This is a genomic window from Frankia sp. Allo2 (genome assembly GCF_000733325.1).
GTDB lineage: Bacteria > Actinomycetota > Actinomycetes > Frankiales > Frankiaceae > Frankia > Frankia casuarinae.
In genome coordinates, this window is sequence record NZ_JPHT01000008.1 from 115,343 (window position 1) to 173,013 (window position 57,671).

The window sequence follows — 57,671 nt, forward strand, 5'->3', positions numbered from 1 at the left end:
ATCCGCCTTGACCATCCGCATCCGTGCCGTCCTCCCGCTCGCGGCCCTCGAGCGCGGCCCGGACCGGCGGGCCGGCGTTCTCGACTTCGACGACAGCGCCTACCGGGCCGGGGCCTACCGGGCGGGTAGGGACATCGAGCGGTTCGCCTGCCCCCACGGCGTCACCGACCCTGTCCTCGCCTCCGGGCACTGACATCGACGGGCCACCCGGCAAGATCGGGGGGTGACCAGGTCCACGTCGGACGGGCGGCGAGGCATCTCATAGGTTCGCCGTATGCACAGCCTCACCCGGGACGAAGCCCTCGCCCGCGCCGGCCTGGTCCGCGTCGATGGCTACGAGATCGAGCTCGACCTGACCGCGGCTCGCACGTCGACGGAGTTCGGCTCGACGACCAGGGTGCGCTTCAGCCTCCGTCCCCCCACGGACGGCTCCCTCGCCACGGACGGCTCCCTCGCCACGGACGGCTCCCTCGCCACGGCCGGCTCGTCGGCGGACGGCGAACCGGCACCGGCGACGTTCGTCGAGCTCAAACCGGTATCCATCCAGCAACTGTGGCTCAACGGCCAGCCGCTGGACCCCTCCGCCGTCGACGGCAACCGGCTCCCCCTCGCGACGCTGCACGCGACGAACGAGCTCGTGGTGACGGCCACGATGAGGTACTCGAACACCGGCGAGGGGCTGCACCGGTTCACCGACCCGGAGGACGGCGAGGTCTACCTGTATGCGCAGACCTTCCTCGACGACGCCCAGCGGATGTTCGCCTGCTTCGACCAGCCCGATCTCAAGGCGCCGGTGCGCCTGAGCGTGGCCGCACCCCCCGACTGGACGGTGCGGGCGAACGGTGCCGGGAAGCAGGCCTCGCCGGGGCGGTGGGAGTTCACCGAGACGGCACCCCTGGCGACCTACTTCGTGACGGTGGTCGCGGGGCCGTACCACCTCGTCGAGGACTTCCACGACGGCATCCCGCTCGGGCTGCTCTGCCGCCGCTCACTCGCGCCGTACCTCGACGCCGACGCGGCGGAGATCTTCGGCGTCNCCCGGGCCTGCCTGGACCGCTACCACGAGCTGTTCGCGAGCCGGTACCCGTTCGGGACCTACGATCAGGCGTTCGTGCCCGAGTTCAATGCCGGCGCGATGGAAAACCCGGGGTGCGTGACCTTCCGGGACGAGTTCGTGTTCCGCTCGGCGGTGACCGAGGCCGAACGGGAGCTGCGTGCCGTCGTCATCGCCCACGAGATGGCCCACATGTGGTTCGGTGATCTGGTCACCATGCGCTGGTGGGACGACCTGTGGCTGAACGAGTCGTTCGCCGAGTACATGGGCTATCGGGTGACCGCCGAGGCGACGCGGTTCACCGGGGCGTGGACCAGCTTCGCCGTCGGTCGCAAGAGCTGGGGCTACGCCGCCGACCAGCGGCCGTCGACGCACCCGGTGGCCCCGGCCGACGTCCCCGACACCGCACTCGCCCTGCTGAACTTTGACGGCATCTCCTACGCCAAGGGAGCGTCGGCCCTGCGGCAGCTGGTCGCCTGGGTGGGCGACGGCGCCTTCCTGACCGGGCTGCGGACGTACTTCGCCCAGCACGCCTTCGCCAACGCGTCCCTGGCCGACCTGCTCGCCGCGCTGACCACGGCGAGCGGCCGGGACCTCGCCGGCTGGGCCGAGGTGTGGCTGCGCCACGCACAGGTCAACACGCTGCGCCCCGAGATCACGATCGGCTCCGACGGCCGCCTCGCCCAGGTCGCAGTGGTCCAGACGGCACCGCCGACGCACCCGACGCTGCGTCCGCACCGCATCGGCATCGGCGTCTACGGCCCGGCGGAGCAGACCGAGCCGATGGAGCCGACCAATCCGACGGAGCCGACCAATCCGACGGAGCCGACCGGGCCGATCGTGCTGCTCCGCCGGGTGGAGGTGGACATCGATCCGGCGGCGCCGGGCGGGCGCACCGGGATCGCGTCACTGGTCGGGAGCGAGGCGGGACGCCTGCTGCTGGTCAACGACGGCGACCTGACCTACGCCAAGATCCGTTTCGTCCCGGCCGACCTCGCCGCTTTGCCCACTGTCCTGCCGCGGACGGCCGATCCGCTTGCCAGGGCGATCATCTGGGCGGCCGCGGCCGACGCGACCCGGGACGCCGAATGGCCCGCCGCCGACTATCTGACGCTCGCCGCGGGTGCGCTGCCCCGGGAGACCGAGATCGCCGTCTTCGAGGACGCCCTGCGTTTCGCCCGGGCCACCGTGCTGAACCGCTATCTCGCGCCGTCGGCGCGACCGGCGGCGGCGCAGGCGCTCCACGCCGCCTGCGCGCGGGCCTTCGCGGCCGCAGCACCGGGAGGCGGTCATCAGCTCTCCGCCGCCCGCGGGGTCATCGGGTGTAGCGGACCGGCGCAGGCGGGAACGCTGGCGGCGTGGCTCGCCGGGACGGACGTGCCGGCCGGACTGGTCATCGACCCGGAACTACGCTGGACTCTGCTGCACCGGCTGGTCGTACTCGGGCGGGCCGGGGAGGGGGAGATCGCGGCCGAGAGCCGGCGTGATCGCAGCGCCCGGGCCGCCGAGCATGCGGCGCGGGCCCGCGCCGCCGTTGCCGATCCCGAGGCGAAAGCCCGGGCCTGGCGGATGATCGTGGACGACGACACGATGTCCGCCCGGCTGGTCGCCGCGACGGCCGAGGGTTTCTGGCAGCCCGAGCAGGCGGATCTCACCGACGGGTACGTCTCCCGCTACTTCGAGCAGATGCCGGCGATGGCGGCCCGGCGATCCCCGCACGCCGCCCGGCAGATCGCCACCCACGCCTATCCGCAGTTCGCCGTGTCCGTGGGGACGGTGCGGGAGGCGGACGCCCTGCTGGCCCGCGACCGTCTCGACCCGCTCCTGCGCCGCGTCGTCGTCGACGCGACCGACGAACTCCGCCGAGCGGTGCGGGCCCGTCTCCGCCCCTGACGCCGGGCCCGTCTCCGGCCCTGACGCCGGCCCTGCTCCAACCCACCCGTTATCCGGCCGGCGGCATCGTCATTCCACTGACGATGTCATCTCGCCGACGGCTCTGGACGCGCCCGCGCTCTTTCCGGCATAGTTCGCGCAGCAAGGGTGTCTCAGGGGACGGGGGGCGGTATGGCAGCCGGCACGGACCGGGCCGAACGGCAGACGAGTGCGGGTGCGGCATTAGGCGTTACTTTGTTGGTCGGTGCCGCCGTCGCGGTGTCGACCGGTGTGTACGCGAGGGTTCACGAACCGGCCGGGCGGCCGCTGTTCACCCTCGGTTTCTCTGGCATGCTGCCGATGAAGGCGTGGCTGACGACGGCCGCCGCCGTTCTGCTATTCGTTCAGCTGGCCACGGCACTGTGGATGTGGGGACGGCTGCCCGGCGCGGGCCCGGCGCCGAGCTGGGCCGGTCCGCTGCACCGATGGAGCGGGACGACCGCGTTCGTCCTCACCCTGCCGGTGGCCTTCCACTGCATCTGGGCGCTGGGCTTTGCCAGCGATGGCACCCGGGTGCTTCTCCACAGCCTCCTGGGTTGCGCCTTTTACGGGGCCTACGCGGCAAAGATGATCAGCCTACGGACTAGCGGGTTACCGGGGTGGGTACTGCCCGTCCTCGGCTCGACGGTTCTCGTTTCCCTGGTCGCAATCTGGTTGACGGCTTCACTGTGGTTTTTCACCCGGTCCGGTATTCCGCACGTCTGAACAGGATCCCGAGGAAAAAGTCATGACGCAGGAAGCACCGACGCGGCGCCTCGTGGTCCCCGGCATCGCGGTCACCGTCGCCGCGGGTGCCGTCGGGTATGTCGTCGCCAGCAGCAGCGACGCGGCCGATCCGAAACCACGGCAGGCAACCGCGGGCGGGACCCGCGCGGGTGGCGACGGTTCGGGCGCGGGTAACGGCGGTGGCCAGGCCGGCGGCGCGGCGCCCCTCGCCCGGGTCGACGAGGTGCCTGCCGACGGCGGTCTCATCCTCGGCGACGCCGGCCTGGTGCTCACGAGGAATGCCGCCGGCACGATCCAGGGTTTCTCCACCGTCTGCACCCATCAGGGCTGCTCGGTGAACGCGATCGCGAAGGGCCGCATCCTCTGCCCGTGCCACGGCAGCGCCTTCGACACCCGTACCGGGGAACCCGTCGCGGGGCCGGCGAAACAGCCGCTGCCGCCGGTCGCCGTCACCGTCCGCGACAACGCGATCTTCCCCGCCTGACCCCCGCGCCCCGATCGCCCGGATCTCGGCAGGAGCCGGATCCTCCCAGGAGGAGAAACAGTGGACCCGACAGGGCTGCGGATCACCGTCCCGTCCGGCCAGAGCGTGCTGTCCGCCGACCGCAGTCACGTCGTCGGCCGGGGCCGTGACTGCGATGTCGTNATCGCGGACGGCCGGGTGTCTCGGCGTCACGTCCTGCTGGAGCCCCGCGGCGATGCCGGGTGGCTCGCCCGGGACGTCAGTTCCAACGGCATCTGGGTGGACGGCGCCCGGACCGGCAGCATCGCCCTGAACGACGGCGAGGTGCAGGTGCACCTCGGCGCGGCGAACGGGCCGACGGTCGTCCTGGCCCCGGTCAGTCCCNCGCCGCGGCGCCCGCCCGCCGCGCCCGACGACCCGGACGTCGGGAATCTGGCGACCATGCTGGCCGGCCAGGGCGGCCAGGGCCGCATCGATCCCAGCCCCGTCCCGGCGGGGGCGGACTCCGCCCAGGTTCCGGCCCAGCGTCACGCCGGCCACTCGCCCGTGGCGAGCTGGCTGCGCGCTCTGCCCACCCTCGTGTGGCTCGCCGCGGTCGGCTTCACCCTCGGCGCGTTGCTCGCGCTGTCCTGAGCTCCGGCCGGCCCTCCGGCCGGCCAGGCACTCACCCATCGCGGCCAGGCACTCACCCATCGGTCGTGGACCCGGACGGCAAGCCCGTCCAGACCGGTAGGGGTGGCGTGGGGTAGCGGGGACGGCTGGGGTAGCGGGGACGGCTGGGGTAGCGGGGACGGCTGGGGTAGCGGGGACGGCTGGGGTAGCGGGGACGGCAGCGGGGACAGCAGGATGTGGCCACGAGCCGGAGCCGGGCCGCGGGCGGCTGTGGGCCGGATCCGGGCGGGTGGGCCTTGAGCACGACGTCACCGTGGCGCACGATCAGCCGTTCACCGTGGTGCGACAGCACGACGGGAGTCTCCCGGCCGCCCGGTCGGAGCCGGCGGGCGAGATCCGCCATGCCCGTCAGCAGAGCGGCGTGCGGGGCGGCGTCGCCAGTCAGCGTGGTCGTCACGAGGCCGATGCCTTCACCGCGTCGGCTTGCGTAGCCGCCAGATGCATTCGGAGGGCCAGCGGCGCGCCCATGCCTTGTCGCCGCGTTCGGGCTGGGCGGGTGCCGGTTCCTCGCTGTGACTGTCGGATGCCGGCGGTGCCGGGCGGGGNTCCAGAAGATCTTCGATGACGAGGTCGTTGTCCCGGAAGAGCCTGATCCAGGTGCCGTAGGGAAGGTTGGCGCTGACCAGGCCGTCGGCCTCGGCCAGCAAACGCAGCCCGAAGTAGTCGCGGGTCAGGCGACTGCCAGGGGCGTCCCGGCCCGGCGCCACGGTGATCTCGTAGATCGGGCTGACGTGGCTGAAGGCGAGCAGGCCGCCGGGGCGCAGCACGCGTGCGGCTTCCGGCACGGCCCGGAAGGGGTCCGCGAAGGAGAAGGCGCCGTGGTCGGCGAAGACGATGTCGAACGAGTCGTCGGCGAAGGGCACCGCCTCAGCACTCGCCTGGATCAGGGGGAAGGACAGCCCGGTCTCCGCGGCGAGCTGTCTGCTGTGGTGCAGCTGCCGTTCGGAGAGGTCCAAGCCGATCGGTCGGCCCCCCCGCCGGACCAGCGCGCTCGACCACTGGCCGCCCCCGCAGCCCATCTCCAGGATGTCCCGTCCGGTGACCTCACCGAGCACGCCGAGCCGTGATTCCGGAACGGCCCATAGCCCCCAGGAGATGTCGCCGGTGAACACCTGCCGGCGGATCTGCGGGGCGTTCAGTCGCTGGTAGTCGTCAGAGATCTCGTTCCAGCGGGCACGGTTGGTCCGTACGTGGGCAGCATTATTGATCATCCATCCCTCGTCCTTCTCCGGGTGGCCACGGACTGCGCGCCGATCGCGGTGCCGGGACAGGCCACCGCGGCACGACGGCCTGCCTGCCTCGACGAATCAGTCGGTCATCGTATGAGACCAGCAGGAGCGCTCCTGCGCTCGCCGTTGGCGAGGCACACGGCCGCTTCGACGAGGTCGCGGTCGTCCAGTCGCTCCCGCCGCTCACCATGGCGCCGGCCCGGGGGTCAAAATGTAGGCAAAGTAGCCGGACGAGTGATGGATGGGATGAGTACGGTGCGCCTGTCTCCCGGATGACGCCCTGGTGGTGGATGCGTCTGGACAGGCTGTGATGGAGCGTGCACCCTTGATCGCGTGGCGAGACAACGAAAAAGATCCAGTCGGTATTTTCGGCCGCCCGACGAGCGGCTCAGCCTAGGCCTGATGACCTGCTCGTCCTGCAACGGCACGCAGTATCAGACGCGCCCGCAGGCGGAATCGGACGAGGACGGTCTTTTCGACGGTGACGCCAACATCAAGTGTCGGGAATGCGGTGGAACCGGAAAGGTTCCCCTGCCATGAAGAAATCGATGCCCGTTCAGGCCGACTTCTTGTACCTGCGGTGTCCGGAACATCGGGGACGGCGTCCCCGCCAGGGGCTGAAGACGATGGCGCGGCCGGGGACACCGTGCCCGCGGTGTCGCATGGTCCGCGCCGCGGACCTCGAACGCGAGGGCTGTCCGGAGCTTCCTGCGGACGAGCCGGATGGCGGAGGGGGGACGCCGCCGTCACGCTGACAGGCGTCCCCCAGGTGATCTTCGATGCCGGGATAGGCCCTCGGCGGTAGGTCAGTCCTGGGGCTGGGCGACGACCACCGCCGTGCGGGTGCCGTCCTTGACCGTCGCGCCCACCCGGACCGTCGCCCCCGGGTGGAGGTCGGAGACCTTCGCGGCGTCCCCGTCGATCCGCAACCGGGTATCGGCGTTGATCACATAGGTGCCGACGTAGCCGNNNTCNCTNGTGNCCGTCNGGGNGGNGGGGCNCNCCGCGGNCNCCTNCCCGCGTTNCCCCGCCACTACCTGGAAGCCCTTGCCGGTTTTGACCGTTGCCTCACCGTGTACGCCGCCGCCGGCCCAGATGCCGCCATGGGGACGCAGCCCGTCGTGGGAACGCAGCCGGGCCTCGGCGAGTCGCGGATGGTCGCCCAGGAACGTGTGGTCGGCTGGGGTGGCTGCTGCGCTGGCAGTCCGGTCCGAGGCAGCGGATGCGGCTGTCCCGCCGAACCCGAGCCCGACCCCCAACCCGAGCCCAAGCAGACCCGCTGCGGCGACCCCAGCACCCCATCGTCCGGTCAGGAAGCTGCGCATCTGTGTCGTCCTTCCGCGTCGCGTCACTACGCCGCGAACCGGTCGTCGGCCCTGAGCGGCGGCGATCGGCCGGGCGCCGCGCGCCACGGCGGCACGCGGTCGGAGCCCACGATGCGACAGCGAGATGTGAGCAACATGCGAGCGTGGTGCGAACCACGTGGAAGGCCGGATCCGCGCTACGCGCTAGACCCGGGACGGTTGCCGGCTGTCCTCGCCCTTGCCCTCGCCCTTGGCCTGCGGCTGCATCGGCACGATCGTCCGGGCCCCCGTCCAGGACGGCGCCTCCTGACTCGCGTGCGGGGGCAGGGAGGGCGCGAAGTCCGTTCCGAGGCGTTGGACCGCGACCCGGGCGAAGATCTGCTGCTCGGTGACGGTACGTTCCGACCGGCCCCGGCCGATGAAGCTCACCGTCCAGTGAAGCAGGGTGGTCAGCCGGTGCTTGAACCCGATGATGTAGACGAGGTGCACGGCCAGCCAGACGAGCCAGGCGAAGAAGCCGCTGAACTGCACCTTGCCAATGCTCGCCACCGCGCTGAACCGCGAGATGGTGGCCATGCTGCCCTTGTCATGGTATTCGAACGGCCGGCCCGTCTGCTTNCCGGCGACCCAGGCCTGGATCTCCTTGGCGGCGTGCCGGCCGCCCTGGATCGCGACCTGCGCCACGCCGGGCAGCCGGTTGAGGCTCGCCATGTCCCCGATGACGAACACCTCCGGATGACCCGGCAGGGTCAGGTCGGGCAGCACCTCGATGCGGCCGGCGCGGTCGAGCCCCGCACCGGTCTGCTCGGCGAGCTGTCGGCCCAGCGGGCTCGCGGCAACGCCGGCGGCCCAGACCTTGCAGACCGAGTCGATGCGCCGGCGGGTGCCGTCGCTGTCCTCGACGTCGATGCCGGTCGCGTCGACATTGACGACCTTGGCGCCCAGCTGCACATCGACGCCGATCTTGGTCAGCTTGTCGGCCGCCTTCGCGCCGAGCCGCTCGCCGAACGGCGGCAGGACGGCGGGTGCGGCGTCCAGCAGGATGACTCGGGCCTTGGCGGGGTCGATGCTGCGGAAGTCCCGCCGCAGGGTCCGGCGCGAGAGTTCCGCGATCTGCCCGGCCATCTCCACGCCGGTGGGGCCCGCCCCGACGACGACAAAGGTCAGCAACCGCTCCACGTCCGCGGGATCGGTGGACGCCTCGGCGAGCTCGAACATCCCGAAGATCCGGCCGCGCAGCTCGAGCGCGTCGTCGATGCTCTTCATGCCCGGGGCGTGCGTGGCGAAATGGTCGTTGCCAAAGTACGACTGGCCCGCGCCCGCGGCGACGACGAGGCTGTCGTAGTGGTGCACGGTCGTGCGACCCAGCAACTGGGACGTGACCGTTCTTGCGTTCACGTCGATGGTGGTCACCTCGCCGAGGACGACCTGCGCGTTGTCCTGCCGGCTCAGTACCTCACGGGTGGTCGGGGCGATCTCGCCCTCGGACAGGATACCCGTCGCCACCTGGTAGAGCAGCGGCTGGAACAGATGGTGCGTCGTCTTCGCGACGAGAGTGACCTCGACCGGTGCTTTGCGGAGGGCCTGCGCGGTGAACAGACCTCCGAAGCCAGACCCGATGATCACTACTCGGTGCGGGGAGGTGCTTCGCTCCTCGAGCCGTTCCGGTTCGCCGGCCTGCCCTGTCTGGGCGCTGTCCGTGGTCACGATCCTTCTCCGCTCAGCCTCTTGACTCCGGCGGTGCCCCTTGGCGCCGCGAAGACCATATACCTGATGGTGCCGGCCCCCGGCTACTATTTTCCGCCGTATATCCGAGATGGGATCGTGTTTATCGTCACCTCCTGTCGCCGGATAGCATCGACGGGACATGTGGCATGCAACACAATTCGTGGGCGATTGATGCCTCGTCGAGTGATACGCCCAGTTCGGAGTGCGACCATGGGTGGGCACTGAAGATCGTGTCTGACCGGAAGGCGGCGGCGCAGGGCCGAACGGAAATACGGCGAACCGGCCCCGCGGACGCGGACGACCACCCGGTCCCTGGGCCCCGACGGCGGGGATCGGTCTGGCCAGAGCTATGATCATGTTTTCTTCGTGCGGTGGATTTGACCGAGTGCACTTTCCGGGGGTCCGGTTTAGCGCATCAGTCTATTCGGACACTGCTTTCACCACCTGCACCTTCATTCGGTGCTCGTTCTTTGACGTGACGTTCGCGTCCTGCACGTTCACGGGCAGCGTTCACGGGCAGCGTGTTCGGCGGATGCATCTTCGATCTCATGAAGATGGTCGGCGGGGATTAGTCCTTCGTGGGTCTGCCCCGAGCGGGCCCGGGGAGGATTGCGGACCCGGGGAGAATCTCAGTCCCGCAGCGGATCATGGGCAAAGGCCCGCATCCCCTCGGCGAAGTCGACCCGCGGCCGGTAGCCGAGAAGATCGCCTGCTCGGGCCGAGGAGGCTGCGATATGGCGGACGTCGCCGACCCGGGAGGTGCCGGTCACGACGGGCCTCGGACCGCCGAAGGCACGAGCCAGCGCGTCCGCCATGTCCCCGACGGTGTGGGGATCACCGGAGCCGATGTTGAGGGGAACCAGCCGGCCAGGTGCCTGCGGCTGGCCGGACGCCAGCAGGTTAGCCCGCGCGACGTCGTGGACGTGCACGAAATCCCTCAGCTGCCGGCCGTCCTCGAAGACCCGCGGGGCCCGCCCGTGTTCCAGCGCACTGCGGAAGATCGACGCGACGCCGGCGTAGGGGGTGTCCCGGGGCATCCGCGGACCGTAGACGTTGTGGTAGCGCAGTGCCACGGCGGTTCCGCCGGTTTCCGCCGCCCACGCCGCCGCGAGATGCTCCTGGGCGACCTTGGTCGCCGCGTACGCGTTGCGGGGATCCAGGGGGGCGTCCTCGTGGACCACGATGGGCGCGAGCGGCCGGTGGCACCGTGGGCACGGCGGCTCGAAACGGCCCGCGTCCAGCTCGGCGGCCTGCCGTGGTCCGGGGCGCACTGGTCCGTCCGTCGGGCAGCGGTAACCACCCTCGCCGTAGACCACCATGGAGCTCGCCAGGACCAGTCGCCCCACCCCGGCGCGGGCCATCGCCGCGAGCAGGACCGCGGTGCCGAGATCGTTGTTCGTGGCATACGCCGGAAGGTCGTCCAGATCAACCCCCAGACCCACCATGGCGGCCTGGTGGCATACGACATCGATCCCGCTCAGTGCCTCGGCGACCTGGTCCCGATCGGTCACGTCCCCAACGATCATCTCGGCGGCGTTGTTGACCTGGGGCTTCGTCCGGTGCACCGCCGGAAGCAGGGCGTCGAGGATCCTGACCTCGTCGCCCGCCGCGACCAGCGCGTCAACAACGTGAGAACCGATGAAGCCGGCGCCACCGGTGACGAGAACCCGCATGACGCTGACGCTAACGGTGCCGGGACGCGCCGGATCTTACGAACCACGGAACGTCTCCAGCCCGGCCCGGCCCGTGCCGTCGCAACCCCGGGCGGCGTCCGGACGTCAGGACGTGGGGAGCGCGACGACGAAGCGGCAGCCCTCCCGATGGTTGTGCACGGTGACGTCGCCCCCGTGCGCCTCGACGATGCCACGGACGATCGCGAGGCCGATCCCCGACCGCATCCGTGGCTGGTGCGGATGGTCGTCACCACCGGGGGTCCGGGCCGACTCGCCCCGGAATCCGAGGTCGAACACGCGGGGCAGCTCCTCCTGCGGGATGCCGCCGCACCGGTCCGCCACGGCGAAGACCGCCCGGTCGGCGTCCGCGGTAGCGGTGATCTCCACCGTTCCGTCGTCGGGGGTGTGCCTGATGGCGTTGACGAGGAGATTGGTCAGCACGCGCCCCACCTCGGCCGCGTCGGCGTCAACGTACCCGGCGTGGTCGGCCCNCCCGTTGACGACGACTCCCTTGGCCCGCGCGATCGGGTCCACCGCGGCGATCGCGTCCGAGACGACGTCGGCGACGCGCACCTTCTCCAGGCTCAGCCGCAGCGCACCGGCCTGCAGCCGGGCCAGTTCGAACAGGTCGTCGACCATGCCGGTCAGCCGCTCGGCGTCGGCGAGCATCAGCCGGTGGTAGCGGGCCGTCGTCTCGGCGTCCGTGACCAGGCCGTCCTGCAGGGCCTCGGCCGTCGCCCGGATTCCCGCGAGCGGGGTTCTCAGGTCATGACTGATCCAGGCCACCAGCTCGCGGCGACTTGCCTCCAGTGCCCGTTCCCGTTCCCGCGCCTCGACGAGGCGGACATGGGTCGCGTCCAGGGTCGTCGCCAGCGCGCCGAGCTCGGCGGTCGGAACACGGTCGGCGCCGTGATAGCCCGGCTCGCCCAGGGCCGCCGTCGCCCGGGTCAGCGTCCCGATCGCCGCCACGACCGGGCCACCCAGGCGCACCGCGGATGCCGACGCCACCACCGCCGACACGACCACCACGATGAGCACGACCCGCAAGTCATGATCGGAGAGGAACATTGCCTGTGCCGTGCCGGCGACCCCCACCGTCACCGCGACGACCGGTATCACGCTCAATGACGCTGCTGTCGCCCACAATGGCCGCCTCCGGAGCGCCCGCAGCAACGGCAGGCCGGTGAGCGCGGCCGCCGTCGAACAGCCGAGCGCGATCCCCATGACCTCCAGGTCGGCGTTCATCGGGGCCTCGCTCTCGCTCGCAGCCCGCCCGTGGGGTCGTCGTCCCGCCGCACCGCCTCGGGTCTCATCCTCGGTGTCGTCCCTCGTCCGGTGCCGCCACCTGTCCGGTGGGGGTGCTGTCGGGGCGCGGGGTGCTGTCGGGGCGCGGGGTGCTGTCGGGGCGCGGGGTGCCGGGATCGTAGCGGTACCCGACCCCCCACACCGTGACAAGCATCCGGGGCGCGGTCGGATCATCCTCGATCTTCTCCCGCAGTCGACGGATGTGCACGGTGACCGTCGAGGGGTCGCCATAGCTCCATCCCCACACGTGTTCGAGCAGCTCGCCCCGGGTGAAGGCCCGGCCGGGCCGGCGCAGCAGGAAGGCCAGCAGATCGAACTCGCGCACCGTCAGCCCGAGCGGAACCCCGTGCCGGGTGGCGGTCCGCGCGGCCGCGTCGACGACGAGGGTGCCGGCCCGCAGGACGCCGGCTTCCGCGCCCGGCACCGTCTCGTTCGCCCGCCGCAGCACCGACTGCACGCGCAGGGTCAGCTCCCGCGGCGAGAACGGCTTGGTCACGTAGTCGTCGGCGCCGATCTCCAGACCGGTGATGCGATCCGACTCGTCGGCACGTGCGGTCAGCATGATCACTGGTACCGGTCGGTGCGCCCGGAGCCGGCGGAACACCTCGATGCCATCGAGACCGGGCAGCATCAGGTCGAGGACGACGAGGTCCGGTGGGGTTGTCTCGGCCACCCGCAGGGCCGTGGGTCCGTCCGCGGCGCGGTCGACGTCGAAGCCGGCGTTGCGCAGGTAGCGGTCAACCACCTCGGAGACGAGGGCGTCGTCGTCAACGACGAGCACACGGGCCACCCAGCCACGATAGGTAAGGCGACGGCCGTCCCGGCCATGATCGGTTCGGATGTCTCCGCTTCGTAATGCTCCGCTTCGTCGTGCTCGTCGTGCTCGTCGTCGTGTCCGTGCCGAGCCGCCGGACGGGACCCGGGCATTCCTTGTTTCGTAAGGGTTGATCACGCGCGGACGGCACTACAGTCCCGATCATGTTCACGCAACGTAGTGGGATCGGGGCCTCCGTCGACGTCGTCCTGCCCTGCCTGGACGAGGCCGGGGCGTTACCTTGGGTGTTGGACCGGATGCCCGTCGACTATCGGCCGATCGTCGCGGACAACGGATCGCGCGACGGCTCCCGCCAGGTGGCGCTGGAACGCGGGGCGGTCGTCGTTGACGTGCCCGAGCGCGGCTACGGCGCCGCCGTGCACGCCGGGCTGCTCGCTGCGGACGCCGACGTGGTCGGCGTGTGCGACGCGGACGCATCCCTCGACCCCGCCGAGCTTCCCGGTCTCGTCACGCAGTTGCTGGCCGGCCGGGCCGATCTGGTTCTCGGTCGCCGTCGCCCGACCTCGATGCGGGCCTGGCCGCCGCACGCCCGACTCGGGAACGCGGTGGTCGCCGGGCGGCTGCGCCGGCACGGCGTTCCCGTCCATGATCTGGGCCCGATGCGGGTGGCCCGCCGGGAGGACCTGCTCCGACTGCCCGTCGCCGACCGCCGGTTCGGCTATCCGCTGGAACTGCTGCTGCGGGCGGCCCAGGCCGGTTGGCGGATAGTCGAGACCGACGTGGCCTACACCCCTCGGGTCGGGCGCTCCAAGGTGACCGGGACACCGCTCGGCGCCGCCCGGACGGCCCGGGACATGTCCGCCCTGTTGGCGAGCCTCCGGTGAGGCTGCTCGTGATGGCGAAGGAGCCGGTACCTGGGCGGGTCAAGACCCGCCTCACGCCGCCCCTGCGCCCGGACCAGGCGGCGGCCGTCGCGGCGGCCGCGCTCGCGGACACGCTGGCCGCGGTTGAGGAGCTGACTCGCCTGCCCGGGTTCGACGCACTGCGCCCGGTCCTCGTCCTCGACGGCGCGGTCGGCCCATGGCTGGAGACCTCGTTCGCACGAATCCCGGCCGGACGAACCCCGGGCGGACGAACCCCGGGCGGACGAATCGCGATCGAAGTGATGCCGCAGGTGTCGGGGCCGTTCGACGTCCGGCTCGCCGCCGCCTTCGACGCCGGCACCGAGCCGACCCTGCTCATCGGGATGGACACTCCCCAGGTGACCGCAGCCCTGCTCGCCNCCGCCTGCCACGCGCTGCACGCGACCGACGCGGTGTTCGGTCCCGCCGCGGACGGGGGATGGTGGGCACTCGGCCTGACCNCCCCCGACGGCGATCTTCTCCGTGGCGTGCCGACCTCGCGCCCGGACACCGGCGCACGGCAGCGGGCCCGCCTGTCCGAAGCCGGCCTGACGGTCACAACCCTGCCGACGGTGCGTGACGTCGACACCATGGCCGACGCCGACGCGGTCGCCCGGCTCGCGCCCGGTGGACGCTTCGCCGCGGCGCTGCGCGCCACGCACGGGGATCGCATCGCCGCCGGCCGGGCCACCGCGTGTTGACCGGCGTCCCCGACGGCCGGTGGGGACCGACGACCGTCTACGAGGCGGGACTGCGCTCCGCCGGTGGACAGCTGTGGATGCGCCGTCCCGACGGGCGACGCGACCCGCTGCCGGTGAACCGCTGGCGTGGCACCCTGTCCCCGGCGGCGTCGACCCCGCCCACCTGGTCCACCTGGTCCACCGGGGCGCTGTCCCCCGGGGATCTGTCGTTGTTGCGTCACTGCGGCGGCCCGACCCTCGACGTCGGCTGCGGGCCCGGCCGGCTCGCGGCCGCGCTCGCGGCCCGCGGGGTGCCGGCCCTCGGCATCGACGTCGCGCCGTTCGCGGTGCACCTTACCCGGCGGGCCGGTGTGCCGGCACTACGGCGGGACGTGTTCGGCCGGGTGCCTGCCGAGGGACGATGGGTCGCGCTGCTGCTTGCCGACGGAAACATCGGCATCGGCGGCGACCCGACCCGGTTGTTGCGCCGGGCCGGGGAACTCCTCGCCCCCTCCGGCCGGGTGCTCGTCGAACTCGAACCGCCGGGCACCCAGACCGGTCCGATGCGGGTCCGGCTGGAGGACGCGACCGGCCGGGTGTCGCGGCCCTTCTCCTGGTGCCTGGTGGACGGGGACGATCTGACCGGCATCGCGCCGGACGCCGGACNGCTGATCACCCGGACCTGGTGCGACGCCGGTCGGCACTTCGCCGCGCTGCGCCGGCGTCTCCCGACTGGATGATTCCCCGCCGGGCGCGGACCGCCCGACTCACCATGAGGGCCGCCGCGCCGGCCCAGACCACTGCGAGAACGAGCGCGAGGTTGCGTCCGTACGGCAGCGGGTTCACCGTCGGGTTCCCAGGGTCCCCGCCGTAGCCACGCCACAGCGGTAGCGACGACAGGGCGACCGCCGCACTCACCAGCAGTGCGCCCTGTGCGACGGACCGGTAGGGCGGTGGGACCAACCGGGTGAGCAGGAAGCCGACGAGCATCGTCGCGGGCACGAGCAACGCGTCATGGACCAGGACCCCGCCGATCAGCCAGACCACGGTGTTCGGCGGCCGGGTGGCCTGCTGGTGGGTGAGCACGCCGTCGACCCCGTAACCGATCGCGGCCAGCCCGGCCGCCACCGCGACACCGCGCAGCACGACGGCGTTCATACCATCACCACCCGATGTACCCATTTCGTCTGGAGGACCCCGGGCCGGTTCGGCGCGATGAGCCGGGCCGGATAACCGTGATCGAGGTCGAGGTCGGCGCCGTTCACTCCGGTCGCGAGCAGGGTCAACGAGTCCCGGGCGTGCGAGGGGTTGACGTCGCTTGCCCGGTAGCCCCCGCGGGCCTCGAGGGACTCGACCCGGACCGTCGCGTCGGCGGGGATCATGGCGGCGTCCAGTAGATCCCGCAGCCGCGGCCCGTGCCAGGTGGCGTCCGCGGCCCATCCCTCGACGCAGGTGATCGGCAGCTTCGAGCTGTACCGACGCAGCGCGTGCAGCTCCTCGATGGTGTACACCACCCGGCGCGGACCGACCACCTCCAGCCGGTACCCGGGGTCACGGGCGAGGGAGGTGACCCGCGCGGCTCGCGCCGTGCGGTTCACCGGGAGCCCCTGCGGGCCGATGTCGGGCCGCCGCGGCGCGAGCAGGTCCAGCCGGGCCAGGCCCGGAACCGACTGACCGGCGGTCGTCGCCACGATCACCCCNGCGGCGGTCCCCGTCGCGAGGCCGAGGCCGCGCCGCGTCAGACCGCCCGTCCCCGGGGCGGCGCCGGCCATGGTGGTGGTGGCCATGGTGGTGGTGGCCATGGTGGTGGTGGCCATGGTGGCGGCGGCCAGGTGCGCGCGCTCATGGCGGCGACGGCCCACATTCGCCCGGATGACGGTGAGCTTCGCGACGATGTGGAGGACCAGCGCGCCGATCGTGATCCAGGCGACCCAGTAATGGGTCACGGTGAAGAAGAAGTGGAACCGGTACCACTGCGCGATGTTCGCGATGCCCGTGCTGAGCTGGAAGATCGCCCCTGCGATCAACGGCACGATCGTCATCCGCTCCACCGCATGGGCGACGGAACGGATCGGGGGCCATTCCCACAACAGCGGATACACCGTCCACAGCTTCGCCAGCAGCAGTGGGACGCTCGCGAGTCCGGTGGTCACGTGCAGGCCCTGGGTCACCCGGTACAGCCAGGCGGGTCGGGAAGGCCATTCCAGCCAGGACGGCGGATGCTGCATGAAATGCGATACCAGCCCGGTCAGAAAGCATGTTCCGAAGGCGATCCCGAGCCAGACTCCGAGGAGAGCCGCCATCCGTGGATCGTGCAGCCGACTGGGGAATGCGTTTTCGCGCAGGGGGCCGCGCCGCAGGACCGGGGGTGGTTCCGGCAGCTTTTCGGTCAGCAGACGAGGTAACCGGCGGGGCAACCAGCGGGGCAACTGTCGCACGAATGCACGGTAGGTCGCCGGGACCACTCGCGACCGAGGACCGGCATTACGGAACGAGGAAGGCCCGGCGCGGTGTTCCCGCGCCGGCGCTGCGCCTGCCAGTCTCGGGACCATGCCCAGAACCCGCGCCGCGCCACGCCTCAGGCCCGCCCTGGCCCTGGTCGGGGCGGGTGTCGGGCTCGCGGGTCTGCTCGCGACGCAGTGCGCCGTCCTTGCGGCGCCGGGATACCTGCCTGGCCGGGCAGGGGTGCTCTACCCCGTCATGCTCTGGTGGGCGCTCGGTGTCGCCACGGCCGCGCTGCTGGTACACGCGGCCCCGCGCCGGTTGGCCGTCGCCATGCTGCTCGGCGGAATCGTCGCCATCCACGCCGTAGCGGCCACCACCGGCCCGCAGCTCTCCGACGACCTGTACCGCTACGCCTGGGACGGTCGGGTCCAGGCCGCCGGGATCGACCCCTACCGGTACGGCCCGCTCGCTCCGGAACTGGCCCGGCTGCGCGATCGCTGGCTGTTCCCGGATCCGGCCGGATGCGCGGCGATCGGGCGCGGCCCGCACTGCATCCGGCTGAACTACCCGCGCGCCCACACCATCTACCCGCCGGTGGCGCAGGCGTACTTCACCGCCGTTCATGTCCTGCCGGGGCCGCCACGCGAACACAAACTCCAGCTCTACGCCTCGCTGATGTCCCTGGCGCTGGTCGGGCTGATGATGCGGATGCTGGTGGCGCGAGGCCGCGATCCGCGCCACGCGGCCTTCTATGCGTTCTCGCCGCTCGCCGGCCTGGAGATCGGTTCCGATGCGCACGTCGACGTCCTCGGGGCCGTGCTGGCGCTCAGCGCTCTGGCGGTCCTCACCGCCCGGTCCCGCCCGCTGCGGACGGGGGTTGCCGGGGCGCTGCTCGGCGGCGCGGTAGCGGTGAAGCTGTACCCGGCGTTGCTGCTGCCCGCGGCGGCCCGGCGCCGGCCCGTCACGCTCGTCGGAGCCGCCGCCGGGGTGGTCGTGCTGTCCTACCTGCCGCACATCCTCGCCGTCGGCACACAGGCGCTGGGCTTCCTCCCGCAGTACCTCGACGTCGAGGGCTACGGGGAGGGCAGCCGCTTTCTCCTGCTCGCCGGGCTGCTGCACCTGGACGGATCCGCAGCGAAGGCGGCAGCGGCCACCCTGCTGGCGGCGGTCACGGTCGCCGTGCTGCGGACCGATCCACAGCGGGTTCCCGTCGAACGGGCCGCGCTGTGGCTGGTCGGTGCCGCGTTCCTTGTCGCGACCCCGGTCCAGCCCTGGTACGGGGTGCTGCTGGCGGCGCTCGCCGTCATCGCCGGGCGGCTGGAATGGCTCGCCGTCGCCGCGGCCGCGCACCCCGTCTACGTCTCGCTGTTCACGGATCTGCCCGGTGACGCGTGGACTTTGCGGGTGTATTCCTACGCCGTCGGTGGTGGCGTCGTGCTCGCCGCGACCGGTCTGCGCCGGTGGACCGGCCGACGGCTGGCGGTCGACGAGCGCGCTGCCGCACCCGCGGCCCGATCCGTCGTCGAACCCCGGCCCGAGTCGTCACCGGGCGCAGGGACTGAAGGGCAGGTGAGGGTGTAATGGCGGGCTCGTTGACGAGGCCGGCGAGTACGAGGCCCTGCTCAGAGCTTGGTCGGCGCGGGNGTGGGNCGCTTGGGNTCCCGCCACGCCACGATCAGGGACTGGATTGAGAAGGCCCTTCCCTGAAGACGACGAGCCCTCGGCCCCCGCGCCGTTTACTCTTGGAGTTCGGCGGCTCTGCGCAGGAGTTGCTGGGCGACGTCCCGATGCTCCGCGCCACTGTCCTCGGCGATGACCGCGACCGCCAAGGCCGCGAAGCGCAGCATGCCGACCCGGGGTCCGGGCGGATCCGGTATCTGTCGGACACACACCGCTGATCAACTTACGCTGCATCGCTTTCGGGCAGGCTTGCAGCTCTGCCGAAGGCTTCCTTGATCTCGGCCTCCACCTCCCCGTGGATATCGGAAGCGTTGGTTTCGGTCTCGGGGTAGCAGCGGCGTCTGAAGTCCGCCCAGACCTCGAGATTGTCGGTCGTCACTTTGAAGGACATCCTGCTTTCGTCGCCGCCGACATCCTTGGCCCGCTGGCTCGAGATTGCGAGATTGTCGGTTTTATTGCCAATTGTAAACATTTGCACGATCCAGCCAGGGTCGTACTCGTGGAAGGTGCCGTAGATATCGACCTTCGAGTCCCCGATGAAACGGAGGCGCCAACGCCCACCAGGTCTGGGGTCCCAGAACATGATCCTGACCTGCGTCTCAGGCGGCGAAATCCATTGCACGTACAGCTCAGGATCCGTTCGGATACGGTGCAGCTGCCTTAGGGGNAACGGGAATTCTCGGACAACTACGAATTCTCCCGGGGCCGGGTTAGCTGTCCTTATGATCTCTCCGGTGATATCGTTGTTCTTGGATCTGAGGCGAGAGTTGTAAAATTCCTCGATCCACTGGGCCGCTGGGCCGAGCGCATCCTCTTCGAGACGTACCGGGCTGCGGTGGCCACCTCCAGGGCGGCGGATCAAGCCGGCTTCCTGAAGCACCTTGAGGTGCCTGGAGACCGCCTGGAGGCTTATCCCATACGGCTTGNCGAGCTCACCGACTGTGGCGTCATTTTCGACAAGTCGCTCGACCATGTTACGACGGGTCGCGTCTGCAAGAGCCGCGAAAATTTTGGAATATTCAGTCATAATCGTACCCAATCAACAACATTATCAAAATTTCTCAATCAAGATCAATCGGGCGTCTCGGCCTGCGAATAATACATATTCAGATGTAACTGGCCAGAGGTGCCGCTTGATTGACAGTGACGGATGGTTGCGCGGCGGCGGTGAGGGCTGGGCTGTTTTCGGGCAGCGACGGGCGGCCCGTGGTGAGACGAGCGAGGGCGTCGAGCGCGCCGAGGCCGTTCTTGCGGGCTGTCGAAGATAGCTGTGCAGAGCACAGAAGTGGCGGATCCCAGCGAGCGAGCGCAGACGGCCAGAGATCTTCTGTCTCAGTTTTGACCATGCGAATTATCCGGGCGGCCTCAAGAGGTCGGTGCATCGACAGCTATAGATGTTAGCATATCATCGAGGCAACTGGCGGTGGTTTGTTGTGATGGGCAGTTCGTGATCTGTGATCTACGGGGGTAGGTAGAGGCAGAGCTGGTGTCCGGCGGCGAGCGTGTCGATCAGTTCGCGGGGTGTGGGGCATCGGGGCGGTGTGCCAGGACGGACCGGGTGCGGGCTGTCGCCGGCTGGGCTGGGTGCGGGCGGCTTGGCGGGGGTGTCGTGCCAGCACAGGCTGAACGCGCAGTTCACCAGGGTCCAGTGGCGGGCGATCGCNGNGGNGGNGCGGNCCTGGNAGTCGGCCCAGCCCAGTTCGTGTTTGACCTGCTTGTAGTCCGGTTCGACCCAGCCGCGGGCGGCCCGCGGTGAGACGAGCCGCCCTACGACGAGTCCTCGGCCCCCGCGCCGTTTACTCTTGGAGTTCGGCGGCTCTGCGCAGGAGTTGCTGGGGGGTGCGTCTTTTTGAGAGGTTGGTGATTCCGGGTCATNCCGGTCGTGCAGGGTGGAGTCCGAGGTCGGGGATGCTGGCGGGGTCGTAGCGGGCGAGGTGGTGCTCGGTGAGGTAGCGCTGCTTGTAGTAGGTCAGGTAGGTGTTGAGGTCGCCGTTGATGACGACGGCGCGGAGCTTGAGGATGTCCTCGGCGCCGTCGGGGGACCAGCGGGCGCCGGTCAGGCCGAACCGGTCTTCGATGATGTGGCGGCAGGCGCCCTCGATGAGGCCGGTGGCGATCGGCCAGCCGTTGGCGAGGGCTTGGTCGTAGCGCATGTGCTGGTGGTTGTTGGTCAGGTAGGTCACGGCCCGGTCGACGTCGGCGAGGTCCTGGTCGCGGGTGCGCGGGTTGTTCCGCCGCTTCGCGGCGAGCGAGGCGAGGGTGGCGGCGACCGGCTTGGCGCGGCCGTGCAGGAGGCGCAGTAGTTGCCCGTCGCCCCAGTCGCTGACCTCGGTGGGGGTCTTCCCGCGGTTGAGCTGGACGGGCGGCCTTGCGGACGTATTCGGCGGCGTGGATGTAGTCGATGATGACCGGGACGGTCAGGCCGCGGGTGCGCGCGTGCTCGCCGATGGCGGTGATCTGCTGCCTGTTGCCGTCGACGAGGAAGATCCGCTGGTGCAGGTGCAGGGGGTCGCGCCAGTCGGCCTCGTCGAACGCCCGGCCGATCACGGCGGGGATGTCGTCGGTGATCGACGCGGAGACCCACGTGTCGCGCGCGGTGGGTCCGGGGCGTTCAGCGCGGCGGGCGGGTGGGGCGGCGATGTCCTCGGGTTGGCGGACGGCGGGAGTGAAGGTCGTGACGGCGACGATCTCGGCCATCTTCTTGATCCCGGGATGGGTGGCGTCGCTCCTGGCGGTGGTGCGGTGCTCGGGGCGCAGCGCGATGCCCTTGCCGTCGGCCTGCGTCATCAGCACGTCGCCGGCGGCGAGGTCGCCCGCGGTGGCGGCACGCAGGTCGTAGAAGTCGCTGACCCAGCGGGCCAGGTCGTGGGCGAGCTGGGCGAGTTGGGCGCGCCCGATGGTGACCCCGGTCCTCGCGGTGATGACCTGCTGGGCCTGCCCGTAGCCGCTGGTCCCGAGGTGGAAGGCCGCCAGGGCGCGGATCCCCAGCGAGTAGGCGTCGTCGGCGAGCGCCCAGCGGGCGTCGGCCGGGTAGAGGTTCGCCTCGCGCCGGTTGCGGTAGGCGAGCCGGGACGCCCGGACCGGGCCGAAGACGCTGATCACGCCCCGGTCGTGGCTCTTCTCGACGCCGCCGTGGCGGATCCCGGCCGCGGACACCAGGTGGCTGACGCGCTGTTCGCGGGCGGCGTCGAGGGCGAACGTGGTCTCCAGCAGCGTGCGCAGCAGTTCGCGGCCGTCCGTCTCGAGCGTCTTCTCCCGGTCGCCGTGATCCAGGGCGGCGGCGCCGTCGACCGCCCAGCCGATCAGCGAGGAGCACCGCTCGATCGGACCCGCGAGCAGAGCGGCGGTCTCGGGGTCCAGCGGGACCCTGCCGCCGTCCTCACCGACGCGCTCCACCGTCACCGCAACCGCCACCGCAGGGCCTCCGTGACCTGTCTGGGACAAGGGCACCAACGTCGCCCATGATCCCGCGAACTGGACGGCAGTCGACGANCCCGGCGACGAAGNCCCNCCCCGCCGGTGCTTCCCTCGGTCGGTCAACCAGCCGCTGACCAGCGACGATCACACCTGGTAGTGCCTGAAACATCCGTAAAGGTCCGGACTCGCCGATGGCAGGATGTCTTGACTCCAATCAGACACAAATGACGCTTTCAGAAAAGACGCACCCGTTGCTGGGCGACGTCCCGATGCTCCGCGCCACTGTCCTCGGCGATGACCGCGACCGCCAAGGCCGCGAAGCGCAGCATGCCGACCCGGGGTCCGGGCGGATCCGGTATCTGTCGGACACACACCGCTGATCAACTTACGCTATAGGGCTTTTTCGGGCAGGCTTGCAGCTCTGCCGAAGACGGTCTCCAGCGCGGTCTCCAGCGCGGTCTCCAGCGCGGTCAGCGCCTCCTTTTCCCGGACAGCTATTAATTTCTCCGGGTTAGCTACCCCTGTGAGATTTCCGGCGATATCGTCGTCCTTGAATCTGAGGCGAGAGCTGTAAAATTCCTGGATCCATCGGGCCGCTGGGCCGAGCGCATCCTCTTCGAGACGCACCGGGCTGCGGTGGCAACCTCCAGGACGGCGGATCAAGCCGGCTTCCTGAAGCACCTTGAGGTGCCTGGAGACCGCCTGGAGACTTATCTCATACGGCTCGGCAAGCTCACCTACTGTGGCGTCATTTTTNACAAGTCGCTCGACCATGTTGCGACGGGTCGCGTCTGCAAGGGCCGCGAAAATTCTAGAAAATTCATCCATCTATCGCTCATCCTATCGCTTATCCAATTAATAATATTATCCGAATTTCTCAATCAAGATAAATTATCGATGAAGTCCCGGCCCGCGATAATACATAATTCGGATTATCCGGGCGGTCTCAAGGAGTCGATGCGTCAGCATCTATATGTTAGTGGCAGATCATTGAGGGCGGAATCAAGTGGTCATGGCGACGTATAAGAGCGTGTCTCGTGTGGGTGCGCGGGGTGCATCTCTGATCATGGATGTAATGGAGAACAGCCTCGCGGTGCGACTGGTCCCGGACGATCTATGGGAGCTGGTGGAAGCATTGCTGCCCTCGGTTCGAGACGCGTCGGCAGGGCGGTGGGACCGCACCGATCGGTTGGGACCGCCCCGCTCTGAACGCGTTCGATCTCACGTTCGACGGCCACCGGGCCCCGGCGCGCCGTCACCTCACCTCATTTTCGGGGTCAGCGCCCACGGGCTTTGATGCCTCGATGGCCTCGATGACCCGCGGGCGCAATTCGGCGGGGGGGATGACGGCGTCGACGGAGCCGACCTCGACCGCGCGTTGGATAGTGTGCCGGCGGTCGAACTCCGTGGCTATCTCGCGATGCTTCTCCGCGTGGACCGAGACGCGGAGCTCGTCGAGCTCCGCGGTTAGCGCGGTGTGGTCGGCGCCGGTGGCAGCCGCGACGCGGGCCTCCAGGCCGCGCACCCGCGGGTCGGCCGCGGTGCGGGCGTCGACTTCGCGGGCGAATACCACCGCGGCGGCGGGAGCGCCGCCGAGAACCGAGGCGAACGAGCCCTCCAGCGCCAGCACGGTNATGTTCGGGTTCAGCGCCTTCGAGAACACCACGAACGCGCCACCGTGGTACCGCGAGATCACGCAGAATACAATGGGCCCGCGGAAGTTCACGATCGCGCGGCCGATCTCGGCGCCGTACTCCAGCTGCAGCTTGCGCATCGACTCCGGCGAGCCGTCGAAGCCCGACAGGTTCGCCAGCACCACCAGCGGCCGGTTCCCGCTTGCCGCGTTGATCGCCCGTGCGACCTTCTTCGAGGACTGCGGGAACAGCGTGCCCGGAGTATAGATTTCCGGGCCGTCGGTGGGCGGGAAACCGTGCCGCGGCACAGCGCGCGACTCGATGCCGATCAGGCATACCGGTATGCCGCCGAGGTGTACGTCCCACACCACCGCGGTCTCCGCGCTCTCCATGTGCTTCCAGCGTTCCAGCACCGGGTGGTCCTGGTCGGACAGCGCCTCCATCACAGGGCGGATGCCGAAGGGCTTCTTGCGGTCCGGGTTGGCCTCGGCGGAGAAGATCTCACCGACGGAGGTGAAGTCGCTGCCAGCCACCGAGTGAGGGTAGTCGGAGATGTCGCGGTCGACGGGGTCGTTCGTCTCCGCTCGCCGCGGACCATCCTCGCCGGGGGCGACATATGTGTGGTTGTAGTATGCCATCAGCATGTCCACGGCGGCGGTCAGGTTCGGCGCCCAATACTGCCCCTGCCCGTTCGGGCCCATCACTCGGTCGTAGCCGCCAATGCCGAAGTTGTCCTCGGCCGACACGCCGCCGGAGACATCCACTGCCTGCTTGCCGGTGAGCACCATCGTCGAGTCCGGGATCATCACCAGGATGCCCTTGGTGTGCATGAGCATCGTCGCCTCGGCGTTCCAGTACGGCTGCGCACCGACGGTGATGCCCGTGACCACGATGTTGATCTCGCCGCCGGCCTGGGTGAACTCGACGATCTGCTTGAGTGCCGCGCCCACCCAGTCCATGTTCTCCGTGCCCGATTCCATGGAGATCCGGGCACCGGAGGACAGCGCGTACCATTCCAGCGGCAACCGCCTCCGCTCGGCCAGGTTCAGTGCGGCGATCACGCGGCGGCACTCCGGCTCTGACAGTGCGCCGAGCGACTTCGTCGGGTCGCTGAGCAGTACGACCCTGGTGACACCCTGCGGGTGCAGCCTGGTCGGGGTGGTGGCCACACCCACGACGATCGCCGCGGTGTTGTGCCCCTTCGGCCGGTCGACCGGCACCAGCGCGCAGTTGTCGTCGAGGTCGTACTCGACGAAGTCGCCGAGCAGGTCGGTCAGTTCATACGGGTGCATCATCTTGCGGTTGCTCGCGCGTAGCACCTTGAGCCGGTAATCGTCGATCGGCTCGACCGGCTCGACCGAAGGCTCGCCAACGGTCAGCTCGGCGCCCGTGGTCTTGAAGGAGACACACACGGCGATCTCAGACAGCTCGCCGGTCTGCGGGCTGCGCTGCTGGGCGATGAACAGGATCTCCTCTAGCTCGGCGTCCGCGGTCATCAGCAGCACACGCTCAGCGATCATCTCCAGCTCGGTGCGGGTGATGTCGCTCGGCGGCCAGACGTAGACCACGATCCGGTTGGTGTTGAAACGCTTGTCCGACGGTCGCCGCGACCGCGCGCGGCGGATCGAGTCGACGCAGGCGGCCACGGCGTCCTCGGCCGCTGGCAACGCGACCAGCTGGCCATCATGATCGTGCTCCCTAAACAGGTCGCGTACCTGGATGAACGCGACAAAGCGGTTATCCGACGGATTCTCCCGCGCCACGCACTGGTAGAGGTACACATCCTCGTCTGACGACGGCAACCGGGTGAGGTCGAATTTGCTCAGCCGCTCCAGCTGCATCCGCTGCGCGATGCACGGGTGCAGGCCGCGGATCAGCCGTTCCTCGGCCATCCCGGCGTCCGACGGCCGGAACGTGAAGTGGTGGGTCATCGTGCGGCTGCCTCCGGGGTGATGGTGATGGTGAGCCGACGCACCTGGGGCGGCAGCGGGTGCGCGCTGGCGGCCTCGCCCAGCGCGGCCGCCATCACGTCGGAGTCCGCCGGCTGGTTCTCCCAGGACAGGTAGATGTCAGCATCGACGGAGCGCTCGCCGCCTGCCAGCTCCGCAAGCCCACCCAGCGCCGCGTCCAGCGCGTCGAAGCCAACTGCGCAGGAGACGAGCCTGGAGCCCGCGCGCTCGGCCACCCAGAACCGGTAGCCGGCGTACTCGGTGGCGCGGATGTGGGTGAGGTCCTTGTTGCCGTAGTACCGGCGGGTCAGCACTTCCAGTATGACCGTGTTATCCCGGTCGCCGCGCAGCAGCCGCTGGCCCAGCAGCGGCACCAGCGGCTCGGTGCTGCGCACCATCTCGGCGATGCGCTCGGTGCGATCCGGCGCGTCCGGGTAGGCGTCCAGGTGGAGCAGGTGCTCGAAGATACGGATGCGCTCCTGGGCACGGCGCAGCAACTGCTGATGCTGGAACCAGGCGAACATCACGTCGAGCGCGAGGTCGGCAACCACGGGGAAGTGGCCCTTCGTGGCGGCCACCAGCCGCTCCAGCGCCAGACGCACCGGTTTGTGCACGGACTTGTCCGGCGGCGGCTCCCACCGCCACGATTCCAGCAGCGCCGCAACTACCTTGGCGGCCACCTTGGCGGTGGCGGGCTGCCGGGCGAGGAAGATCCGGAACACCGCGGCCTCGAGCTCGGGGGAGCGTTTCAGGTCGGTGACGTCGTAATGCCCGAGCGCCTTGGCCAGTTTGGCCTGGAACGCCTCCGGTAGCCCGGCCCGCTCGACGTCGAGGCTGCGCAGGTAGGTGTGGAAGTGCTCGTGAGGGTTGCGCAGGTGGCCCTCATCGCCGACGTCCATGCGGGCAGGCCGGTTCCGGCTCAGCTCGGCCAGGTCGGCGAATATTTCGATGATCTCTAGCTCCTTGGCCAGCGGCTGGTGGCCCTCCTCGGTGGCCGCCCGACGCGCGGCGAGGTAGTCGTGGAGCACCTGGCGCTCATCGTGCAGGTCGAAGCCCAGCAGCAAAGCGCGCAGATCCTCCAGGCCGCGCGCGGTGCGCTCACGCGCCGGGACCTCCTCGGGCGCGGTCGGCAGGTCCAGCCCGGCCGCCGCGGCGGCCGGGCTGTCCTCGACCTCGGCGCCGGCGATCGGCTCCAGCCGCAGCAGCGGCGCACCCGCCTCTACCTGGCTGCCCACGGAGACGAAGTATTCCCTCACCCGCGCCTTGAACGGCGCCTGCAGCACCGTCTCCATTTTCATGCTCTCCAGCACCAGGATTTGTGCGCCCGCCTCGATCTCGGCGCCAACCTCCAGCGGCGTGGCGATAACCATGGCAGGCATGGGCGAGCGGACGACGTCGCCCTCGTCGCGGCTGACCCGGTGGGTGACGCCGTCCACCTCGATCAGGTGGACGGGCCCGTGGATGTCGGCGAGTAGCCGGTACCGGGCACCGTTGACGACGATCTGCCCGGTGTGCCGATCGAAGCGGTCAATCTTGACGTCAGCGGTGCGGACGTCGGCGCCCGCTTCGAGGCTGACGTGGAACCGGCACGGGCCCCGCCGCGCCACGCGCGCCCGGTAGCCGACGTCGCGCAACTTGAGGTCCAGCGGCCGAGCGCTGTCGTGCTGCACCTGCGGGCGTCCGCCGAACGCCGTCAACAGCAGCCGCTGCCGCTCGACGTGCTCCTTCTCCTCGTACGCGTCGATGGCCGCTGCCACCAGGGCCACGGCGGAGTGCCGGTGCGAGACAAGCCCGTCCCCGACGCGGTCGATCCAGCCGGTGTCCGCGCTGGCGTCGATCACCTCGNGCCGGTTGAGCAGGTCCAGCAGGAAGCTCTTGTTCGTGACACCACCATTGATGATCACTTTGGTCTCCTGAATCGCCCGGCGCAGCCGGCCCAGCGCCCCGTCGCGATCGCGGCCGTAGGCGATGATCTTCACGATCATCGAGTCGAAGTCGGCCGGGATGGTGTCGCCCTCGCTGAAGCCAGTGTCGACGCGGATGCCGGGTCCGGCTGGCAGCTCCAGCCGCGTGATGTGGCCCGGGCACGGCATGAAGTCGCGGTCGGGGTCCTCCGCGTTGAGCCGGGCCTCGACGGCGTGTCCGCGCTCGACCGGCCGCACGCCCTGCAGCCGGCCGGCCGAGGCCACGTGTAGTTGGGCCTTGACCAGGTCGAACCCGGTTGTGGCCTCGGTGATCGGGTGCTCGACCTGCAGGCGGGTGTTGACCTCGAGAAACGTGACCTGCTTGTCGCCGGGGNGGTAGAGGAACTCGACGGTCGCCGCGCCCCGGTAGCCGACCGCGACGATCAGCCGCTCGGCCGCGGCCTTGAGGTTGGCCGCCTGCTCCGGGCTGAGCACCGGCGAGGCCGACTCCTCGATTACCTTCTGGTTGCGCCGCTGCACCGAGCAGTCACGGACGCCGAGCGCCCACGCGGTGCCCTGGCCGTCGGCAATCACCTGGACCTCGACGTGCCGGGCCCCAGTAATTAGGCGCTCCAGGAACATGACATCGATGCCGAACGCCCGCGCGGCCTCTTGCCTGGTGCGCTCGAAGGCGTTGACAAGCTCGGACTCGTCCCTGATCACACGGATGCCCCGACCGCCGCCGCCCGCGGCTGCCTTGAGCATAAGCGGATAACCGATCTTGGCAGCCGCTGCCAGGGCGGCGTCCAGGCTCTCGACCGGACCGCGGCTCCACGGCGCGACCGGCACGCCGACCTCCTCGGCGATCCGCTTCGCGCCGATCTTGTCGCCGAGCTTACGCATGGCCTCGGAACTGGGCCCGATGAAGGTGACCCCGAGCCTCTCGCAAAGCTCTTCGAACGCCGGGTCCTCCGCGACGAAGCCCCAGCCGACCCACGCGGCGTCGGCCCCAGTCTCCACCAGCGCGCGCTCTAGGACCCTCAGATCGAGATAGGGACGCGCGGCGGCCGGGCCAAGACAGTAGGCCCTGTCGGCCTCGCGCACGAACGTCGCGGTGCGGTCGACGTCGGTGTACAGGGCGACGGTCTCGATCGCTGTCGCGGTCTCGGCGACTATCTCCCGAACGGCTCGGATGAGGCGCATCGCGGCCTCACCACGGTTGACGATGGCGACGCAGCGGAACACGGCTGAGTCCTTCCTGCTCAAGACACATCATTCGGCTGGCGGGTGGCCGGTTCGTCCTCGCGACTGGTGACTGACCGGAATGTGGGGATGGCGTCCGGCCGGTCGCGATGACCGCGCCGGGATCGGCGACTGCTTGATATCGGGCCTACGCCCAGCGCAAGGCGACTCCACCCCACGTCGCGCCGCCGCCGAAAGCCACGATAAGGAGCAGGGAGTCCCGCTGGAGCCGACTGGCCCGTACAGCGTCATCCAGTGTGATCGGCACGGAAGCGGCACCGGTGTTGCCGTACTTGCCGACGGTGAGATGCAACATTCCCGAGGCGAGCCCCAGGTTCTCAGCCAGGTCGGCCAGCATCACGCCGTTCGCCTGATGAGACACGATGAGATCAACGTCGGGCAGCGTTATACCCACAGTCGTGCACAGTTCCGTCACGACTGCTGCCAACTTCTCGGTTGCCAGGCGACGAACCTCCCGGCCGTTCATCATGAAGTAGTGCTGATGTTTCTCGATGCTGAGATGGCTCGGAGGTATTCGACTGCCTCCGCCTGGGATCTGGATCAAGTCCTTGTTGCGCCCGTCCGAGTACAGGGTGCTCGCCAACAGGCCTTGTCCGTCAGGTACCTTGCCGAGGACGACCGCGCCAGCACCGTCTCCGAAAAGAGTCGAGGTGCGGTAGTCGGTGTAGTCAAGAATGCGCGAATAGGTGTCGGCGCCAATAACCAAGGCGGTGGAGTAATCCGGGTCCGCGGCAAGTAGGGAGTCGGCGCACTTCAGCGCGTAGATGAAGCCGGTGCAGACCGCTTGAATATCGAAGGCGAACGCTCGAGTGGCGCCGATGGATGCTTGAACGTGGCATGCGGTGGCGGGCATGGGCTGGTCGGGTGTGGATGTGGCAAGCACGATCAGATCGATGTCCCGGGCCTGCATGCCTGCCGCGGCGAGCGCCTGTCGTGCGGCGTGGGCAGCCAGATCCGAGGTGGCCTCGTGCGGTGCTGCCACACGGCGTTCGCGGATGCCGGTCTTCTCGAAGATCTTGCCACGGTCGAGACCGAGGCGATCTTCCATTTCTTCACTCGTCAAAATTTTTTCTGGGACGTATGACCCGGTTCCCAGAATGGCTGTGTTCACGATTAATCCTTTCAGGGGTCGAGGCTACAGAAGNTCGGCGATATACTCACTGAATTCTGCGATTGTGGGATGCTCCCGGATTGCGGCGAGCGAGATGGAGACCTTGAATATTTGCTGGATTCGTCCGCGGAATTCCACGGCGCGTAGGGAGTTCAGACCGAGTTCCGAAAAGGCGGCACTAGGGCTCAGTCGACGCGCTCGCAAGCTGAGGATCTCACGCAAGATTTCAAAGATCATCTTTCTGATGATCTTGAGGCGTTCATCTCTGGTAGCCTGTGAAATCTCGGCGCTGATGTCGGCGTCCGTCCCAGTGTCCGGACGTTGCTCGGTCGGCTCTGTATGCGCTGACCGGGCCGAGTCGGTCGGGGGCGCCAGGTTCCTGAGTAGCTTGATCAGATAGGTGCGTCTGTCCCACGTCGTAGGCGGCACGTCCGCGATGGCTCCATCGCCGTGCCACCGCCGCCAATTCATGTCGAGCCCGGCGCAATGAAGCGCTGCGATGCTCGTTCGTAGGGCTGTGGCCTGATCGTGCCTGTTATCGGTAGTCGGTACAACCGTGGCCTCCGGCGCCCCGGCCGCCTGGAGGGTCAGAATAAGCGGGTGGATTGCCACCGGATGTGGAGAGATCTCCTGGAAAAGCTGGTGTCCGTCGTTGACGATGGCGGTCGTGGCATCCACCGCCCGAACCGGGCAGCGCATGTTCTCACCCCAGTAGGCAGCATCGAATGTGGGTGTCTGCCGCGGATCAGGCAGAACCGTGGTATAGAAACGGATCGTCGGCTGCCTAGGCCGTATATCGCTGAGCTCAGCGGTCAACGCGTCGGCGACTGGATGGATCAGGGGACAGTGCGAGGCGACATCGACATTGATCATATGCGCGGGAACGTCGCGGGATGTCCAGCTTTCGACCAGGCGTTCGACTTCGACTCGAGTACCGCCGATCACGGTGGACCGGGGTGCGGCGAAGAACGCGACAGCCACGTCGGGAAGATGGTCGATCTCTGCCTGGACCGTGGCCGCATCCAGTTCGACGACCGCCATCGCCGCAACGCGGGCTTCGGCGATGGGAACGCACAGCCGAGACCGACGGCAGATGACGCGGATGCCGTCTTCCACGGTCAACGCCTCCGCGATCACGGCGGCGGCGATTTCACCCATGGAGTGTCCTACTACGGCGGCGGGGNGGATGCCGTGGGATTGCAGGGTGCGCGCCAGAGCGACCTGTACCACGAAAATCAAGGGCTGTACCTGGTCGATTCGGGTCACCTCGTCACCGGCCCGCAGCACCTCCTCCGGCGAGAAACCCGACTCGGCGCGAATCAGGGGGTCGAGCGCCGCGATCGTGTCGGCAAACACGGGTTCGGTGGCGAACAGGTCTCGCCCCATACCGGGCCACTGCGAGCCGTGGCCGCTGAACACCCACACCGGTCCCGTTGCGTGCTCGGCGTGGACATAATCGTTGACCATGCCTTCAGGACGGGGGTGTGTCCCGTCGGCATATGCGCGTNGGCGGTTGACGAGATCGNCCNGGGAGCGAGCGACGACCGCCAGTCTCTCGGGGCCGTGCGAGCGGCGTACCGCGAGCGTGTGCGCGATATCTTTCAAGGGTGTCGTCGCGCCGGAGCGGATGAGCCAGTCGGCGAGCCTGATCGCGGAATGCTGCAGCGCAGTTTCTGATCCTTCCGACAGCAGGAACGTGAGAACGGAATCGTCGCTGCTGCTGGACGACCTCGGCGCGACCGGGGAGCTGGAATCCGGCGGTTCCTCCACGATGGCATGCGCGTTGGTCCCGCCCACACCGTAGGAGGACACGGCCGCGAGGCGCGGACCACCGGTGACTGGCCATGGTGTCGTTACGGTCGGAACGAACAACCTGGTGCCGGACGGGTTGATAGCGGGGTTCCACCGTCGGAAATGCAGGGACGCCGGGACCTCACCGTGGTACACCGCCAATATGGCTTTGAGTAGCCCCACCATGCCCGCGGCGGGTTCGGCGTGGCCGAAGTTCGTCTTAGCCGAACCCAATGCACACCGGCCTCGTCCCCGTCCGTAGACGGCGGCCAGCGAACGGAACTCGATCGGGTCGCCAACGATGGTTCCGGTGCCGTGCGCTTCGATCATTCCAATTTCTTCCGGGTCGACATCGGCAATACTCAGGGCGGTACGGAACACCTCTTCCTGAGCTTGCTCGGAAGGAACGGTGAACGGGGACGTCTTCCCGTCATGATTGACCGCCACCCCCCGTAGCACGGCGAGCACGCGGTCCTGGTCACGCATCGCGTCGTCGAGACGTTTAAGTACGAGGACCACGCAGCCCTCGGCCCGAACGTAGCCGTCCGCTCGTTCGTCAAAGCTGAAGCATCGCCCGGTGGGAGATAGCACTCCCAACTCGTTATAGGCCAGGAACGTTCGGGGGCTGAGTAGCAGGTTGACCGCGCCAGTGATCGCGAGGTCACACTCGTCCTGCCGAAGGCNGTTACATGCCAGGTACACGGTGGCCAACCCTGTCGAACACGACGTGTCCACGGTCATGCTGGGACCGCGCAAACCGAAGACGTGCGATATCCGACCGGATGCCGGTCCGGCCTGGTTACCGGGCANAAAGTAGGGGCCCCCGCCGCTCGGGAGCTGATGTGCGTGGAGCATATGGTCCAAGTTGGACATGCCGACGAACACAGCAGTGCTGCTCCCTACCAGGTCATCGGTTGGCAATCCAGCGTGCTCGAACCCCTCCTGCACGACCTCCAGCAACAGCCGATGTTGAGGATCGATCAACTCTGCCTCGGTCGGGTCGATACCGAAGGCCTCTGGATCGAAGGCGCCGACGTCCTCCGACAAAAACCCGCCACGCCACAGCACGTTCCGATCGGTCTCTGCCTGCGATGCTTCCCGCGACGCCTCACTCCATCGCTCTGATGGCACATCGGTGACCGCATCACGACCGTCGCGGAGGAAATCCCACAGCGACGCCGCGGAACCAACGCCGCCAGGAAGGCGGCACCCGATCCCAATCACCGCAACCGCGCTGGAGGTGTTTCCCCCAGCATCCCGCGTCCGTTCACCCGAACCCTTACTCGGATCCGCGCGGATGGTCTGATCCGCCTTCTTGACCGGAGCGTCGTTGGCGGAGTCGTCGGTTGTAGTGACCGTGATGTCACTGTTGGTCAGCTGTTCGACCAGGACGGGCCGGATCGGGTCCGCAAGATCCGGGGAGACCCGGGGCAGTCGATCGTCGCTCTTCCTCTGCTTCGACACGAGGACGCTCCTCAGCGACTCGGTTGAGATGATGAAGGAAGAGTACCCCAATCCGGTCGCTTATCAACCACTTGGTTAATATATATTCCACTTTGGTGTGGTTGTCGGCGGGGCGGACACGCCGGGCCTCGACCGGGCCCACGCAGGAGGAGGNGCCTGGTGTCCCGGTCCGGAGATCTGCGCTCTGATGAGATCTGTGATGAGGCCCCGTCAGATGATCCACAGCCGCCAGCGAAGTCGCGGCCCGTGNCTACCCGTGAGGTTGTACGCCTCCAGACTCTCCATGAGGAGGCGGGGGTGAGGTGGAGGCGCTCCGCTCGCGCTCGCCAACATGTCGCTGCGGCTCACACGTACGTTCCTGGGGGCTCCTGCTGCTGTCCTTAACCCACGCGACGATCTGGGCCCGTGAGGTGAAACCGAGCTTGCCGAGAATGCGCTCGACGTGACCTTCCGCCGTGCGCTGGGCGATCACCAGGTAGCTCGCGATCTCCTTGTTGCTCAGACCGCGGGCGACGAGGTCCGCCACCTGACGCTCCCGAGGGGTCAGGGGCACCTCCGGCTCGCCGGCGGGAACGACGGGGTGGGCGACGGGAGTCCCGGTGCCCTGGGTAGCCGCGGCGACGGCCTCGTCCAGGTCGAGTTCCGCGCCCTGCGCTAGGGCGCGTTCGAGCTTCCGTTGATCCAGGACGCGTCGCAGGGACGCCTCGCATCGGTGGTGGAACGAGGCGAGCCCGAAGACGGCGATCGACGCCCCGGTCTCACGCCAGATCCGCCCGGCCGCGCCGAGCAGGACCGCGGACTCGTGGTGCCGACCGGCCGAGGCCATGACCCACGCCTGCTGCTCCAGCGCGACGGCGATGCCGACATGGTCGTGGAACGCGTATTTGAGGGAGATGGCCGCGGCATGGTGCTCCATCGCCTGCTCCAACTCGCCTAGCTGCCAGGCCGCNAGACCGAGGCCGCACAGAGCGAACGAGCGGAAGCAGCATTCGCCGAAGCGCTCGGTCAACGCCACGCATTCCGCGAAGACGGTCGCCGCCGCGTCCTGTTCCTCGCGGATTCCGTGGGCCAGCCCGAGATAGAGCAGTGATTGGGCGAGACCGAGCGGCTCGTCGAGGTCAGTGAACCGGCGGCGGGCGTCCTGACTGCGCTCCACCGCCGCCGACGTGTCCCCGCTGATGGCGGCGAGCCTGCCCTCGACGCAGGCGATGCGTGCGAGCACCCGCTGCTCGTGCAGCCTGGCGGCCAGATCGCGAGCCTCGGCCAGCAGCGACGCCGCCGCGGTGATGTCGCCCTGGAGGGACGCGGCGTGGGCGGCCGATTGCAGACCGATGGCCCGGATCCCGTCCGGCTCCGTGGCCTTGCTCAGCCCCCGATCAAACCAGAAGCGCGCCTCGCTGAGTAGCCCGATGGCGGCCCAGTATTGCCACAAGGCCACCATGATGGACAGAGCGGTCTCCGCCAGGCCCGGTGTGGTGAGGCAGAGGTCCAGCGCAACCCGTAGGTTCGCTTGCTCGTTCCGGATCCGCCGGATCCAGTCCAGTTGGGCCGGGCTGCACCACTGAGCGTCGGCGAGGGCCGCCATCCGGCGGTAGTAGGCGAGATGCCGACGGCGCACGTCCTGTTCCCGACCGGACTCGCGCAGGCGGTCCTGGCCGTACTGGTGAATGGTGTCCAGCATCCGGAACCGGACCATCCCCTCGTCGTCGTCACGGACCAGAATCGACTTGTCAACCAGCCCGCTCAGCACGTCCAGCACGACTGCCGGCGGGTACCNGGCGCCCTCCACCTGCTCAGCCGCCTCCAAGGTGAACCCGTCGGCGAACACCGACAGGCACGCCCACATCTGCTGCTCCTCGGGATTGCACAGGCCGAAGCTCCAGTCGATCAGCGCGCGCAGGGTCTGCTGGCGGCGGGGTCCGGCCCTGTTGCCTCGCGTCAACAGGGCGTAGCGGTTGTCGAGCCGATCGAGGATCTGCTCCAGGGACAGCGTCCGGAGCCGAGCAGCCGCCAGTTCGATCGCCAGCGGGATGCCATCCAGGCGATGGCACAGCGACGCGACGGTCCGCCAGTTGCCCTCGTCGAGGCTGAATTCCCCCAGTACCGCCGCCGCGCGCTCCGCCAGCAGGCTCACCGCCTCGTACTGGATGAGCCCGCCAGCCAACGCGGACTGGTCCGCGCCCGGGGCCGGCACCGGGGGTACTCTCAGCGGGGGCACCTTCAGCACCCGTTCCCCCGCCACCCCGAGCAGGTGGCGGCTGGTTGCGATGACCCGCAGGTCCGGGCCCGCGCGCAGCAGGGTGTTGACGAGCCGGGCACACGTGTCCACGAGGTGCTCGCAGTTGTCGAGCACGAGCAGGATCCTGCGCGGAGCAAGGTGCGCGGCGAGCGTCGCCGCGGTCCATCGCCCGGAGAGGAACTGCAGGTCCATCGCCTCGGCGACCGCGTCGACGACCAGTGACGGGTCGTCGAGGTCGGCCAACTCGGCGATCCAGACACCGTCGGGGAACGCGCGCTGCCGGTCCGCCGCGAGCCGAAGGGCGAGGCGGGTCTTCCCGACCCCCCCGGGCCCGGTCAGCGTGAGCAACCGGGCGCCGGCCAGCAACCGCAATGCCTCTGCCAGCTCCTGTCTGCGACCGACGAAGCTGGTTAGTTCCGCCGGCAGGTTCGACCTTCCACGTCCGGACACACACAACACCGTCCCGCTACCTGTGGGGGGACACAACTTGGTCGGATAAGTGGACAACTGGGACGGACAGGTGGACAACTGGGACAGACAGGTGGGCAGGCGAGCGGACAGGTAGTGAGACAGGTAGTTCTCCCGTCCCCGCACACCGGTCCGTCGCTCAGGCTGCACCCATGCCGAGGACGCAGACTGCACTGCCAGCAGCCTTGGGATGCCGGGGACCGGAGCCGACCGGCTGGAGCGGGTGTAGGCAGCCAGGGCAATGGCACATCCACAGGCCAATCAATTGTAATAGTCGGGTGTTGTACATCCGTGTTCCATGCAATGAGATGACGCCAGAGTTGGGGGAGACCCTGCGAAGCAGGGCAGTTAGGAAGATCGTTAACGTGGCGGCCGGATCTGGTTGCGGAGCTAGCCAACAAAGTCCCTTGGTATCGTCGACACCAGTCCTGTGCGCTTATGACGAAGTAAATTTATGCGAGACTAAGCACGCGAGACCAGATGCGAAAATCCAGCCGGTGGGCGAGGCCGACCGCGTTTCCCGGAAACTTCGACAAAGATCTGATTTGATGACCAACGAGAAAGCGCATTCACCGAAGGGCTTGCCGGTGATTCGGCAGACGACCTCCGAAACTGATGTCGTGGTAGTCGGTGCCGGCATCATAGGCCTGGCGAACGCCCTTCAGCTTGCCAAACGAGGCCTGCGAGTAACGCTGATCGACAACCTTCGCGACAAGAAACACAGCTACAAGGTTGGAGAGTCGTTCCTAGTCTTCACAAGTGCTTTTCTCCGCACTGTGGGCGAGCTGGATGAGTTCATCACCGAGGAATCATTCGCGAAACTCGGTGTATGGTTCTCCCACGGCACGGAGAACAGATCAGACTTCCACGACGCCACCGAGTGGGCCATCAACGCCGACCCGCATCCGCCGCATTATCTCTACGATCTTGCGCCCGACAAGAAGTGGTTCCGCTGCATGTTCCTCGACATGCAGATCGTCCGTCCCGAAGCGGAGGATTCGATGTGTGCGGCCGTCCGACGGCGTGCTGGAATCACTTTCGTCGACACCGCCCGAGTGAGCGACATACAGATCTCCCCGGGAGCGGACTGGCACCAGGTGGAATGGCTGGACGGCACAACCGGGCACAGCAACATCATCCGAACGCGCTGGGTCGTCGACTGTTCTGGACGCAACCGGTTGTTGGCCCGCGGCCGCGGACATGCCGCGGAGCGGCGGGAACTGACTGACGGATTTCAGACGACAGCGGTCTGGGGCCAGTTCGAGGGCGTGACCGACGGCCTGTTCGGTGACGAGTGGACGCATACCTTCCCTAACGGCCGCGATACGCAACGCGACCTGTACACCGTACATTTGTGGGGGGCCGGTTACTGGATCTGGGTCATCCGGCTCTCGAAGGAACGGATCAGCGTCGGCGCGACTTTCGACCAGCGGTCGGCGCCACCCGGCCGAACTCCGCAGGAGCAGTTCTGGAATCTCATCCGGCGGCACCCCGTCCTCGACAAGGTGATCGCACCGGAGTCACTCCTTGAGTTCCGGACCTACCGGAACGTCCAGCACTGGACCGACACGTTCGTCAGCCCGCAGCGCTATGCAATGGTAGGCGACGCGGGCAGNATCATCGACGCCTACTACAGCCAGGGAATCGCGCTGGCGTTGGTGACCAGTTGGCATCTCGCCAACATTGTCCAGGACGACGTCCGCTCCGGGAACCTGGACCGGGCGTATATCGAGCGGGTGAACCGAGCCACTCGCCAGGACTGGCACATGCTGCGCGCGATGGTCCGCGAAAAGTACACTGCCGCGATCGCGGATCCTCGCTTCTTCGTGTTGTCCCACGTGCTTGATATGATGGTGTTCTGGTCGGTGGGCAGCACCCGTTCAGCGCTCACCCGATGGCTCGTCGACACCGAGGGCGACACCACTCGGGAGACCCCGAAGAACCGCCGCGTCCGGCGGCGTCTGCAATCCACGCTATTCTACTCCCGGGCCCCGCTGTGGCGGTGGTTGCCGCCGGAAACCGTGCATTGGATACAGAGCCGGCTACAGGCCAACCTCGCGGCCCGCGCACGGTGGCGGCTGGATCACGGTGTCAAGCTACCAACGGTCCGTAGTGTCCAGAACGTCACCGCGCCGCTGCCTAAGCTGTGGTGGCTGGCGATCGGCGGGGACCGCGGNCGAGATATTTNAGCTCATGACCTGGTGGAACCCGCGGAACTACGACCAGAGGGCACCGCGACCTGGTTGGACCGGTTGCCCGTGCCGGCCAACACCCGATTGCGATGGGTGATCCGGCTGCGGCCGTACGCCCTGCTCGCCGGATTCTCCGCTGCCTATCTGTGGGACGGGGCGGACACGGCGATCCGACGCCTGCGCCTGCTTGTACGCCGCCCCAGCGACAGCGCGACGGCCAGCGAACTCGCTAACCACGAGGCCTTGCTAAGGAAGAATGAATGAAAGCCGTTACCACTGGGCGACCGATCGCTTATCTACATTTGGACTCGCCGCACGCGGAGTACCCACAGATCGTTACCGCCCTGGCTGATTACGGTGTCACGGCAGTCGCGGTCCATCTCGACAACGTGCACACCGTCGACTGGACAGCGTTCGACGGCGTGAACCTACGAATGTGCCGCGGCTTCCACGAGCGGCCCGACTTTCTTGACAGGATCCGGAGACTGTATCTGGAGCTGGACGGGAAGATTCCAATTCTGAACTCGATGCGGGTGGCCGTCGGGACGCTCGACAAACGTCGGTACCTGTCAGAGCTCGAACAGGACGGCATCGCGGTGATCCCGACCCGGTGGGTTTCCCGGGGCGAGGACGTGACGATTGACACGCTCATGACCCAGACCGGATGGGACCATGTCGTCATCAAGCCAACCGTCTCGGCCGGCTCCTGGCGCACCTTCCGGGTCTCACGGAGCGGGCCGAGCACCTCAGCAACGCACTTCGTCCGGCACGGCCACGAAGCAACGTCGGCGACGGGCGTGGCACCACGCCGCGACACGGAACCCGAGACACTGCTCCGTGACTTGGTGTCCACCCATCACGTCTGTGTCCAGCCCTTTCTTTCATCGATCCTGGCTCACGGTGAACTCTCCTTCGTCTTCCTAGGCGGAAAGTTGAGCCACGCGGTCCGCAAAAGAGTCGCCCGGGACGGCGGCTGGTGGGCACACGAACGGTTCGGTGGCCGGAATGAAGTGATCCAGCCGACACCAGCCGAGCGTGAGTGGGCGTACTGTGTATATGAAGCACTAGAGAACCGATACNGACCGTTGATCTTCGGCCGGGTTGACGGCTTGCGGGACGAACACCGTGTGCTGCGGCTACTGGAATGTGAGCTCGTCATCCCCCGTCTGCTCCTGACCGAGGGCAACGCCTACGACACGTACGCAAAGACCATCGCGCGGGCGGTTGGCGGCTGACCCGATGACCTACCGAGAAACGCTCGCCGGCCCCGGGGAGTAACGGTTACGCACGCAGCGCATCGGATCTACCGGCGGTTTNCCTCATCCTGCCACTCTCGCTCGTGCTCGGCGTCACCGTCGGTTTAGACGTCCGCCTGACCTTCCCAGGAGTAGTGATGGTCAACGCATCCGGTCCGGTAGCCGCGCTGTCGCCCCATGCGCTTCTCGTTTTCCTGCTCCAGATCGCTTTCCTGCTCGGGCTAGCTTATCTCCTCGGGCGGGCGGCAACGCGGCTGGGAATGCCGGCAGTGGTGGGTGAACTCCTCACCGGCGTGATCCTCGGGCCATCTCTGCTTGGCGCGCTCGCGCCTGGCTTCGCCGGCTGGCTGTTGCCCGCACGGGCCGACCAGTTCCATCTCCTCGACGCCGTCGGCCAGCTCGGCGTGATTCTGCTGGTCGGATTCATCGGCATAGAGATGGACATCCAGATGGTGCGGCGCCGGGGTCTGGCCGCCGCCCGGGTCGGCCTCGCCGGGCTGCTGGTTCCGGTGGGCCTCGGCGTCTCGGCGGGTCTACTGCTGCCTGACTCTCTCGTCGCGGACGGCGCCCATCGGCTGGTGTTCGCGGTGTTCCTCGGCGTAGCGCTCGGGGTCAGCGCGATCCCGGTAGCCGCGAAGATCCTCATCGACATGAACCTGTTGGACCGCAACGTCGGCCAGCTCACCCTGGCCGCGGCCGCAGTCGACGACGTGGCCGGGTGGTTCGCACTCTCCATAGTGTCGGCGATGGCGACCACGGGCGTGCGTGGCAGTGACATCGCCGTGCCGGTGGTCAGCGTGCTCGGCACCGTGCTGGCCGCCCTGGTGGTCGGTCCTCCGACGGTCCGACGGGCACTTCGATACGCCAGCACGGCGCGCGACGGCGGTGGCCACATCGTGGTCGTCACCGTACTGATCCTGGCCGCGGCGGCGGCCACGGAGGCACTGAAGCTTGAGGCGATCTTCGGCGCGTTCATCGCCGGCGTCGTCATCGGGTCCAGCCGGGGTTTCGCTCCCGACCGGGTCGCGCCGCTGCGGACGGTGGTGCTCACCGTGCTGGCGCCGATCTTCTTCGCCACCGCCGGGCTACGGGTCGATCTCGGCAAGCTCACCGACCTGTCGGTCCTCGCCGCCGGCCTGGTGGTCCTGCTGCTTGCCGTCGCGGGCAAGTTCGCCGGCGCCTACCTCGGAGCCCGGGCCAGCCGGCTTGGCCACTGGGAGGCCCTCGCGCTCGGCGCCGGGCTGAACGCCCGCGGGGTCATCGGTCTGGTCGTCGCCGGAGTGGGGCTGCGCCTCGGCGTGTTGAACACGGCGGCCTACACGGTGGTGGTCCTCGTGGCACTCATCACCACCATGATAACTCCGCCGATCCTGCACCTCACGATGCGACGGGTGGAGCACACCGCGGACGAGACACTACGGCGACTGGACCCCCCGGCGACACCGAAAGCGCACATTCCGGTGCCCGACGCTAGCGCCGGCATGGACGTCAAATAACCGCATCCTGCAAAAGGCTGTTTCGTAACTCGATCGGGTGTGGTGTGGGTGGGGTCGGGGNGTGCTCGACCCGCGCGACCCGACCGGCTCACTCCCGCTCGTCAGCCCGTCGGGAAGACCACGGACAGGCCAACGACTGCGTGGCAGATGAAGGATTTTGACCCTTCGGAGTCGCCCTGCCCCTACCAGCCCAGGAGTGCGAATCCCCTGGGCCACCCGACCCAAGAAGCTGTTTTGGAATTACCCTGGTCCCATATCCCGACCCGATAAAGCGGGCTGTCGACCGGTTGGCACGCCGAGCGCCGGAGTCCGATCCTCTGGCGCCCAGCATGCGTCCGAGGTTAGGGCAAGATCTAAAATAGGTTCTTAGAATTTTCCTCCGGGAGGGGTTGGGACCGCTGTCTGGGCTATGACCGCAACGTGGCTGGTGGCCCCGGCTGGCGCCGGCCGGGGTGTCGCACTTTGCGGACTCTCGATACTGGCCCGTGGTACNGGTACGGCGCCGCCGTTGTCCTGCTTGGAGTTCTGGCCGCAACCGCTGAGGAACAGAGTCGATGGGATGACGAGGGCGCCAAGCACCGTCACCATGGCTCGACGGCCACGGTGCCTCGGCGTCCGGGGCCATCGGGATTGGAAGGAATGTATGGTGTCCATAATGATTCAGTAGTCTACTGCCCTATGCGCAACTTTTCCACCTACCCGAGAGGCCGGGTTTTCCNCCCGTCCGCGAGGTCAAAAAGATCCTGAAGCGTCCTTCCGGTGATCACATCAGTACCTTCGGCGGGTAAACCAGCCCGCCTCTTCCGAACCTTGCTGGTGCCATTGATGATCAGGTGTGAGCTCAATGGAAGTACTTTAAGAGCGTGTCTCACGCGGCGGTTCCCGGTAGATAAACGATCATGGATGTGATGGAGAGCGGCTTGCTCTACGTCCGGTCCCGGACGAGTTGTGGAAGCTGGTTGAACCGTTGCCACTCCGGTTCGAGGCAGGTCCGCAGGGCGTTGAACACCCCCGGCTGCTCGGCGAGGATCGGGCGGCCAGCGTCTGCTCGCCGACGTGGGAGCCGTCGATCGCGGCCCCGAGCGTCGCTCGCGACGCGTAGGTGGTCATGAGCGCGGCGCGCACAAGTAGGTGGGGCGGGTCGTCGGCGGTGCCCGACGGGCCGAACGCGGCCCGGCTCGCCGTCGTGTCCAGGCAGCGGGTCTGGGTGCCATCGTCCCGCACGCCGGCGGGTCACATACCGTTATCAACCTCCATTCTCAAACCCCTTCTGACCGACAATCTCAAACACCTTCTCAGATCTCTGCGAATTCGCGAACGGCCTGGATGAACTGGTTGAACTGGCTACGGTGCACGTCGTGTGATGCGTTGTGCAACTCGACGGTGGTGCAGCAGGCGGGCAGGATGCGGCGTGCGTGCGCCCATTCCTCGTCGGACCACAGTCCGCCCCGCAGCGGGTTGGCGCGGATGAGAAGGGTCCGAACAGTGAGCTGACCTAGGAGCGGGAGTAGCGAGCCCGTACAGGATCCATCGCGCACCAGGCTCTCGACGATGGCAGGGTCGGCGTACCGGAAACCCTCCAGCAGACTGTCCACATCATCGGGGTGCCAGCTGGGATGAACCATGGCGAGGATTTCCCGCAGTTCTATTTCGGGCAGTGCGATGGCCTTGATCAGATCGTTGATCTGTTCGCGCTGCAGCTTTGGTGACATCATCACCGGGGGGTCTTCAAGAACAAGACTCGACACCGTCGGGGGAAGCTGCTCCGACTCGGCACCGGTCGCGGTGACCAGGGCCACGGCGGCTCCCCACGAGTGGCCGACCAGCATCGGCTCCTCGACCCCCAGGGCGGTCAGGAAGGACACCACATCATCAGCGGCCTTGCGTAGGCCGTACGACCCGATGGGTGCTCGAACACTGGCACCATGTCCTCGCAGATCGAGCGCGAACACCTGGTACCTATCCCCCAGCGCGGGGCCGACACGAGACCAGCTTGCAGCCGATCCCGCGTTGGCATGCAGCAACACGACCCGCATTCGTTCATCTCGATCTTCACTCCAGACCCGATAGCTGAATCGGCCGGCAGGCAGATCAATGAATCGTGCGTGCCAGCCAAAATTGGCACGGCCAGCGTGTGCGCCCGTCATGGCAGGCTCTTTTCTTCGTCAGCGGTGGCCGCTATGGTGCTACGGTCGCACCAGCTGGCGATTCCGCGGGCCGGATCCGCTCCCACGTCAGGTACGGAAGCCGGATGCCAGAGCCGTCCCACTTCGCCGGACAACACAGCGTCAACACATTCTCTCTCAACGCGAAATTGCGAACCTGGTTCCCTCCAATCCATTCGGGAACAGACGCCACCTGCACATGANGGATGACTTGATCATCCTCTAGGCAATAGGTTCCGCAGTATCCGATGTAGGGATGGTTCATAGCGATCGATTCGGCGTCGACCTGCGAGCTATTCATGAATTCGGAGACGGATGCGCTTGAGGTGCGACGCTGAGGGTCGCGCAGGNGTGCGGACATGTGGCCGTCGGCCGCGTAGANCACTAGACCGCTCGGTTGGGTGCCCATGGGCATGCTGAGAATTATTCCATTGCGGTCAGTAACGATGAACGAGACAAGCTTCCATGCTCCGACTAGCAAAGGTCCATGCGTATCGAGGTGGTCCGAAAAATCCGAACTGGTTACGCCGCTCATGAAGGCAAACCTCCATTGATGTTGGATTAGCTTAGATTGTTGACTTGCTAGTCCGAGGTCGACAGTTCGGAGGCCACGCCACANCCCCTCCCTTCAGCGTCCGGTGATGGCGGTACAGGAGCCCCTTCCCTGATGNGGGGGTGANCCCCCGCCGATGATCCTCGCGATCCGTAGGAGGTGGAGGCCGCGTGCAACAACACCGCGGTACACGTCCGTCTTGGTGGCGGCAGGGCCGGGGAGGCTGGCGAATTCCGACCTCCGCTATTCCCGCGGAAAATCCAAAATTCATGATCACGTCTCGCGGAAGCGGTTGATCGCTTCCAGATGGCGGGTCCGTATCGCGTTGTCGCGCACGCCGAGGCCCTCCTGCGGCGCGAGGCACAGGACCGCGACCTTGCCCTGGTGCAGGTTGCGGTGCACCTCGTAGACGGCCTGGCCGGTCTCGTCCAGTGGATACACCCGTGACACGGTCGGATGAACCAGCCCCTTGGTGATCAATCGGTTGGCCTCCCAGGCCTCGCGGTAGTTCGCGAAATGCGACCCCACTATCTTTTTCAGATTCATCCAGAGATAGCGGTTGTCGTAGGAGTGGACGAAGCCGCTGGTGGAGGCGCAGGTGACGATCGTTCCGCCGCGGCGGGCCACATAGACCGAGGCGCCGAAGGTCTCCTGNCCGGGATGCTCNAAAACGATGTCCGGATCCTCCCCGCCGGTGAGCTGCCGGATCTTCTTGCCAAAGCGCTGCCATTCCTTCGGGTTCTGGGTGTGCTCATCCGTCCAGAACCGGTAGCCTTCCGACGTCCGGTCGATCACCAGCTCGGCGCCCATCCTGTGGGCAATTTCGGCTTTCTCGGAAGAAGAGACAACGCAGACTGGGATGGCACCGCCGCGCACCGCCAGCTGCGTGGCGTAGGAGCCCAGACCCCCGCTCGCGCCCCAGATCAGCACGATATCTCCCTGCTTCATGTCCGCGCCGTTGCGCGACACCAGCTGACGGTATGCGGTGGAGTTCACCAGGCCCGATGCCGCGGCCTCCTCCCAGCTCAGATGCGCCGGTTTCGGCATGAGCTGGTTCGCCTTGACCAGAGCCAGTTCGGCGAGGCCACCGAAGTTGGTCTCGAAACCCCAGATGCGCTGCTCCGGATCCAGTATCGTGTCGTTGTGGCCCTCCGGCCGTTCCAGCTCGACCGACAGGCAGTGGGCCACCACCTCGTCACCTGGCGACCAGGCGTGTACCCCCGGCCCAGTGCGCAGCACGACACCGGCGAGATCGGACCCTACGACGTGANAAGGCAGGTCGTGTCGCTTGCTGAGCGGGGAGAGACGGCCGTAGCGCTCCAGGAAACCGAACGTCGGCAGGGGTTCGAAGACCGACGTCCACACCGTGTTGTAGTTGATCGAGGACGCCATCACGGCGACCAGCGCCTCACCGGGGCCGATCTCCGGTGTCGCGACCTCGTCCAGGTGCAGTGAACGTCGGGGGTCTTTGTCGCGGGATGCGAGCCCACTGAAAATGTTGACGTCTTCCTTTCGGACGACCACTCCCCGGTAGGTCTCCGGCACCCGGAGGGATGTAAAGGCCTCCTTGGGCGTGTCACCGGCGAGAATAGCTGACCTTATTTCTTTCACGGTCGAACTCTCCTATACGATGCCGACATCGAGCAGATGTTCAGTAGACCCGGAAACCCCGCCCGGTCTTGTACCCCAGACATCCGGACCTGACGAGGTCTTCCAGCAGGAGCGTCGGGGTGTACCCGGGTTCGCGGAACTCCCGGTACAGGGCGCGCTGGATGGCGAGTGTCACGTCCAGGCCGATGACATCGGCGAGTTCGAACGGCCCCATCGGGTGTGCGCAGGCGACCTTCATGGCTGTATCGATCACATCGATATCCACGTAATGGGACTCCAGCATCTTCACCGCGTCATTGAGATATGGGAACAGTAGGGTGTTGACGATGAAGCCGGCGCGGTCGGCACACCGGACCGGGTACTTGCCCGCCGTCCTGGCCACGTCGAAGACAGTCGCGGTCACGTCGTCCGCGGTTACGATGGTCGGCACGATCTCGACCAGGCGCATCTTCTTCGCTGGGTTGAACCAGTGCATACCGACCACATCCTGCGGGCGGGACGTGGCGGTGGCACACTCGATCACTGGCAGCGAGGACGTGGTCGTCGCGAGGACCGCTCCCGGGCGTGCAACCGTGTCGAGTTCAGCGAACAGCGCCCGTTTGACGTCCAAGTCCTCAACGACCGCTTCGATGATGAGGTCACACTCGGCGAGGACGGACAGATCGGTCGAAGCTCGAACCCGTGCCAGTGTNGAAGTACGCTCGTCCGATGAGATCTTTCCCCGTTCGACCGCTTTGTCCAGTGACCGCTCGATCTTCGTCCGGACAGCGGCGATTTTCTTCTCGCTCCGTGCACGGAACACCACCTTGTAGCCATGGTGGGCACAGACCTCGATGATTCCGCTGGCCATGGTGCCGGTGCCGACCACGCCGATCGTGTGCACCGGCCGTCCTGGGACCGCGAAGAAGCCGAGTTGGGGTGGTTCGACCATGTCGACGATCTCGGAGGAGTAAGGGGCGGCATAGGTGTAGAAACCCCGCCCGGTCTTGCGGCCGAGCATGCCGGCGGTCACTAGCTGCTTGAGCAGCGGGGCCGGTGCGTGCAGGTGGTCGCGGGAGGTGTGATAGATCGAGTCGAGAATCTCGTACGCGGAGTCGAGACCGATCAGANCGAGCAGTGCCAATGGGCCCATCGGGTGACCGCAGCCGAACCGCATGGCGGCGTCGATGTCCTCACGGGTGGCGTAGCACGCCTCCAGCATCCGGACAGCGCTGTTAAGGTACCCGAACAGCAGGGCGGTCACGATGAAACCCGCCCGGTCCCCGGCGACCACCGCGGTCTTTCCGACCTTCGCGACGAGCGTCCCGACATCCTCCAGTACAGACGGGTCGGTGACCGCAGTATGGATGATCTCGACCAGGCCCATGACCGGTGCGGGGTTGGACCAGTGGGTCCCGACAACCCGGGAGGGGCGTGAGGTAGCGACGGCCAACGTGATGATTGGCAGGGAGCTGGTGTTCGTCGTAAAGATCGTCTCTGGCGGACACAGCCTGTCCAGCTCGGCGAAGAGCCCGAGCTTCTTCTCGATCCGCTCGGGAATCGCCTCGATGACCAGCTGGCAGTCGGCCACGGCCTCGATCCCGGTTCCGGCCTGGATACGGGCGAGCAGGGCGTCCCGCTCGACCTTGGTCAACTTGCCGCGGCTCATCGCCCGGTCCGTGGAGTGCCGGATCCGATCGAGCCCACGGGCCAGCGTCTCGTCGTTGAGCTCGACGCCGACCACCTCGATGCCGGCGCGCGCCATTACCTCGGCGATGCCGGCGCCCATCGTGCCGAGCCCGACAACTCCGACCTTCGTGCCGTTGAGGCTGGATATCCATCAGGTCACCGGTGGACGATCCGGTGCGCTCGCCCCGGATTCTTCACTATTATCCCCATCAATTGCGCCCTGTCTGGGGCGATGCCCCAATGCTCCGGACGGAAGCCGTCGACAATCCGTGTGGTTATCAGGTCGAACACCTCCGCGTTGAGGCGCACCAGGCTGCGGTGGGCATCCCCGGTGCGGCTGACCAGGCCGGCCTGCTCGAGTACCTCGATGTGCTTGCAGACCGTCTGCACGTCGGCCTTGCACCACTCGGCGAGCTCGCCGAGTGGTGCAAGGCCGACGTGCAGACGCTCGATCAGGTCACACCAGGGCGGATTCGCAAGAGCCTCGAAGATCTGAAACATGATCCTGACCTTCCCCTGCAACCACGATACATCAGCTGATTCGTTTACGATAGCCCACCGAGTGGCCCATGTCGTCAACTGTACGGATGAATATGGGCGTCCTCGGGGCGACGCGTGAGGCCTGCGGTCACCTATGGTCTGGCGGCGCGGTGGCGAACATGATCATTTTTGATGACGGACGGTCCGCCCGAACCCGCCGTGGTTGGCGCTGGAAGCCAAGGGATGGCAGGACGACCTGCAGCTTCGCGACTGTCGCCAGACGGCGGCGGTTGGCGCTAGGAACGTCTCTCTGTAACGGGCAACTGGCTGAGTGGTTGCGATCTACGTGATCGCTTGTGATCGCTCGAGTCTCGCCTGAGGTGCTCGGAAGTGGTGTGTTCCGCCGGGTGCGTGGTTCGGTGTCGGCCGACTGCGCTGCGACCGGGTCTTCCGCCTGCCCGCCCCGCCCGCCGAAGGCGTCCGGCCGGCCACCCCGCCACGGCCCCGGCAGCCCACCCGGCCACGCCAACCGACGACAAGCGATCATCCAACCGGTCGGGAAGACCACGGACAGGTCAACGACCGCAGGACCTGAAGGACCGACAAGTTAAACGACAAGGTGCGCCACGAACGTGGAAGGGAGTGAATTGTAGGAAGAGCTTCTGACTGCGGTGCTGTGTAGCAGATGAAGGATTTGGCCCTTCGGAGTCGCTCTGCGGAGGGAGGCTCCAAGCCGCCACATGCAGCTACCGCCACATGCAGCTAGGGGGAGGCAGGCATTTCCCTGCCCTACATCCGCGACATATTAGGACACGTCGACCTGTCCACCACTGAAATCTACGCACGGGCCTCGACCGAAGCCAAGCGCAAGGCGCTCGAAGCCGCCTACACCGACATCGTCACCGACGACCTCCCCGAGTGGAACCAGGACCCCGACCTGCTCAACTGGCTCACCTCGCTGTGAGCCCCCGCCGCTGACAGGTTGACAGGTTATGCGCAGCGCTCAAGCCCCGATCGGGTCCTCACCAGGCCCGACAGGCCAGCACTGCGCATAATCCAGCGCTGCTCATTAGGCTCTCCGATCTCACCCGTGCTGGCGAACCTGTTCATGCACTACGCGTTCGACGCGTGGCTGGCCCGGACCTACCCGGGCGTCGCGTTCGAGCGCTACGCCGACGACGCGATCGTGCACTGCGACAGCAGGAGTCGGGCTCGCCACGTGCTGGCCGCGCTCGACGACAGGATGGGACAGGTCGGACTGCGACCGCACCCGACCAAGACCAGGATCGTGTACTGCAAGGACAGCAACCGGCGCGGCTCCCATGAGCACACGTCGTTCACGTTCCTCGGCTACACCTTCCGCGCCCGCAAGGCACGCAGCAGGCACGGGAAGTTCTTCACGAACTTCCTGCCCGCGATCAGCAAGGAAGCCCAGAAGAAGGTCAGCGGGCAGGTCCGCCGATGGCGGCTACACCTGCGGACCGGCCACACCCTCGACGAGCTGGCACGAAAGATCAACCCGATCGTGCGCGGCTGGGCGCAGTACTACGGGGCGTTCTACCGCTCCGCGCTGCTTCCCCTCCTACAGCGCATCAACGCCTACCTGGTGCGTTGGCTCCGCAAGAAGTACAAACGGCTGAGACCGTTCCATAAGGCCCTGGCCTGCTGGCAACGCATCACCCGCCAACGCCCCGGGCTCTTCGCCCACTGGGCATGGACGTCCAACGCCTGGCGATGAGGATGACAAGAGCGGAGTGACGGGAGACTGTCATGCTCCGTTCTGTTGGAGCCCAGGGGTGCAATTCCCCTGGGCCACCCGACCTCAGGAAAGCGCGTTACCCTTCGCCGAGGCAGGGACCATCCATCCGAGGCTTTCGGCCCAGCGGCGGGCACGTTCGGGTTCGCCGGCCACCAGGGGGCCCNGCGGGCCGTCGACGTAGAAGCTCCGTGGACGGTCGAGGAGGGAGAAGCCGAGACGGTGCAGGCACCTTGCCGCACCGGCCGCGGCCGAACCCGCGGGACGGGGGTGACGGACCTTCGTGTCGAACGTGGCCGCTCCGGTGAGCGGCGTCCCCTCGGGCGACCCACTCGGTTGCCTGGGCAGTGCCTCGAGCCACTCCCGGATCCCGATCCCCGGCGACACGACATTGCCCTCGGTCCGCCTGGTGGCGTCGTGCCGGGTCTCGGGCCGACTCATCTCGAACGCATGGGTGGGCCCGCCGACGATGAGGAGCCTGACATCGTCGTTCAGGGCCGGGTCCGCGGTGCCGACCTCTACGAGTCCGACGTCCAACCACGTCGACAGGCCGATCGCGACGGCGTCCGCGATCACCCTGGTGTTGCCGAACATCGATTCATACACGACGAGGGCGCGCATCTCGTCCCACTCCTCACCCGGAACCTCGTACCGGAGCCTCGTACGGTCCCGGCCGAGGGCGACGCCCGAATACCCGCGCTGTCCCGGCCGCCGTCGGTCTGTCGGNTGCCGCCGCGAGCTCCGGTCCTCCCGGTTCTTTCGGTTCTTCCGGTTCTTGCGGCCGTAGGGGTCTCCTCGGCCGTCGCGGGCGTCGACCCTCGATCCAGGTTCCAGACCAGTGTCATCCGTGGACGGCCACGCAGGGCAGGGTAGGACGGTCTGGTCAAACCGGACATTCGGCACGGTCGGCGGCTTCCCCATGGGCCGCCGCCGGAGGTCGGTCCGCGCCGCCGGGAGGCCCGGGCGGGAGGTATGGCGGGCGTGCGGTGAAACGAGCGAACGCGGTGTGGAGGGTGCTGGTCTCCGTAGCGACACCGGCCGGTGTGGTGACGAAGGTAGCGATGGTAGACAATCTCCTCACCGTACGTCGTCTAGCGGGTCGCACAGGAGAATAGATGATCATGGAGGAGTTGCCCGAGTGGGCCGCGGGGATCGATGTCAATCGCCCGAGCGCCGCACGGATGTACGACTACGCGCTCGGCGGATCGCACAATTTCGCGGTGGACCGGGAGGCGACGCGCGCCGCCATCGAGATCCTCCCGGACGCCCTGCTGATCGCCAGATCGAACCGGTTGTTCCTGCACCGGGCGGTGCGCTTCCTCGCTGCCGAGGCCGGGATCACACAGTTTCTGGATCTCGGCTCCGGGGTGCCGACGGTCGGTAACGTCCATGAGATCGCCGAAGGGGTGAATCCGGAGGCCCGGGTCGTCTATGTCGACATCGACCCGGTCGCCGTCATCCACTCCCGGATGCTGCTGGCCGACAATCCGCGGGCCACGGTGCTCCAGGCGGATGTTCGGCAGCCCGCGTCGATCCTCGGCTCCAGCGCGGTGGCCGAGCTGCTCGATCTTTCTCAACCGATCGCCGTGCTCATGGTGACGGTTCTGCATTTCGTCCCCGACAGCGATGACCCGGCTGGCGTCATCGATTCCTTCCGGGAGGCGACGGCGCCGGGCAGCTACCTGGCCATCTCGCATGTGATCGCGGACGAGCGGGCCGTAGGGATCAACCAGGCCGGCAAGGTCTACGACGAGACCCCTACCGGGGTGACCCCGCGTTCCCGTGCGGAGATCGCCGGTCTGCTCCGCGGATACGAGCTCGTTGACCCGGGCCTGGTCTACCTGCCGGCCTGGCGCCCGGACGCGGCGAGCATGGGCGCCGATCCCCTCGCGGACAACCCGGTGCGTTCCACGATACTTGCCGCGGTCGGGCGCCGGTAGCTCGCCGTTCCCGCCTGTTCCTGACTGTTCTTGGTTTTTATGATTTTTCTTGGCTATCTTTACTTTTTTAATTTTTTATTGGTTTTTCTCCGGCTTCCGGCGCTTTTCCGGCCAGCGGCCGAGGTTTTGTCACAGGGCGGGTCAGGCCCAAGGTTTGTCATGGTCCGGCAAGAAATGCGTGCGATGAGGAGTGCGTGCGGTGAGGTCCCTGCCCCAGACAGCCCGCCAGCAGGGCGTCGCGCGCTTCGCCCAGGCCTGGGCCCGAGAGATCCTCGGCGCCAGCTATCCGGCGATCGGCCTGATCGACGTCGAGCAGCGGTTACGGGCGTTGAGCGACCGGCTCGTCGACGCCCTGCTCGCCGAACCGTTCACGGCCGACCCTGCGGCCGCGGTCGGGGCTGCCGTCGTCGAGTACACCTTCGGCGCCGCGGACGCGTTGGCCGGAACCATCGAGATCTGTGGCACCAGACTGCTCACCGACCTACGACTCGGGACGGCCGACGGGTACGGCGCCCGGCTGGCGGCGTTGCAGGGCGGGCTGGCCCAGGGATACGCCCATGCGCTGCGGGAGCGGATCCTCGCCGGGCAGGACTCGATCCATCGCGCGGCTCTGCACGCGAGCGATGCCCGCTTCCGGATGATCTTCACCGGCTCCGCGATCGGAATCCTGATCAATGATGGAGGCGGACGGATCATCGACGCCAACGACGCTTTTCTGCGGATGCTCGGAGTCGGCCCGGGTCAGGTGCAGGGCAGGTCAATCGACGAGTTCGCGCATCCCGAGGACGCGAGGGAGCTCCGGGAGGCCTATGCCGCCCAGCGGACCGCCGGACCGGAGCACATCCGGATGGAGTGGCGGTTCACCGGGATCGGCGGGTCGGTGGTGTGGGCCGAGCTGACCACGTCGTGTCTGCGCGACGACGACGGGCGGTGCCGTGCGCAGCTCTCCATGATCGTGGATGTGACTGACCGGCATCTGTTGCAGAACCAGCTGCGCCGCCAGGCGCGGCACGACCCGCTCACCGGCCTGCCGAACCGGACGGTACTCATCGAACGGGTCCACGAACTGATGGCCACGGGACCGGAACGTCGCATCGGGCTGTGCTTCATCGATCTGGACGGATTCAAGATGGTGAACGACAGCCTCGGCCACGACGTCGGCGACCGGTTGCTCGTCGCCGTCACGGACCGGCTGCGTCGGGTGCTGTCCCCGGAGCAGCTCCTGGTCAGGATGGGTGGTGACGAGTTCGTGATCCTTGTCGCCGACACAGCCGGCACGGCGGACGCCGTCGCCGTCGCCGAGACCGTGCTGGCGGCGCTGGCGAGCCCGCTGCGGGTGGGTGACCACGCGCTGTCCATCGGAGCGAGCATCGGCATCGTCGAACGGCCCGTCGCCGGCGGGGACTACGCCGATCTGCTACGGGCCGCCGACATCACGCTCTACCGGGCGAAGGCGGAGGGGAAGGGTCGCTGGGCCCTGTTCGAGGCGGAGCGAGGCGCCCGGCAGGTGACCCGGCACACTCTGTCGACCATGCTGCCCCGCGCCCTCGAACAGGACCAGTTCGTCGTCGAGTACCAGCCGATCATCGCCCTCGGCGACGGTGCGGGTGCCAGGATGGCCGCCGGGGCGATGGTCGGGGTGGAGGCGCTGGTCCGCTGGCGGCATCCTGGCCTCGGTCTGCTGCCCCCCGATCTGTTTATCGGGATGGCGGAGGAGACCGGGCAGATCGTGCCCCTCGGCCGGCGCGTGCTGGAGCTCGCCTGTCGGCAGGCGCGGCAGTGGCAGGAGTGTCATCCGCACGCCCTGTTCGTCAGCGTCAACCTGGCCGCCCGGCAGACCCGCGAGGCCGGCCTGGTGGAACAGGTCCGACGCATTCTCGACGAGACCGGGCTTTCCCCGGACCTGCTCCAGCTGGAACTTACCGAGAGCGCCTTCATGGGCACGGCCGACGAGCCGCTGCGGGTCCTGCGCGGGCTCGCCGAGATGGGCGTGCGGATCGCTATCGACGACTTCGGCACCGGTTATTCCAACCTCGCCTACCTGCGTCGGCTGCCGGTGCACACGCTCAAGCTCGCCGGACCGTTCGTCGAGGGCTTCCACTCGGCGCGGGACGCCGACCCGGGGGATGAGGAGATCGTGCAGACGCTGGTCACGTTGGCCCACACCCTGCGCCTGACGGTGACCGCCGAGGGCGTCGAGACCCCGATGCAGGCCGAGCGGTTGCGCGCGGCCGCCTGCGACAGCGCGCAGGGCTTTCTCTTCGCGCCGCCGCTGACGGCTGAGGAGATCACCCAGAGGATCCTCACCCGGTCCGCTGGCTCGGACCGAACATCTTCGAGCCCCACGCAGGCAGCGCGGGCGGCATGGGCGCGCTGATCCCGTAGGATGCGCTGACCTCTCCACCCCCAGTGGACCCTCGGCCTGGATGGCCTTGGCTCCTCCGGGCGGGGGCTCCTCCGGGGCGGGGCGCCGGTCGGTGATCTGCGGTCGGCACCCGTCATACGCTGGGAGTTTGGAGTCGGTAGTCCCGGGAATGGGCGGCGTGTCGATGTCTTCGACGCCTCGGTCCTCCCTGTCCTGGAGGCGGGGCGGACGGGGGCCGCGCACCGGCCCTGAGCCCAGACACCATGAGTCCAGAAACCATGAGCCCAGACGAGGACGGGACCGCCCGTCGCCGGGCGGGCCGAGGATCATCCTGAGCGGATCGCCGACCGTCCCGCGCAGATCGTGAATCGTGCCGGGGAGGGTGTGGAGGAGCCCAGGGACCGGGCTGCCGGCCGTTTCACCGGCCGTTTCACCGACCGCGCCACCGGAGGGGCGACGGGCCGGGATCCGGCGGACGCGGTCGAGCGGCTCTTCGGCGGGGCCGGCACCTGGCTGGCGCAGGGGGATCGGCCTTGACCGGGCATCGGCCGTCGAGGGACGCGACACGAGGGAGTAGCGGCCATGAGCACGACGGCCGGGGCTGAGGATCTCACGGCCCTCGCCCGGCGACTCGCGCCCGAGGTCGTCGAGGAGGCCGTTCGAGAGGCCCGCGAACTCGCCCGACATCAGATCGTCGAGTGCCTCGCCCGTGAGATCACCCGGGTGGCGATGGAGGGCATCAGGCCGGCCGTGACCCCGCCTCGGGACCTTCCTCCCGTTCCGGTCTCGCAGTCGGGGTCGGTTCCGGAGTCGGAGTCCGTCTCGGAGTCCGTCTCGGAGTCCGTTCCGGAGTCCGTTCCGGAGTCGACTGTCGCAACTGTGGGCGTGGTCGGGCCTGGCATCCGGCCGTCCTCGCGCGTGTCCCGGACCGACCGCGGTCTTTACGTATACGGCATCATCCCCGCGGCGAGCGACACCGCCGGAATCGATGGGCTGGGCGCCGACACCGAGGTGGACGCGATCGCGCGGGATGACGCCCGTCGGCACACCGGTCGGCCGGGGCGGATGTTCGACTGCGCGTACCTCGTGCCGCGTTCGGAGGAGGATGCGTTCCTCACCACGGCGACCGCGCTGACGCGGGAGCTGGACGCGGCGGGGTGCCCCGCCGAGGCGACGGGTCCCTGGCCGCCCTACTCGTTTGTCCATATCACGCTGGGTGGTTACCAGCATCTGGGCGGCACCTTCGACGGTCACGAGGACTCGCCCGGCGGTGGAGCGCCGGTGGTTGACCGGGTGCGCACCACTGACCGGGTGCGCACCGCCGATCGGGTTCCGGACGCCGATCGGGTCCCGGGTCCTGTCGGAGGACGGCATGGTGCTGTCGGAGGACGGCATGGTGCTGTCGGAGGACGGCATGGTGGCGGCGATGACTGAGCTCGGCGAGGTGCTGGTTCCCCGGGGGGGCCATGCCGGGACGGGGCGCTGTGCGGGGGCAGGGTGCTTCGGTGGGCCGGGGGAGACGGGATCGCCCCGACCCCCCCGGCGTGTCGAGGGCCCGCTCCGCCTCCTCCGCGGACGAAGAACGATGGAAGAAGGCGAGGACAGCGCCATGACCGTCTCCAGCCAGTCCATGAACCGGGCTCCGAAGCCCAGCAGCCTGGCCGATGTCCTCGACGTCGTGCTCGACAGGGGAATCGTCATCGACGCCTACGCGCGGGTCGCGCTGGTCGGCATCGAGGTCCTCACGGCCGACGCCCGGGTCGTCATCGCGACCGTGGACACCTACCTCCGGTTCGCCGAGGCGGTGAACCGGCTGGACCTCGCGCCCAAGGAGCAGGTCCCGGGCCTGCCCGGACTCATGCATGAGGTCACCGACGGCACCGCGAGGCAGAAGTCGAAGGGGGCGCTCGAAGGATTGAAGGATACCGCCGAGGAGGCGGTGGGCTCGCTGCGTGGCGGATCGTCCGAGGAGCACGCCCGGCGGGATCTGCCGGCCGGGCGCAGCGCGCCGGGCGACCGCCGCAGCGGCCGAGAGGGATGATCGCCATGTCTGTCATCATTTATGGCATCACGCGGTCCGGGCATCCGGCGCCGATGCCACCGCCGCCCGGCATCGGACACCCTCCGGGGCAGGTGCACCTGGTGCGGTTCGGGCCGTTGGCGGCGGCGGTCAGCGTCACCGCGGATGTCGGGATTCTGGGCGAGTCCGAGGCCGTGCGTCATCTGGATATCCTGCAGCGACTTCTCGCCGGAGGCCCCGTGCTGCCGCTGCGGTTCGGGACCGTCGCCCCCGACGAGGCTGCCGTATGCCGTGAGGTCCTCGCCCCGCTCGCCGACGAGATGCCCGATCGGCTCGATGCGCTCGAAGGGCTGGTGGAGCTGCATCTCGACGTGGAGGAGGACGAGCGGTCCGCCCTCACCGAGGTACTGCCGGGCAGCCCGTTCGTCGGGGTCACGCCGTCCGCGGATCTCGACGCGCGGATCAGGCTGGGCCAGCAGGTGGCCGACCTGGTCATCGCCCGCCGGCAGCGCCAGGCCGATGCGATCCTCGACCTGCTGCGTCCGCTGGCGCTGTCCGACCGGCCACGGCGCCCGCACGGCGGCGCGGATGACCCGGTGCTCAGCTGGGCGTTTCTGCTGCGCGATGCCGCCGTGGATGCGTTCGACGCCGCCGTCGCCGATCTCCGTCGCGCCTGTCCGTACTTCACGATCGAATACGTCGGCCCACTTCCCGCCATCGACTTCGCCGAGGACCCCACGGGTCCGCCCGGAGCCGGTGACACGGCGGACGCCGACGCCTTCGGGGGGACCGGCAGATGGGGTTGGAGCTCGGACTCCGACATCTGGGAAGGGAATGATCAATGAAGGGCTCCACCAGGGGCGCCGTCACTTTTCATCCGCTCGCTGACGGCCTCACCCGGATCCTGCCGACCATGGAATACTGTCCCAGCGGGTAGTGTCGGCATCATGGTCGCGGGACGCCTGGTCGGGATCTATACCACGCCGATCCGGGGTACCCGGATGCGGGCCCGTGAGGCCGTTCGAATGATCGAGGGTCACGGTCTCGAAGGCGACCGCTACGCCACCGGCACCGGGACCTACTCCGCGCGCGGTGGCGCCGGTCGCGCCGTCACGCTGATCGAGCGTGAGGTCATCGCCGCCGTGGCCGCGGATGCCGGGGTGGCTCTGGCCGAGTGGGAGACCAGGCGAAACCTGGTGACGGAGGGCGTCGCGCTGCTCGACCTCGTCGGGCGGACCTTCCGCATCGACGACGTTGTCCTGCTCGGTGTCCGGCCCTGCCCACCGTGCTCCTACCTCGAACAGCTCACCCGCCCCGGGGTCTGGAGCGCGCTACGCGACCGAGGTGGCCTGCGCGCAGACGTCGTGCGTGGCGGCACCGTCCCGATCGGCGCGACGATCATCATCCCGCACCGGGAGGCCGAGCCCGTCGACGCGGTCGTGCCGGATCACGCGGTCGCGTCGGGTGCGCCCGCCCCGACCGGTGGAGGATAGCGCCACGCATCCGGGTCAGTACCGCCAGGCGGGATCCCGGTGTAACCGGGCTGGTTCTTCAGCAGCCCGACGCGGGCGGCCACGCCGAGACTGTAGACCAGTGCCCGGACGCGGGCGTCGATCTCGTCGCGGATCGACCGGATCTCCTCGAGCGTGCACTCCGCCGGATCATCCAGTTTCCAGGTGAGGTAGCGCGTGTCGGGGTAGCTGGGAACGGCGTCGCCGCATCCCATGTTGATGACGACGATGGAGTCGCGGACCATCTCGTTGGTTAGTCGCTTCGGGGACTCCCGGGACAGGTCGATGCCTACCTCGGCCATGACGGTGACGACTCCCGGGTGGATGGCCGGGGCCGGGGCGGTGCCGGCNGATCGGGCGCGGAACAGGCCACGACCATGTCGGTCGAGCAGGGCGGCGCCTATCTGAGAACGGCCCGCGTTGTGGACGCAGACGAACAGCACTTCGGGCGGACGAGCCACGAACGCTCCTGGTCGGCCGTGCTGGAACGGTGGGATAACGGGTTGCCGGGGTTGCGGCGGAATGTATTTTCTTCGGATCTGGATGCCAGGTCGCGATGTCAGGAACTTGTTTGAATGTTGATGTTTTCGCGGGCTTCCGTTGCAACGGATGTTGGGTATGTCTCGATGGGGTATCGTCGAACACGGTTTCGCCGGGTGCGGCATCGCGGACCGTGATTTCATGGACCGAATATTCGCCGACTACGAGTCTTGCCGGCGCGACCATTGCCGACCGTAAACGCCGCCGGTCATTGTCAACAACATTTTGATAACACTGATGTAATCGTTCGCGTCGGCCGTGGGTTGCCAGTGGCATACTCCCACGGGTGCCACCGGGTGCTCCCCACGGG

At 68.0% G+C, this 57,671-nt stretch carries 43 protein-coding genes and 2 pseudogenes; 22 read left to right on the forward strand and 23 right to left on the reverse strand.

Features of this window, described 5'->3' with window-relative positions; all coding sequences use genetic code 11:
• Positions 1 to 7: 7 nt before the first annotated feature.
• The 5 genes from ALLO2_RS08380 to ALLO2_RS08400 all read left to right on the forward strand — a co-directional run bounded on the left by ALLO2_RS08380 (position 8) and on the right by ALLO2_RS08400 (position 4,808).
• Entirely contained in the window at positions 8 to 193 is a 186-nt protein-coding gene (locus tag ALLO2_RS08380; protein WP_035730953.1) for a hypothetical protein, read from the forward strand.
• Positions 194 to 274: 81 nt separating this feature from the next.
• Positions 275 to 2,947, forward strand: a complete 2,673-nt coding sequence (pepN, locus tag ALLO2_RS08385; protein WP_035730954.1) for an aminopeptidase N — start codon at positions 275 to 277, stop codon at positions 2,945 to 2,947.
• Between the two features lie 171 nt (positions 2,948 to 3,118).
• Positions 3,119 to 3,691 (forward strand): DUF6529 family protein, encoded by a 573-nt coding sequence (locus ALLO2_RS08390; RefSeq protein ID WP_011435421.1) that lies wholly within the window; start codon positions 3,119 to 3,121, stop codon positions 3,689 to 3,691.
• A gap of 22 nt (positions 3,692 to 3,713) precedes the next feature.
• Positions 3,714 to 4,196 (forward strand): Rieske (2Fe-2S) protein, encoded by a 483-nt coding sequence (locus ALLO2_RS08395; RefSeq protein ID WP_011435422.1) that lies wholly within the window; start codon positions 3,714 to 3,716, stop codon positions 4,194 to 4,196.
• 60 nt (positions 4,197 to 4,256) lie between these two features.
• Positions 4,257 to 4,808, forward strand: coding sequence for an FHA domain-containing protein (locus tag ALLO2_RS08400; RefSeq protein WP_035730957.1), 552 nt, complete (start codon positions 4,257 to 4,259; stop codon positions 4,806 to 4,808).
• Between the two features lie 52 nt (positions 4,809 to 4,860).
• On the opposite strand, the gene ALLO2_RS08405 is transcribed toward ALLO2_RS08400, so the two are convergent.
• The 7 genes from ALLO2_RS08405 to ALLO2_RS08435 all read right to left on the reverse strand — a co-directional run bounded on the left by ALLO2_RS08405 (position 4,861) and on the right by ALLO2_RS08435 (position 12,867).
• Positions 4,861 to 5,244, reverse strand: coding sequence for a hypothetical protein (locus ALLO2_RS08405; RefSeq protein ID WP_023841305.1), 384 nt, complete (start codon positions 5,242 to 5,244; stop codon positions 4,861 to 4,863).
• A 13-nt stretch (positions 5,245 to 5,257) separates the two neighbouring features.
• Positions 5,258 to 6,058, reverse strand: coding sequence for a class I SAM-dependent methyltransferase (locus ALLO2_RS08410; RefSeq protein ID WP_035730959.1), 801 nt, complete (start codon positions 6,056 to 6,058; stop codon positions 5,258 to 5,260).
• Positions 6,059 to 6,882: 824 nt separating this feature from the next.
• A complete protein-coding gene (locus ALLO2_RS08415; protein WP_035730961.1) occupies positions 6,883 to 7,401 on the reverse strand; it encodes a hypothetical protein in 519 nt (172 codons plus the stop codon).
• A gap of 183 nt (positions 7,402 to 7,584) precedes the next feature.
• Positions 7,585 to 9,087, reverse strand: a complete 1,503-nt coding sequence (locus ALLO2_RS08420; protein ID WP_011435427.1) for an NAD(P)/FAD-dependent oxidoreductase — start codon at positions 9,085 to 9,087, stop codon at positions 7,585 to 7,587.
• A gap of 650 nt (positions 9,088 to 9,737) precedes the next feature.
• The gene (locus tag ALLO2_RS08425) at positions 9,738 to 10,781 is read right to left on the reverse strand and encodes an SDR family NAD(P)-dependent oxidoreductase (protein WP_011435428.1); all 1,044 of its coding nucleotides are present in this window, start codon (positions 10,779 to 10,781) and stop codon (positions 9,738 to 9,740) included.
• Positions 10,782 to 10,886: 105 nt separating this feature from the next.
• On the reverse strand, positions 10,887 to 12,026 hold the full coding sequence (locus ALLO2_RS08430; protein WP_035730963.1) for a sensor histidine kinase KdpD: 1,140 nt from the start codon (positions 12,024 to 12,026) through the stop codon (positions 10,887 to 10,889).
• A 64-nt stretch (positions 12,027 to 12,090) separates the two neighbouring features.
• Complete coding sequence (locus tag ALLO2_RS08435; protein WP_023841304.1) at positions 12,091 to 12,867, reverse strand: response regulator; 777 nt, start codon at positions 12,865 to 12,867, stop codon at positions 12,091 to 12,093.
• A gap of 197 nt (positions 12,868 to 13,064) precedes the next feature.
• Between ALLO2_RS08435 and ALLO2_RS08440 the strand changes: the two genes are divergently transcribed.
• The 3 genes from ALLO2_RS08440 to ALLO2_RS08450 all read left to right on the forward strand — a co-directional run bounded on the left by ALLO2_RS08440 (position 13,065) and on the right by ALLO2_RS08450 (position 15,183).
• Positions 13,065 to 13,745, forward strand: coding sequence for a glycosyltransferase family 2 protein (locus ALLO2_RS08440; protein WP_011435431.1), 681 nt, complete (start codon positions 13,065 to 13,067; stop codon positions 13,743 to 13,745).
• Between the two features lie 11 nt (positions 13,746 to 13,756).
• Positions 13,757 to 14,464 carry a DUF2064 domain-containing protein gene (locus ALLO2_RS08445; RefSeq protein ID WP_035731031.1) on the forward strand — a complete coding sequence of 236 codons (708 nt, stop codon included), beginning with the start codon at positions 13,757 to 13,759 and terminating at the stop codon, positions 14,462 to 14,464.
• The gene (locus tag ALLO2_RS08450; protein ID WP_035730967.1) at positions 14,458 to 15,183 is read left to right on the forward strand and encodes a methyltransferase domain-containing protein; all 726 of its coding nucleotides are present in this window, start codon (positions 14,458 to 14,460) and stop codon (positions 15,181 to 15,183) included. The genes ALLO2_RS08445 and ALLO2_RS08450 overlap by 7 nt, the downstream gene beginning before the upstream one ends.
• Here ALLO2_RS08450 and ALLO2_RS08455 read toward each other — a convergent pair.
• Both ALLO2_RS08455 and ALLO2_RS08460 read right to left on the reverse strand, forming a co-directional pair.
• The gene (locus ALLO2_RS08455) at positions 15,116 to 15,601 is read right to left on the reverse strand and encodes a hypothetical protein (RefSeq protein ID WP_023841302.1); all 486 of its coding nucleotides are present in this window, start codon (positions 15,599 to 15,601) and stop codon (positions 15,116 to 15,118) included. The genes ALLO2_RS08450 and ALLO2_RS08455 overlap by 68 nt on opposite strands.
• Complete coding sequence (locus ALLO2_RS08460; protein WP_035731035.1) at positions 15,598 to 16,881, reverse strand: molybdopterin-dependent oxidoreductase; 1,284 nt, start codon at positions 16,879 to 16,881, stop codon at positions 15,598 to 15,600. The genes ALLO2_RS08455 and ALLO2_RS08460 overlap by 4 nt, the downstream gene beginning before the upstream one ends.
• A 112-nt stretch (positions 16,882 to 16,993) precedes the next feature.
• Here ALLO2_RS08460 and ALLO2_RS08465 point away from each other — a divergent pair, with 112 nt between their 5' ends.
• Positions 16,994 to 18,469 carry a glycosyltransferase 87 family protein gene (locus tag ALLO2_RS08465; protein ID WP_011435436.1) on the forward strand — a complete coding sequence of 492 codons (1,476 nt, stop codon included), beginning with the start codon at positions 16,994 to 16,996 and terminating at the stop codon, positions 18,467 to 18,469.
• A 322-nt stretch (positions 18,470 to 18,791) separates the two neighbouring features.
• On the opposite strand, the gene ALLO2_RS24160 is transcribed toward ALLO2_RS08465, so the two are convergent.
• Positions 18,792 to 19,595 (reverse strand): metalloregulator ArsR/SmtB family transcription factor, encoded by an 804-nt coding sequence (locus ALLO2_RS24160; RefSeq protein WP_084588379.1) that lies wholly within the window; start codon positions 19,593 to 19,595, stop codon positions 18,792 to 18,794.
• Between the two features lie 1,190 nt (positions 19,596 to 20,785).
• Here ALLO2_RS24160 and ALLO2_RS08480 point away from each other — a divergent pair.
• Positions 20,786 to 22,033: a hypothetical protein gene (locus ALLO2_RS08480; protein WP_131728922.1), complete on the forward strand. Its 1,248-nt coding sequence runs from the start codon at positions 20,786 to 20,788 to the stop codon at positions 22,031 to 22,033.
• 185 nt (positions 22,034 to 22,218) lie between these two features.
• Here ALLO2_RS08480 and ALLO2_RS26270 read toward each other — a convergent pair whose 3' ends face one another.
• The 6 genes and pseudogenes from ALLO2_RS26270 to ALLO2_RS08500 all read right to left on the reverse strand — a co-directional run bounded on the left by ALLO2_RS26270 (position 22,219) and on the right by ALLO2_RS08500 (position 35,790).
• On the reverse strand, positions 22,219 to 22,359 hold the full coding sequence (locus ALLO2_RS26270) for a hypothetical protein (protein ID WP_157902460.1): 141 nt from the start codon (positions 22,357 to 22,359) through the stop codon (positions 22,219 to 22,221).
• 16 nt (positions 22,360 to 22,375) lie between these two features.
• Positions 22,376 to 22,813, reverse strand: a complete 438-nt coding sequence (locus ALLO2_RS24170; RefSeq protein WP_011435438.1) for a helix-turn-helix transcriptional regulator — start codon at positions 22,811 to 22,813, stop codon at positions 22,376 to 22,378.
• 427 nt (positions 22,814 to 23,240) lie between these two features.
• Positions 23,241 to 28,717 (reverse strand): annotated as a pseudogene (locus ALLO2_RS28120) (carboxyl transferase domain-containing protein).
• Between the two features lie 145 nt (positions 28,718 to 28,862).
• On the reverse strand, positions 28,863 to 29,846 hold the full coding sequence (locus ALLO2_RS08490) for a 3-oxoacyl-ACP synthase III family protein (RefSeq protein ID WP_023841298.1): 984 nt from the start codon (positions 29,844 to 29,846) through the stop codon (positions 28,863 to 28,865).
• A 24-nt stretch (positions 29,847 to 29,870) separates the two neighbouring features.
• Positions 29,871 to 33,101 carry a type I polyketide synthase gene (locus ALLO2_RS08495; protein ID WP_051875012.1) on the reverse strand — a complete coding sequence of 1,077 codons (3,231 nt, stop codon included), beginning with the start codon at positions 33,099 to 33,101 and terminating at the stop codon, positions 29,871 to 29,873.
• Positions 33,102 to 33,351: 250 nt separating this feature from the next.
• Positions 33,352 to 35,790 carry a LuxR C-terminal-related transcriptional regulator gene (locus ALLO2_RS08500; protein WP_157493313.1) on the reverse strand — a complete coding sequence of 813 codons (2,439 nt, stop codon included), beginning with the start codon at positions 35,788 to 35,790 and terminating at the stop codon, positions 33,352 to 33,354.
• A 515-nt stretch (positions 35,791 to 36,305) separates the two neighbouring features.
• Between ALLO2_RS08500 and ALLO2_RS08505 the strand changes: the two genes are divergently transcribed.
• The 3 genes from ALLO2_RS08505 (at position 36,306) to ALLO2_RS08515 (ending at position 40,752) form a co-directional block, all read left to right on the forward strand.
• Positions 36,306 to 38,264: an NAD(P)/FAD-dependent oxidoreductase gene (locus ALLO2_RS08505; RefSeq protein ID WP_232234974.1), complete on the forward strand. Its 1,959-nt coding sequence runs from the start codon at positions 36,306 to 36,308 to the stop codon at positions 38,262 to 38,264.
• The gene (locus ALLO2_RS28125) at positions 38,261 to 39,235 is read left to right on the forward strand and encodes a RimK family alpha-L-glutamate ligase (protein WP_035730977.1); all 975 of its coding nucleotides are present in this window, start codon (positions 38,261 to 38,263) and stop codon (positions 39,233 to 39,235) included. The genes ALLO2_RS08505 and ALLO2_RS28125 overlap by 4 nt, the downstream gene beginning before the upstream one ends.
• Before the next feature lie 158 nt (positions 39,236 to 39,393).
• Entirely contained in the window at positions 39,394 to 40,752 is a 1,359-nt protein-coding gene (locus ALLO2_RS08515) for a cation:proton antiporter (RefSeq protein WP_023841294.1), read from the forward strand.
• Positions 40,753 to 42,047: 1,295 nt separating this feature from the next.
• On the opposite strand, the gene ALLO2_RS23220 is transcribed toward ALLO2_RS08515, so the two are convergent.
• From ALLO2_RS23220 to ALLO2_RS08535, 5 genes are all read right to left on the reverse strand, one after another.
• Complete coding sequence (locus ALLO2_RS23220; RefSeq protein WP_082456737.1) at positions 42,048 to 42,899, reverse strand: alpha/beta fold hydrolase; 852 nt, start codon at positions 42,897 to 42,899, stop codon at positions 42,048 to 42,050.
• A 31-nt stretch (positions 42,900 to 42,930) separates the two neighbouring features.
• A complete protein-coding gene (locus tag ALLO2_RS28130; RefSeq protein WP_084588378.1) occupies positions 42,931 to 43,452 on the reverse strand; it encodes a lipocalin-like domain-containing protein in 522 nt (173 codons plus the stop codon).
• 291 nt (positions 43,453 to 43,743) lie between these two features.
• Positions 43,744 to 45,081, reverse strand: a complete 1,338-nt coding sequence (gene ccrA, locus ALLO2_RS08525) for a crotonyl-CoA carboxylase/reductase (RefSeq protein WP_035730980.1) — start codon at positions 45,079 to 45,081, stop codon at positions 43,744 to 43,746.
• Positions 45,082 to 45,121: 40 nt separating this feature from the next.
• Entirely contained in the window at positions 45,122 to 46,849 is a 1,728-nt protein-coding gene (locus ALLO2_RS08530; protein ID WP_051875017.1) for a 3-hydroxyacyl-CoA dehydrogenase family protein, read from the reverse strand.
• Positions 46,850 to 46,905: 56 nt separating this feature from the next.
• Entirely contained in the window at positions 46,906 to 47,250 is a 345-nt protein-coding gene (locus ALLO2_RS08535) for a helix-turn-helix domain-containing protein (protein WP_035730984.1), read from the reverse strand.
• A 961-nt stretch (positions 47,251 to 48,211) separates the two neighbouring features.
• Between ALLO2_RS08535 and ALLO2_RS08540 the strand changes: the two genes are divergently transcribed.
• A complete protein-coding gene (locus tag ALLO2_RS08540) occupies positions 48,212 to 48,967 on the forward strand; it encodes a group II intron maturase-specific domain-containing protein (RefSeq protein ID WP_011435452.1) in 756 nt (251 codons plus the stop codon).
• Positions 48,968 to 49,051: 84 nt separating this feature from the next.
• Here the strand turns inward: ALLO2_RS08540 and ALLO2_RS28135 are convergent, their stop codons facing one another.
• Complete coding sequence (locus ALLO2_RS28135) at positions 49,052 to 49,606, reverse strand: flavodoxin family protein (RefSeq protein WP_035731048.1); 555 nt, start codon at positions 49,604 to 49,606, stop codon at positions 49,052 to 49,054.
• Between the two features lie 500 nt (positions 49,607 to 50,106).
• On the opposite strand from ALLO2_RS28135, the gene ALLO2_RS08550 reads away from it, so the two are divergent.
• The 8 genes and pseudogenes from ALLO2_RS08550 to ALLO2_RS08575 all read left to right on the forward strand — a co-directional run bounded on the left by ALLO2_RS08550 (position 50,107) and on the right by ALLO2_RS08575 (position 56,803).
• Complete coding sequence (locus tag ALLO2_RS08550) at positions 50,107 to 50,925, forward strand: SAM-dependent methyltransferase (RefSeq protein ID WP_035730986.1); 819 nt, start codon at positions 50,107 to 50,109, stop codon at positions 50,923 to 50,925.
• A gap of 199 nt (positions 50,926 to 51,124) precedes the next feature.
• Entirely contained in the window at positions 51,125 to 53,302 is a 2,178-nt protein-coding gene (locus ALLO2_RS08555; protein WP_023841289.1) for a bifunctional diguanylate cyclase/phosphodiesterase, read from the forward strand.
• Between the two features lie 372 nt (positions 53,303 to 53,674).
• On the forward strand, positions 53,675 to 53,827 hold the full coding sequence (locus tag ALLO2_RS25515; protein WP_157493315.1) for a hypothetical protein: 153 nt from the start codon (positions 53,675 to 53,677) through the stop codon (positions 53,825 to 53,827).
• Between the two features lie 45 nt (positions 53,828 to 53,872).
• Entirely contained in the window at positions 53,873 to 54,724 is an 852-nt protein-coding gene (locus ALLO2_RS08560; RefSeq protein ID WP_011435456.1) for a GvpL/GvpF family gas vesicle protein, read from the forward strand.
• A 175-nt stretch (positions 54,725 to 54,899) separates the two neighbouring features.
• The gene (locus ALLO2_RS08565; protein WP_011435457.1) at positions 54,900 to 55,331 is read left to right on the forward strand and encodes a gas vesicle structural protein GvpA; all 432 of its coding nucleotides are present in this window, start codon (positions 54,900 to 54,902) and stop codon (positions 55,329 to 55,331) included.
• Between the two features lie 5 nt (positions 55,332 to 55,336).
• Complete coding sequence (locus tag ALLO2_RS08570; RefSeq protein WP_011435458.1) at positions 55,337 to 56,155, forward strand: GvpL/GvpF family gas vesicle protein; 819 nt, start codon at positions 55,337 to 55,339, stop codon at positions 56,153 to 56,155.
• Positions 56,155 to 56,244: pseudogene (locus ALLO2_RS27040) on the forward strand (cyclase); the annotation flags it as partial. The gene ALLO2_RS08570 and the pseudogene ALLO2_RS27040, both read left to right, overlap by 1 nt.
• Positions 56,245 to 56,257: 13 nt before the next feature.
• Positions 56,258 to 56,803, forward strand: a complete 546-nt coding sequence (locus tag ALLO2_RS08575) for an MOSC domain-containing protein (RefSeq protein WP_011435459.1) — start codon at positions 56,258 to 56,260, stop codon at positions 56,801 to 56,803.
• Here ALLO2_RS08575 and ALLO2_RS27045 read toward each other — a convergent pair.
• The gene (locus ALLO2_RS27045) at positions 56,758 to 57,282 is read right to left on the reverse strand and encodes an arsenate reductase ArsC (protein ID WP_011435460.1); all 525 of its coding nucleotides are present in this window, start codon (positions 57,280 to 57,282) and stop codon (positions 56,758 to 56,760) included. The genes ALLO2_RS08575 and ALLO2_RS27045 overlap by 46 nt on opposite strands.
• Between the last annotated feature and the right edge of the window lie 389 nt (positions 57,283 to 57,671).

Excerpts from the sequence above, each read along its gene's own strand:
- ALLO2_RS08390 (WP_011435421.1), top strand. The coding sequence starts at position 3,119 with ATGGCAGCCGGCACGGACCGGGCCGAACGGCAGACGAGTGCGGGTGCG.
- ALLO2_RS08395 (WP_011435422.1), top strand. The coding sequence starts at position 3,714 with ATGACGCAGGAAGCACCGACGCGGCGCCTCGTGGTCCCCGGCATCGCG.
- ALLO2_RS08425 (WP_011435428.1), bottom strand. The coding sequence starts at position 10,781 with ATGCGGGTTCTCGTCACCGGTGGCGCCGGCTTCATCGGTTCTCACGTT.
- ALLO2_RS08440 (WP_011435431.1), top strand. The coding sequence starts at position 13,065 with ATGTTCACGCAACGTAGTGGGATCGGGGCCTCCGTCGACGTCGTCCTG.
- ALLO2_RS08455 (WP_023841302.1), bottom strand. The coding sequence starts at position 15,601 with ATGAACGCCGTCGTGCTGCGCGGTGTCGCGGTGGCGGCCGGGCTGGCC.
- ALLO2_RS08465 (WP_011435436.1), top strand. The coding sequence starts at position 16,994 with ATGCCCAGAACCCGCGCCGCGCCACGCCTCAGGCCCGCCCTGGCCCTG.
- ALLO2_RS08515 (WP_023841294.1), top strand. The coding sequence starts at position 39,394 with ATGGTCAACGCATCCGGTCCGGTAGCCGCGCTGTCGCCCCATGCGCTT.
- ALLO2_RS23220 (WP_082456737.1), bottom strand. The coding sequence starts at position 42,899 with ATGACGGGCGCACACGCTGGCCGTGCCAATTTTGGCTGGCACGCACGA.
- ALLO2_RS08535 (WP_035730984.1), bottom strand. The coding sequence starts at position 47,250 with ATGTTTCAGATCTTCGAGGCTCTTGCGAATCCGCCCTGGTGTGACCTG.
- ALLO2_RS08550 (WP_035730986.1), top strand. The coding sequence starts at position 50,107 with ATGGAGGAGTTGCCCGAGTGGGCCGCGGGGATCGATGTCAATCGCCCG.
- ALLO2_RS08560 (WP_011435456.1), top strand. The coding sequence starts at position 53,873 with ATGAGCACGACGGCCGGGGCTGAGGATCTCACGGCCCTCGCCCGGCGA.
- ALLO2_RS08565 (WP_011435457.1), top strand. The coding sequence starts at position 54,900 with ATGACCGTCTCCAGCCAGTCCATGAACCGGGCTCCGAAGCCCAGCAGC.
- ALLO2_RS08570 (WP_011435458.1), top strand. The coding sequence starts at position 55,337 with ATGTCTGTCATCATTTATGGCATCACGCGGTCCGGGCATCCGGCGCCG.
- ALLO2_RS08575 (WP_011435459.1), top strand. The coding sequence starts at position 56,258 with ATGGTCGCGGGACGCCTGGTCGGGATCTATACCACGCCGATCCGGGGT.